The following is a 53810-nucleotide window of genomic DNA, read 5'->3' as shown; positions in this document are numbered from 1 at the left end:
AAGCGGTCCGGCAGGCCGGGCCTGCATCGCGCCGGCGCCGGGCAGGGCGGGCAGGGGTTGCCGCTCTTGTGATCCCGGTCGCGGGGGGCTTTCCCTGCGGCCGGTTTGCTGCAACGCTGGACAGGCATCGGCCGGAGCGCGCCCGGCCCGCCGGCAAGGCGGCGGTCGCGACAGGGGGCGGCCCGGCCGGAACCCGAAAGCGGAGGCGAAGATGACCAGCAGAAAGACCCCGAGCGCCGAGGGAACGAAGGGGCAGGGCGCGGCGGGCCCGGTGCTGTTGTCGGGCGGCAATCCCCAGATCGCCAAGGGTTATGGCGACGGCCCGGTCCAGGCCTATATCGCCGCCATGCCGGAATGGAAAAGCGACCTCGGCCGGCGGATGGACGACATCATCACGCGCGTCGTCCCCGGCGTGCGCAAGGCGGTCAAATGGAACTCGCCCTTCTACGGGATGGAGGACGACCTCTGGTTCCTCAGCTTTCATTGCTTCACGAAATACGTGAAGGTCACGTTCTTTCGCGGCGCCGCGCTGGAGCCGCCGCCGCCGGGCAAGTCCAAATATCCCGAGGTGCGCTATCTCGACATCCGCGAGGGCGGGTTCGACGAGGCGCAGTTCGCCCGCTGGGTCAAGCAGGCCAGCCGGTTGCCGGGCGAGAAGCTGTGACGGGGCCGCATCGCCGCGCCGGACTTCGCCGCGCGGCGGGCTTTGCCTGGGGAAAGACGCCGGGAAAGACGCCGGGAAAGACGTGGGGGCGGGGGGCGAAAGCCCCCGCGGTCGCGGCGGCGGCCTCTGTGGTCATGGCGTGGCAGGCGGGGCGGCTGCCGCGACAACCCGCGGCTGCGGGCCTAGTCCACGATGCGGTCCACCTGGCGGATGATCGACAGCACCTGGGCGCTTTCCGGGTCGTAGCGGATCAGCTTGCCGTCCACGATGCCGTAGCGGCTGCCCGAGGGCGCCTCGCTCATCCCGTAAAGTCCGGGGCGCGTCACCTGGTGCAGGCGCGCGCTGTCCAGCCGGTCCCCGACCCGCAGCATGGCGGATTGGCCGAAGGTGGCCTGGGCGTTGGCCTTGGCCGCCTGGCCCACCCCTTGCGCAAGGGTGGCCGGCGCGAGGAGGCCAATCAGGGCCGCGGCGAGAATCAGGCTCTGGCGATTGCGTAACATGGCTTCCAGCCTGGCACGAAAATCCTTTATCAAAGGTTAAACGCCGCAAGCCCCCGATCGGCTCCCTCACGAATCCGAGAAATCAGCCTTCCCGGTGTCGTCCGACGAATCTCGGGAGCATTGCTGAGAAGTCCTGGCCCTTTCCGTCCTCGTCCTCGACGAAGCGGGCGTAGAGGGCTGCGGCGAGCTGGCCCATGGGGGTGTCGGCATCGGCGGCCTCGGCGGCCTGCTGGGACAGGCGCAGGTCCTTGAGCATCAGTTCCGCGGCGAAGCCCGGCTTGTAGCCGTTGTCGGCGGGCGATTGCGGGCCGACGCCGGGCGCCGGGCAATAGGCGTTCATCGACCAGCTGTAGCCCGAGGAGGTCGAGACCACGTCGAACATCTTTTGCCGGTCCAGCCCCAGCTTGTCGGCCAGGGCAAAGGCCTCGCAGGTGGCGATCATGGTCACGCCCAGGATCATGTTGTTGCAGATCTTGGCCGCCTGGCCGGCGCCCGCCTTGCCGCAATGCACGGCCTTCTGGCCCATGACGTCGAAAAGCGGCTTCACCTTGGCGAAGGCATCGGCCGAGCCGCCGACCATGAAGGTCAGCGTGCCGGCGGTGGCGCCGCCGACCCCGCCCGAGACCGGCGCGTCCAGCGCGCCCAGGCCCGCCGCCTGTGCCTGCGCCGCCGCCGCGCGGGCGCTGTCCACGTCCACCGTCGAGCAGTCGCAGAACACCGCGCCCGCGGCCATGGCCGGGATCACCTCTGCCGCGACCGCGCGCAGGATGGCGCCGTTCGGCAGCATGGTGATCACCACCTCGGCGCCCGCGGCCGCCTCGGCCGCCGTCGCCGCCTTGGCGACGCCCTCGGGCATCGGCGCGGCCAGGTCGAAGCCTGCGACCGCGTGCCCCGCCCTGGCCAGGTTGGCCGCCATCGGGCCGCCCATGTTGCCCAGGCCGATGAATCCGATCTTCATGTCCGGTCCTCCCATTCGATTTCGTCCTCGCCCAGCGGCGCCAGCATGGCCGCGACATGCGCGGGGCCGGCATCGGCCGACCATCGCGGGTTGCGGTCCTTGTCGATGATCTGCGCCCGCACGCCTTCCAGGAAGTCGCTTTCCGCCGTGGCGCGGGCGGTAAAGCGCAGCTCGCGCGCGAGGCTCTCGCGCAGGCTGGCGTCGCCGCGCGCCGCGCGCACCAGCGCCAGCGTCGCCGCCATCGACAGGGGCGAGTTGCGGCGCAGGGGCTTGAGCGCCGCCTCGTCGCCCGCCGCCTCCAGCGCGGCCACGATCTCGGCCACGCTCGGACCGCCGAAGGCCGAAAGGTCGCGGCCCTCCAGCGGCGCCGTGGGGCGGGGGTGGGGCGCGATCACCGTCGCGTCGCCGGTCTCGGCCAGCCGGTCGATCAGCGCCGGCCATTCCGCCTCGGGGATATAGGCGTCGGCGAAGCCGGTGAAGATCGCGTCGCCGGCACCGATGCGCGCCCCGGTCAAGCCCAGGTATTCGCCGCAGCGGCCGGGCGCATGGCCCAGAAGCCAGCTGCCGCCCACGTCCGGGATCAGGCCGATGCCGGTCTCGGGCATGGCGATCTGGGTGGTGTCGCCGACGATGCGGTGGCTGGCATGGCCGCCGACGCCGACGCCGCCGCCCATGACGAAACCCTGCATCAGCGCGACCACGGGCTTGGGATATTCGGCGATCCGGGCGTTCATGCGGTATTCGTCGCGAAAGAACGCGCGCCCGACCCGGTGGTCGCCCTCGAGCCCCGCGCGATAGACCGCGGCGATGTCGCCGCCCGAGCAGAAGGCGCGCTCGCCCGCGGCGTCGATGACGACCAGCGCCACCTCGGGGTCGTGCTGCCATTCGCGCAAGGCGGCGTCGATGGCCAGCGCCATCTCGTGGCTCAGCGCGTTCAGCGCCTGCGGGCGGTTGAAGGTCAGCCGGCCGGCGCGGCGGTCCTTGCGGGCGATCATGTCGGATTGGGGCATCTCGGATTGGGGCATCTCGGATTTGGGCATCTCGGATTTGGGCATCTCGGCCATCAGTCACGCTCCGCCAGCAGGGCGCGGCCGACGATCAGCCGCATGATCTCGTTGGTGCCTTCCAGGATCTGGTGCACGCGCAGGTCGCGCACGATCTTCTCGATGCCGTAATCGGCCAGGTAGCCATAGCCGCCATGCAGCTGCAGGCATTGGTTGGCGACCTCGAAGGCGCGGTCGGTGACATGCAGCTTGGCCATGGCGCAGAACTTGGTCGCGTCGGGCGCGCCGCGGTCCAGCTTCCAGGCGGCCTGGCGCAGGAAGATGCGCGCCGATTGCAGCGCCGTCTCCATCTCGGCCAGGCGGAACTGCAGCGCCTGGAACTGGTCCAGCGTCTGGCCGAAGGCGCGGCGCTCGCCCATGTAGCGCAGGGTCGCCTCCAGCGCCGCCTGCGCGCCCCCCAGCGCGCCGGCCGAGATGTTCAGCCGCCCGCCGTCCAGGCCGGCCATGGCATAGGCAAAGCCGCGGCCCTCCTCGCCGATCAGGTTCTCTTCGGGGATGACGCAATCGTCGAACTGCACCTGGGCGGTCGGCTGCGCCTTCCAGCCCATCTTGTGCTCGAGCGCGCCGAAGCTGAGGCCGGGCGTGCCGGCCTCGACCACCATGGTCGAGATGCCGCGCGGCCCGTCCTGGCCGGTGCGGGCCATGACCAGGTAGCAATCCGAATAGCTGCCGCCCGAGATGAAGGCCTTGGTGCCGTTCAGCTTCCAGCCGCCCTCGACCCGCTCGGCGCGCGTGCGCAGGGCGGCGGCGTCGGAACCGGCGCCGGGCTCGGTCAGGCAATAGGAGAACACCGTCTCCATGCTGCACAGGCCGGGCAGCCAGCGCGCCTTGTTCGCGGGGGTGCCGAACTTGTCGATCATGCCGCCGCACATGTTGTGGATCGACAGGAACGAGCCGACCGAGGGGCAGGCCATGGCCAGCGCCTCGAAGACCAGCGTGGCGTCCAGCCGCGAAAGCCCGGTGCCGCCATGCTCCTCGCCGACATAGACCCCGCCCAGGCCCAGTTCGGCCGCCTGCGCCCACAAGGCGCGCGGGATGGTCCCCGCCTCTTCCCAGGCGCGGGCCTGCGGCGCGATATGATCGGCCCCGAAATCCCGAGCCAGATCGAAGATCGCCGCCTGTTCCTCGCTCAGACCGAAATCCATGCTCTCCCCCTCATGTCTTTCGTGATGAATTGCCTTGCCCGGTCATGGCCGGGAAATGTTGCGCCAGTTTTGCAGCCTTGCGCGAAACTGCGGAGGTCGCCGTCCCGGCTTCTTTCGTGTCGAAATATCCCGGGGGAGCGTGCCCTGCACCCCGTCGAGGGGTGCAGGGCACGCGGGGGCAGAGCCCCCGCCCGCCCCTGCCGTCAGTCCATGGCCTTGAAGTTCAGCGCCACGCCGTCCTTGATGCCCGAGAACCAGCGGGCGGTCACGGTCTTGGTCTTGGTGTAGAAGCGGAAGGCGTCCGGGCCATACTGGTTCAGGTCGCCGAAGGCCGACTTCTTCCAGCCGCCGAAGGTGTAGTAGCTCAGCGGCACCGGGATCGGGAAGTTGATGCCGACCATGCCCACGTTCACCCGGCTGGCGAAGTCGCGCGCCGTGTCGCCGTCGGCGGTATAGATCGCCGTGCCGTTGCCGTAGTCGTTGTCCATGACCAGGTTCAGCGCGTCCTCGTAGCTTTGCGCGCGCACGGTGGACAGCACCGGGCCGAAGATCTCTTCCTTGTAGATGTCCATGTCGCGGGTCACGTTGTCGAAAAGCGACGGGCCGCAGAAGAAGCCGTTCTCATAGCCCTGGATCTTCAGCCCGCGGCCGTCCACCACCAGCTTGGCGCCCTGTTCCACGCCGGAATCGATCAGCCGGTTGATGCGTTCCTGCGCGGCCTTGGTGATGACCGGGCCGAAATCCACGTCCTCGCCGGCGGTATAGGGGGCGACCTTCAGCTTCTCGATCTTGGGGATCAGCCGCTCGATCAGCGCGTCGGCGGTCTTGTCGCCCACCGGCACCGCGACCGAGATCGCCATGCAGCGTTCGCCCGCCGCGCCGAAGCCGGCGCCGACCAGCGCGTCCGCCGCCTTGTCCAGGTCGGCATCGGGCATGATCAGCATGTGGTTCTTGGCGCCGCCGAAGCATTGCGCGCGCTTGCCGTTGGTCGCGGCGCGGCCATAGATGTATTGCGCGATCGGGGTCGAGCCGACGAAGCCCACCGCCTGCACGGTCGGATGGTCGAGGATCGCGTCCACGATCTCCTTGTCGCCGTTGACGACCTGCAGCACGCCGTCGGGCAGCCCGGCCTCTTGCGCGAGCTTGGCCAGCATGATCGAGGTCGAGGGCACGCGCTCGGACGGCTTCAGGATCATCGCGTTGCCGGCCGAAAGCGCCGGGCCCATCTTCCACAGCGGAATCATCGCCGGGAAGTTGAAGGGGGTGATGGCCGCGACCACGCCCAGCGGCTGGCGCATCGAGTAAAGGTCGATGCCGGGGCCGGCATTGTCGGTGAACTCGCCCTTGAGCATCGCGGGCACGCCCATGCAGACCTCGATCACCTCGAGCCCGCGCTGCACGTCGCCGCGCGCGTCGGGCAGGGTCTTGCCATGCTCGCGCGAGACCAGCTCGGCCAGGGCATCCATGTTGTCCTGGATCAGCTGGCCGAATTTCATCATCACCCGCGCGCGGCGCTGCGGGTTGGTGGCGGCCCAGGCGACCTGTGCCTTTTCGGCGCTCTTCACGGCGGCGTCCAGCTCGGCCGGGGTGGCCAGCGGCAGCCTGGCGATCACCTCGCCGGTCGCGGGGTTCATGACATCGCTGAAGCGGCCCGAGGTGCCCTTGACCTCTTTGCCGTCGATCCAGTGGCTCAGTTCTTCCATGGGTGCCTCCCGAGGGGTTCAGGTTTCGGGGGGATCATAGACTTGCAGCATTGCCGGAAAAAGAGGAAGTCTGGCAAAAGGGTTTTGCATTTCTGCAAAGGCGGCGGGCATGGACTGGGACGACCTGCGCATTTTCCTGGCCGTGGCGCGGGCCGACAGCCTGTCGGGGGCCGGGCGGCGGCTGGGCATCGACGCCTCGACCGTGGGCCGGCGGGTGGCGCGGCTGGAAGGCGCGCTGGGGGCCAAGCTTTTCATCAAGACGCCGCAGGGCTACGGCCTGGCGCCCGAGGGCGAGCGGCTGCTGCCCCATGCCGAGGCAGTCGAGGCGGCGCTGAGCGGCGCCGAGGAGGCGCTGACCGGCCCCGGCGACCTGGCCGGGCAATTGCGCATCGGCGCGCCGGACGGCTGTGCCAACTACCTGCTGCCGCAGGTCTGCGCGCGCCTGTCCGAGGCGCATCCGCGGCTGGAGATCCAGATCGTCGCCCTGCCGCGGGTCTTCAACCTGTCCAAGCGCGAGGCGGACATGGCCATCGCCGTCTCGCAGCCGCAGGCCGGGCGGCTGGTGGTGCAGCGGCTGACCGACTACCAGCTGCACCTGGCGGCGCATGAGGACTACCTGCGCGCCCATCCGCCGATCCGCTCGCGCGAGGATCTGCGCGGCCATCGCATGATCGGCTATATCGCCGACATGATCTTCGACCGCGAACTGGATTACCTGACCGAGACGGGGGCGGAATGGGCGGCGCTGACCTCGAACTCGGTCTCGGTGCAGATGCAGGCGATCCGGGTCGGCGCGGGCCTGGGCATCGTGCATGACTTCGCGATTCCCTTTTGTCCCGGCGTGCGGCGGGTGCTGACCGAGCAGGTTTCGCTGACGCGCAGCTTCTGGCTGATCCGGCATGCCGACGACCGCCGCTCGCAGCGGATGAACCGGCTGGCGGATGCGCTGGCGCAGGGCATCCGGGCCGAGGTGGCGCGGCTCCAGGCGCTTGTCATCCCTTGATCGCTGCACTGCAACATCGGGCTTGACGCAAGCCGGGGTTGAGGTGACGCTGGGCGTCAGGACGCTTGCGCCAACCCGGAGGAGGAACAGCAATGCTCGTCAACCAGATCCTGTCGATGAAGGCCAGCGGCGAGATTTTCACCGTCGGCCCGGAAACCAGCGTGGCCGAGGCCACGAAGCTGCTTTCGGAAAAGCGCATCGGTGCGATCGTGGTATCCGAGGACGGCAAGATCCCGCTGGGCATCCTGTCGGAACGCGACGTGGTGCGCGAACTGGGCAAGCGCGGCGCCGCCGTCCTGGAGCAGCCGATCACCGAGCTGATGACCCGCAAGCTGGCGACCTGCACCACGGGCGAGGATGCGCTGGTGATTCTGGACCGCATGACCCAGGGCCGCTTCCGCCACCTGCCGGTGGTGGACGAGCGGGGCGAGATGGTCGGCATCGTCTCGATCGGCGATGCGGTTTCGGCCCGGCTCAAGGAACTCGCGGCGGAAAAAGAGGCGCTGACCGGGATGATCATGGGCAACTGACCCGGCCCGCTGGCCCGCCCCGCGACATGCGGGACGGGCGCATGGTCTTGCATTCCTTGGCGAAACCCTGTTTGACTGCCGGCATTCGGCGAGGAGACGGCACCCCATGCGCATCGGGCTTTACCCAGGCACCTTCGATCCCATCACCCTGGGCCACCTGGACATCATCCAGCGCGCGCTGGAGCTGGTGGACCGGCTGGTGATCGGCGTCGCCATCAACCGCGACAAGAGCCCGCTGTTCGCGCTGGAGGACCGCGTCGCCATGGTGCGCGAGGAATGCGACCGCATCGTCGCCAAGCGCGGCGGCGAGATCGTGGTCCACCCGTTCGAGAACCTGCTGATCGACTGCGCCCGCGACGTCGGCGCCACGGTGATCGTGCGCGGCCTGCGGGCGGTGGCGGATTTCGAATACGAATTCCAGATGGTCGGCATGAACCGCGCCATGGACGACAGCATCGAGACGGTCTTCCTGATGGCCGACGCCCGCCGGCAGGCCATCGCCTCGAAACTGGTCAAGGAGATCGCGCGGCTGGGCGGGGACGTGTCGAAATTCGTTCCCCCCGCCGTCCGGGACGCGCTGGTCGAGCGCTTCGCGCGCTAAGGCTTTTTCTTTGCCGCGGGCCTGCTAACCTTCGTCGCATTGACGGAGGAGCAGATGGTATTTACCGATTCGGACCCCAAGCCCATTCCCACCCCCATCCCCGAGCCCGAGCGGCAGCCGCTGCCCGACCCCTTGCCCGATCCGGGCCCGGACGAGATCCCGCTGCCGGCGGTGATCGGGCTGGACGCCATCCCGGCGGTGCTGGCGGCGGGATGGCGGGATTTCCGCCGCGCCCCGGCCTTTGGCCTGCTGTTCGCGGCCTTCTATGTCGCGGGCGGGCTGGTGCTGACCGCGGTGGCCACGGCGGCGGGGCAGGAATGGTGGCTGATGCCCTTCATCGTCGGCTTTCCGCTGATCGCGCCCTTTGCCGCCGTCGGCCTCTACGAGGTCAGCCGGCGCATCGAATCGGACCGGCCGCTGATCTGGCGCGAGGTGCTGGCCGTGGTCATCGCGCAAAAGGACCGGCAGGTGCCGTCGATGGCCATGGTCATCCTGCTGATGTTCATGTTCTGGGTCTTTGTCGCCCATACCACCTTCGCGCTGTTCATGGGCGTTTCGGCGCTGACCAACATCACCTCCTCGCCCGAGGTGCTGCTGCAGGGCCGCGGGCTGGTGATGCTGGGGGCGGGCACGGCGATCGGGGCGGGCTTTGCCGCGGTGCTGTTCTCGATCACCGTGGTCGGGCTGCCGCTGATCCTGGACCGCGAGGTGGACCTGGTCTCGGCCATCATCGCCAGCTTCCAGGCGGTGGGGGCGAACCTGCCGGTGATGCTGTCCTGGGCCGTGGTCATCGCCACGCTGCTGTTCGCGGGCATCGCGCCGCTGTTCCTGGGGCTTTTCGTCGTGCTGCCGGTGCTGGGCCATGCCAGCTGGCACATGTACCGGCTGCTGATGCCGGACCCCGAGCCATGAAAAAGGGCGGCCCCGCGGCCGCCCGATCATCTATCTTGCACCGATCTTGCGCCGATGCCGGGATCACTCGGCTTCGGCATTGGCCGCGCGGGCGGGCGGTGCCAGCTTGGGGGTCACGCCATTGGCCAGCGGATCTTCCTGGCGCTGGACCGAGCCCTCGAAATGGGCGCCGGATTCGATGGCGATGGTCTTGTGGATGATGTCGCCCTCGACCCGCGCGGTGGCGGTCAGGCGGACCTTGAGGCCGCGGACGCGGCCAACGACACGGCCGTTCACCACGACCTCCTCGGCGACGATCTCGCCGCGGATGGTGGCGCTTTCGCCGACGATCAGCTGATGGGCGCGGATGTCGCCCTCGACGGTGCCTTCGACCTGGACGTCGCCCTGGGTCTGGATGTTGCCGGTGACGGTCAGGTCCGCGGACAGCACCGAAGGCGCGGTGCGCGCACGCGGGGCCGCGGCTGCCGGAATGTCGTAACTCGTGTCAAGGCCGCGCGCCGGTTCGGGCTCGGGGGTCGGCTGGGTACGGGGGCCGGGTTCGGTAACACGGGTCTTAGAAAACATTTTGGGCTGCCTTGATGAAGCTCATGGGATTCACGGCACGGCCGTTCACGCGGACTTCATAGTGAAGATGCGGCCCGGTCGATCTGCCGGTATTGCCCATATCACCGATCTGGCTGCCGCGCGACACCTTTTGACCGGCCTTCACGCGAATCTTGGACAGGTGGCCATAGCGGGTCTCGGTGCCCAGCTCGTGCCGGATCTTGATCAGGTTGCCGTAGCCGCGCTGCCAGCCGGCAAAGATCACCGTGCCCTCGCCCGTGGCATAGACCGGGGTGCCGACCGGGGCGGCCATGTCGATGCCCTCATGCGCGCGGCCCCAGCGGCGGCCGAAGGGCGAGGTATAGCGGAAGGCCGATTTCACCGGCATGGCCAGCGGCATCTTCTCGACCGCGATGCGGTAGCTGTTCATCTGGTCCAGGGTGATCAGGATCTCTTGCGCCTTGGCCTCGCCCTGGCTGATCTCGGCATTTCCGCTGGAGGAATAGCTGACCGGGTTCAGCGGGCCGCCCTGCCCGGCATAGCCGCGGCGCACGGTGCGCAGGATCTCGTCCGGGTTCATGCCGACGCTGCGGAACATGTCGTCCAGCGGCTTGACCGAGACGGACACGGCGTCTTCCAGCTGCGACAGGATCTCGTCGTTGCGGGCGACGATCTGGTCGCGCTCCAGCGTGACGGCCTCGGCCAGGCGGCGGGCGTCCTCGGCCTGCTGCACCGCCTCAATGCGCTGGCCGGCGGCCTGTTTCAGCTCGCCCGCCAGGATGTCCAGCGCGGCCTGCAGTTCGGCGGTGCGGACGGGGGCGGCCTCGCCCTCGGGGCCGGCCAGCGCCTCGGCCTGCTGGCGGGCCTTCACCGCGTCCTGCAGGTCGGCCTGCACCGCGCCCAGCCCGGTTTCCAGTTCGCGCCGCTGCGCCTCGGTCTCCAGCAGCAGCGATTGCATGTGCGAGACCTGGTCCAGCGCCACGGCAAAGCGGTTCTGCGCCGCCACCGCCTCGGCGGCGCGGCGGTCGCGTTCGGCGGAAAGGTCGGTCAGCCGCGCTTCCAGGGCGCTTTGCGCCAGCCGGGCCTGGTGGCGCGACGAGCCGGCGCTGATCGCGTCGATGACCAGGATCGAGCTGGCGATGATCGACCAGCCGAAGACCAGCGCGATGCCCCCCAGGGCAAGAAGCTGCGTGGCCGGACGCAGCCGCAGGAAGCGGGTGGTCTTGTCCGACTTCAGGAAAAGGCGCTGTTCTGGCAGCCAGCGCTCAAGCACCGAATTCAGGCTGTGGGTGATCCGCAATGTCCCAGGTCCATGTTGTTTCGGCCGACCTGCCGGGCAAAGGCGGTCATGGCTGCGCACGGATAAATCCGACCTGTGGTCAAAGCGCAACAGGGGCGGGGGGCCTGCCCGAAGCTTGGGCGGATTGACGCCGATCGGGGCTGGCGGCGCGGGTGGTTATCCGCCGGGCGCAAAGGGGCCAAAACTGCAACCATGGGTTGATGGGAACGGGCCTTTCCATGAATCTATGAAAGATTGAAGGCATTTTTCCCCGCGGAATCGGATGGCGCGTCTTGACCGTCCGGTTCGGTTCGGCGCAGCAGGCGGCCGGATGACGCTGCCCGCAAAATGGGCAAACGAACGGGTTCAGACTGGCCGGTTCAGTGATTCCCCGCGGCTGTTCCGCCTGCGCGCCGGGAACCGCGCCGCGGGTCGCGGCGTTTGCGGCGGTTTCAGGCGATCTCGTAGGGCAGCGGGCCGGGGCGATCCGCCGGGATGCGGATATGGCGGTCCACCGGCGGCACCGAGCGCTGGTGGCAGTTCGGCCGCGGGCAGATCCGGCAGGAGACGCCGATCGGCTCGAACAGCTGCGGATTGCCGATGTCCAGCCCGTCGGCATAGACCACGTCGCGGGCATGGCTGATCTCGCAGCCCAGGCCGATGGCGAAGCGGCGCACCGGCGCGCCAAAGGCGCCCGCGGGCTTGGACACGTCCCGCGCCAGCAGCAGGTAGCGCTTGCCGTCCGGCGTCTCGGCCAGCTGGCGCAGGAAGCGGCCGGGCGTCTCGAAGGCCTGATGCACGTTCCACAGCGGACAGGCGCCGCCGAAGCGGGCGAATTGCATCCGCGTGGCGGAATGGCGCTTGGTGATGGTGCCCGCCTGGTCGACGCGGACGAAAAAGAACGGCACCCCCCGGTCGCCGCCGCGTTGCAGGGTCGAGAGCCGATGCGCCACCTGTTCCAGCGAGGCGTGGAACAGATGCGCCAGCCGCTCGAGGTCGTGCCGCTCGGCCCGCGCGGTGGCCAGGAAGCGCGAATAGGGCATCATCGCCGCGCCGGCGAAATAGTTCGCCAGCCCCAGCCGGGCGATGTCGCGGGCCGAGCCGCTGCGAAAGCGCGCCAGTTCCAGCGTCGCCTCCAGCAGGTCGCCGCGCGATTCCAGCGCCAGCAGGTGCAGCAGCTGGAAGGCTTGCGTGGCGGGCTCGGCCGCCGCGTTCAGGGTGATGCGCTTGCCGTCGCGCAGATAGACCGGGCCGCTGCCCAGCTCGGCCGTTACCACCTCGATGCCGCGCTCGGCCAGGGCGGCGATGGCGCGGTCCAGCGGGCGCTGCTCGGGGCGGATGCGGGCGAAATGCTCGGCGGCGTGGTCCACCGCGTCGATATAGTTGTCGCAGTAGTGGAAGAAGTCGCGCACCTCTTCCCAGGGCGAGGGGGTGGCGTTCTGCGCCCCCGCCCCCAGCGCCTCGTCCAGCGCCGCCAGCCGCTCCTGCCCCTCGCGATGGGCGCGATAGAGGTCCAGGAAGGCGCGCGCCAGCGCCGGGGCGTTGGTCGCGGCCAGCCGCAGGTCGGCGCGGGGCGGCGTGGCGTCGAACAGCGGATCGGCCAGCGCCTCGGCCATGTCCATCACCATGCGCTCGGCATCGCCGACCGCCATGGCGCCCAGATCGACCGAAAACTCGGAGGCCAGCTTCAGCAGCACCCCGGCCGAGACCGGGCGGTGGTTGTTCTCCATCTGCGACAGATAGGGCAGCGACACGCCCAGCCGGTCGGCAAAGGCGCGCTGGGTCAGGCCGGCGCGGGCCCGCGTCTCGCGCAGGGCGACGCCGGCATAGATCTTTTGTGTGGCCATGCGAGTCCTCTTTGCAAAGCAGCCATACGCTTTGCAAAGGCGTTGCCGCAAGGGGGATCAGCGGCCGGCGATGACCTGCCTTTCGCGGATCATGACCCAGAGGATGAAGCCGATCGAGGCGATGGCCGACCCGGCCATGATGACCAGAAGCGGCGCCGCCCCCGATTCGTCGTGCAAGAGCGCGCCGGCCAGCGCCGCCAGCCCGGCGCCGCCCGCCACCGCCATGGCGCCGCCCAGCCCGCTGGCGGTGCCGGCCAGTTCGGGGCGCACGCTCATCATCCCGGCATTGGCATTGGGCAGCACCATGCCGTTGCCCAGCCCCATCAGCCCGACCGAGCCGAAGAAGACCAGCGGCGTCAGCCCGCCCATCAGGTCCACCGCCAGCGCCAGCACCAGGAAGACCGAGCAGATCAGCGCCCCCGACAGGATCATCCGGTTCATGCCGATGCGGGTCGAGAACCGCGCCGAAAGGTAGTTCCCCAGCGCATAGCCGATCGAGGGGCCGGCGAACCAATAGCCGACCTCGGCCGGCGACAGGTGCAGCACCACCTGGCCGACAAAGGGCGCGCCGCCCAGATAGGCATAGAACGACCCCGCGCTGAGCGTCGCCGCCAGCGCATAGCCCCAGAAGCGCTGCGAGCGGGCAAGCACCGGATAGGTGGCGACCTGCCGGCGCAGCGGCACGCCGCCGCCGCGCGCCGTCTCGGGCAGGTCGAAGGCGCAAAGCGCCATGACCGCCAGCCCGGTCAGCCCCATGGCGACGAAGCTGGCGCGCCAGCCCAGGGTCTCGTCCAGCACGCCCCCCAGCGTGGGCGCGACCATCGGCACCAGCGACATGCCCATGGTGACATAGCCGATCATGCTGGCCGCCTGCTCGGCCGGCACGATGTCGCGCACCACGGCGCGGCTGATGACGAAGCCGGTGGTGGCGACCGCCTGGATCAGGCGGAACAGCATGAACCAGGCCGCATCCCTGGCCAGCAGCGCCCCCACGGTCGCCAGCAGGAAGATCGCGAAGGAGCCCAGCACCACCGGCCGGCGGCCATAGCGGTCGCTGATCGGGCCGCAAAGCAGTTGCAGCACTGCGCTGACCCCCAGGAAGGCCGAGACGGACAGCTGCATGAAGCCGTATTCCACGCCGAAATCCCGCGCCATGGCCGGCAGCGAGGGCAGGAAGATGTTCATCGAAAGCGCCCCGGCGGCCGAGATGGAAACCAGGGTCAGGATGCTTGGCCGGCGGGGAAGGGAAGGGGTCGCGCTGCTCATGCCCGCACCTTTGCCCGGCCGGCGGGCAAAGGCAATCGCCTGTTTACAGGGCACAGTTTCGCGTCAATGCGCCGAGCCGCCGAAATCGTGGAAGATCAGGAAGGCGCCCAGGCAGATGCAGGCAAAGCCGGCCGCCACGTTCCAGGTCAGCTTCTCGCCCAGCCACGCCCAGGAGAACAGCACGAAGACCGACAGGCTGATGACCTCCTGGATGGTCTTGAGCTGCGCGGCGTTGAAATGGCCGTAGCCGCTGCGGTTCGCGGGCACCTGCAGCACATATTCGAAGAAGGCGATGCCCCAGCTGACCAGGATGACCAGCATGAGCGGCGCGGTCTTGAACTTCAGGTGCCCGTACCAGGCGACGGTCATGAACAGGTTCGACAGGATCAGCAGGCCGATGGTGACGAACGGCACCGGCAGGTTCATTCACCGCGATCCCAGCTGCGATGCTTTTCAAGATTGCCGAAGCGGGTGAAGCGGCCCTCGAAGGATAGCTCGACCGTGCCGATCGGGCCGTGGCGCTGCTTGCCGATGATGACCTCGGCCTTGCCGTGGCAGGATTCCATGACCTGCTGCCAGGTGGCCATCTTGTCGAGGTCGTGGTCGGCGGGCTTTTCGCGCTCGCGGTAATATTCCTCGCGGAAGACGAACATCACGATGTCGGCATCCTGCTCGATGCTGCCGGATTCGCGCAGGTCGGACAGCTGCGGGCGCTTGTCCTCGCGGCTCTCGACCTGGCGCGACAGCTGCGACAGCGCGACGACGGGGATGTCCAGTTCCTTGGCGACGGCCTTCAGCCCTTGGGTGATCTCGCTCACCTCGTTGACGCGGCTGTCCTTGGCCGAGGCGGCGCGCAAAAGCTGGAGATAGTCCACGATCAGCAGGTCCAGCCCCATGGTGCGCTTGAGCTTGCGGGCGCGGGCGGCCAACTGGTTGATCGGCAGGGCGGGGGTGTCGTCGATGTAAAGCGGGCAGTTCTGCAAGTCATGCGCGGCCTTGACGAAGCGGCGGAACTCGTCCTCGGTCATGTCGCCGCGGCGGATCGCCTCGCTGGGCACTTCGGCCGCCTCGGACAGGATGCGCGCGGCCAATTGCTCGGCCGACATCTCCAGGCTGAAAAAGCCCACGACGCCGCCCGCCACCGTGCCGTGGCTGCCGTCAGGCAATTCGCCCAGGCGATGCGCGCGGGCGACGTTGAAGGCGATGTTCGTGGCCAGCGAGGTCTTGCCCATCGACGGCCGCCCGGCCAGGATGACCAGGTCCGAACGGTTCAGCCCGCCCATCTTGCCGTCCAGGTCCACGAGCCCGGTCGAGATCCCCGACAGCCCGCCGCCGCGGCTGAAGGCGGCATTGGCGGCGTTCAGCGCCCCGGTGACGGCGGCCAGGAAGCTCTGGAAGCCGCGCTCGGCCACGCCCTGCTCGCCGAGCTTGTAGAGGATCTGCTCGGCCTCCTTGATCTGCTCCTCGGCGGAATCGCTGACCGTGACGGTGGCGGCGCGCGCGGCGATGTCCTGCCCCAGCCCGATCAACTCGCGGCGCAGGGCGAATTCGCGGATCATCTGCGCATAGTCGCGCGCGGCATGGGACGAGATCGCCGCCCCCGCCAGCCGCGCCAGATAGGCCGGGCCGCCCAGTTCCTTCAGGCCCGCGTCATGCTCCATGAAGGCCTTGATCGTGACCGGGCTCGCCAGGGCGTTCCTGGCGATGCGCTCGGCGCAGATCTCGTAGATGCGGCGATGGACCGGGTCGTAGAAATGCCCGGCCTGGATGATGCGCGAGACGTGGTCGTAGACCTCGTTATTGGTCAGGAGCGCGCCCAGCAATTGCTGCTCGGCCTCGATCGAGAAGGGCACCGCCTGCGCGGCGGCGGCCTCGGCGATCTCGCCGGGCTTCCTGATTTCGACGGCGCGCAACTCGCTCATCCCATGGTCTCCGACCTTCGACTCGGCTGGGGGCCGTTATCCACCTTATGCGCCCCGCGGTCCATCGGGATATGCTGTGGATAAGCTGTGGGCGGAATGCCGCGCCTGCACGGGTGGCAAGGGCGGCATGGGTATTTGGCCAACAGAGAAGGACAGGGCGGTGCCCCGGTCTTCTTCGTTGCTCAAATACCCCCTTGCCACCGTGCAGCCGGGCCGGCCGGATCAGGGATGCGCGGCCTGCCAGGCGCGGGGATCGGTCAGGAAGCTTTCGACCTCGGAGAGCGTCGCCTCGTCGTAGAAGCCCTGCGCCTTGGCCTCGGCCAGCACGTCCCACCAGGTGCAGAGATGGTGCAGCCTGACGCCGTGGTCCGCCAGGCGCTGCGTGGTTTCCGGGAAGATGCCGTAGTAGAAGATCACCGCCGTATGGCCGCAGGTCGCGCCGGTCTCGCGGATCGCGTCGACGAAGCTCAGCTTCGAGCCGCCGTCGGTGGTCAGGTCCTCGACCAGCAGCACGCGCTGGCCCTCGGTCATGGCGCCCTCGATGCGGGCGTTGCGGCCGTAGCCCTTGGGCTTCTTGCGCACATAGGTCATCGGCAGCTCCAGCCGCTCGGCTACCCAGGCGGCGAAGGGAATGCCCGCCGTCTCGCCGCCGGCCACGTTGTCGAAGGCGGCGAAGCCCGCCTCGCGCAGCACGGTCGCCGCCAGGAAGTCCATCAGCGTCGCGCGGATGCGCGGGAAGCTGATCAGCTTGCGGCAGTCGATATAGGTCGGCCCCTTCAGCCCCGAGGCATAGGTGAAGGGCTCGGCCGCATTGAAATGCACCGCCTTGATCTCCAGCAGCATGCGGGCGGTCAGCCGGGCGATTTCCTCATGCGGGGGGAAGGGCAGGGTCATGCGGGATCCTCGAGGTGCCAGTAGAGCGGGAAGCCGGGGTCGAAGACGGTGACGGTTTCGTCGCCGGCGGGGATATGGGTCGGATATGCGGCGGGCGTCTCGCGCCTGACCAGCCGGATGCGGTCCTCGTTGGGCTCCATGCGGTAGAAAGCGGCGCCGTGGAGCGAGGTGAAGCCTTCCAGCCGGTCGAGCGCCTCCTCCTCCTCGAAGACCTGGGCCAGGATCGACATGGTGTTGGGCGCGGTGAAGCAGCCGGCGCAGCCGCAGGCCGATTCCTTGGCGCGGTCCGGGTGCGGCGCCGAATCGGTGCCCAGGAAGAAGCGCGCGTCGCCCGAGGTCGCCGCGCGGCGCAGCGCCAGCCGGTGCGTCTCGCGCTTGGCGACCGGCAGGCAGTAGTAATGCGGCCGGATGCCGCCCGCCAGGATGTGGTTGCGGTTGATGACCAGGTGATGCGTGGTGATGGTGGCGCCGATGTCGTCGTTGCCCGCGACGTAATCCACCCCGTCCGAGGTGGTGATATGTTCCATCACCACCCGCAGGCCGGGCGTGGCGCGGCGGATCGGGTCCAGGACGCGGTCGATGAACGCCGCCTCGCGGTCGAAGATGTCCACCGCCGGGTCCGTGACCTCGCCGTGGAAGCAAAGCGGGATGCCGGCCTGGGCCATGGCCTCCAGCACGCCGCGCACCTTGTCGAAATCGCGCACGCCCGAGGCCGAATTGGTGGTCGCCCCGGCCGGGTAGAGCTTGACCGCCGAGATGATTCCCTGCGCATGGGCAGCCAGCACATCGGCCGGATCGGTGGTTTCGGTCAGGTAGAGCGTCATCAAGGGACGCAACGTCATTTCCGGGGCCAGGGCGGCGCGGATGCGGTCGCGATAGGCCGCGGCCTGCGCCCCTGTCACCACCGGCGGCACCAGGTTCGGCATGATGATCGCCCGGCCGAAATGGCCGGAAAATGAAGCCACTGCCTGCAACATGGCGCCGTCGCGCAGGTGCAGGTGCCAGTCGTCGGGGCGTCGGAGCGTCACGGATTTGGTCATGATTTTCCCTCTATACCGGGTGCGGCAGCAAGGCCATAGGGCAAAGATCCCGTCCACGGGGGCTCTTGGCATTTCCCCGCCATGGGCGCAGCCTTGCCCGCCTGTTGTTCGTTCATAGGGAATTCGTGATGGGTTTCGGGAAGATGAATTATGCGGCGATGCAGGCGCCGCTGCTGTTGTGGCAGCAGATGGCGCGCATGGCCTGGGAATCGCAGATGGTCATTGCCTTGCGGACGGCGGGGATGATGGGGCTTGTGCGCCAGGACGCGGCCGAGCCGCAGCGCATGGTGGTGGAAAAGGCCGATGCCGCCTCCGAGGCGCTGCAGGCCGCGCTGCGTGCCGCCGGGCGGGGCGAGCGGGCCGACCGGGTGATGGCGGCGGCGCTGCGGCCCTATCGCAAGCGCACCCGCGCCAATGTGCGGCGCCTTTCGGGCAAGAACTGACGGGCGACCGGCGGCGCCGGTCCGCCGGAAATGAAAACGCGCCCGGCGAGGGCGCGTTTCTTTCGGTTTTCGGATCGAGCCCTTGCGGGTTCAGATGTGGGCTCAGATCAGCTTGCCCATGGCGACCGCGGTGTCGGACATGCGGTTCGAGAAGCCCCATTCGTTGTCATACCAGGTCAGGATGCGGCAAAGCTTGCCCTCCATCACCTTGGTCTGGTCCATGTGGAAGACCGAGCTGTGGCTGTCGTGGTTGAAGTCCGAGGAAACCAGCGGCTCGTCGGTATAGCCCAGGATGCCCTTCAGCGGGCCGTCGGCGGCGGCGCGGATGGCCTGGTTGATTTCCTCGACCGAGGTGTCGCGGGCGGCTTCGAAGACCAGGTCCACGACCGAGACGTTGGGCGTCGGCACGCGGATCGCCACGCCGTCCAGGCGGCCCTTGAGTTCGGGCAGCACCAGGCCCACGGCCTTGGCCGCGCCGGTCGAGGTCGGGATCATCGACAGCGCCGCGGCGCGGGCGCGATACAGATCCTTGTGCATGGTGTCGAGCGTCGGCTGGTCGCCGGTATAGCTGTGGATCGTGGTCATGAAGCCGCGGGCGATGCCGATCGAATCGTTCAGCACCTTGGCCACCGGCGACAGGCAGTTCGTCGTGCAGCTGGCGTTCGAGACGACGATGTCGTCCTTTGTCAGCGTGTCGTGGTTCACGCCGAAGACGATGGTCTTGTCGGCATTGTCGCCGGGGGCCGAGATCAGCACCCGCTTGGCGCCGGTCGACAGGTGCGGCTGCACCTTTTCCTTGGAGGCGAAGATGCCGGTGCATTCCATGATGACGTCGATGTCGCCCCAGGGCAGGTCGGCCGGGTTGCGGATCGCCGTGACCTTGATCGGACCGCGGCCGACGTCGATCGAATCGCCCGAAACCGTGACCTGGGCGGGGAAGCGGCCGTGGACCGAGTCGTAGCGCAGCAGATGCGCATTGGTTTCGACCGGGCCCAGGTCGTTGATCGCCACGACCTCGATATCATTGCGCCCCGATTCGATGATCGCGCGCAGCACGTTCCGACCGATCCGGCCAAAGCCGTTGATCGCTACCTTGACAGCCATAGGTTTCCTCCGCCGCTGATGATGTTCGCGCTGCAAATAGCCCGCATCGCCGGGGGAATGCAAATGCCTGCAAGCGGAAGGGGCGGAAACTCGGCGGAAAGGGGGGTGCCGGGGGCATGGTTGCGACGTATGGTCGCTGCCGCTGCGCCCGGCCGGCGGCGGGGATGGCCGGCGCGGGCGGCGCAAGCCGCTTGCCGCGGTGCCGAATGCTGCAGGGCGGCGAATCGCGGCGCCGAGGTCAGCGCCAGAAGCTGAGATATTCGATGAGGCTGGCGAACGCCTTGCCCAGGAACAGCGGCAGGTTCCAATGCAGCACCAGCGCATCCGCCGCGAAGAGGCCCAGGACCAGGAGCCCCAGCACGAGCGCGATCTGATTTGTCATGCCATCCGTCCCGTCCATGCCGTCCCCCGGCGCGATGCGCCGTCCCGCCCCCTGCTAGGGCAGAGGCCGGGGCCGGGCAAGCCTTTGCGGCCTGCCGCCGCACCGCGCCTTGCGCCATGCGGCCTGCCGTCTGTCCGTGCCGTCATTGCGGCGGGCCTTGGGGGGCCTTGGGCAGCCTGCGACGGGTTTTCGGATTGCGGCGGGCGGGATCCGTCAGCCGGGCGGGGCTTGCGGTTCCTCATCCGCCTCCTCCTCGGCTTCCTGGGCGATCAGGAACAGGTCGCCCGCCGCCTCCATGCGGCGGATCGTGACCACGACCTGGTCCATCGCCTCCTCGGCGTCGCGGGCCGAGACCTTGCCGAGCGCCTCGATCTCTTCGCGCATCGACTCGGCCAGGCGCGAGGAAATGCCGCCCAGCAGGAAATCCACGGTTTCGCGCGCCGGACCGCGGGCGCCGGCCAGCGCCTTGAGCAGCACGGGATTGTCCACCTCGCGCAGGATGCGGGCGATGTCGCGCCGGTCGATGCGGCGCGGGATATGCGCCCAGGTGAAGATGGTCTTGCGCACCTCGCCGGCAAAGGCGGCATCGTCGTCCTCGAGCCCGGCCAGGACGCCGTCGCGCATGCTGGAGGGCGAGAAGTTCAGGATCGCGCCGACCTTTTCGCCCGCCTTGCCCTCCAGTGCCGGCTGCGGCACGGCGTCGGCGGCATGGAGCAGCGCCCGGCCGATGCGTTGCAGCGCCTCGGGAGTGATGCCGCCGGTCAGCGACATGGCATAGGCGATCTGGCGCGCGCGTTCCTGTTCGAGCAGGCCGAACACCTCGGCCGCGCGCGGCACCGGCAGTTTCGAAAACATCACCGCCCCGATCTCGACCGCTTCGGTGCGGGCCAGTTCGACCAAGAGCGCGGGGGGCAGGGCGGCGATGCTGTCCCAGGGGTTGCCGGCGCCGTTGAGCGCCGCCATGCGCCGCAGCTGGTCGGTCGTGTCGGGCGAAAGATGCCCGTCGAGCAGGTCCAGCGTGCCGTCGATGTCGCCCGGAAAGGACAGGCCGACCGCTTCCAGCCTGTCGCAGAACTCGGCCACGATGGCATTGCGCGTCTCGCGGTCGATCATCCCCATCAGCGCCATTTCCTGCGCCAGGTCGGTCTGCAGTTCCGGCGGCAGCCGGGCGAGGTCGATGTCCCCGCCCTCGGCCAGCACCAGCCGCACGATCACCGCAGCCTTTTGCCGCGGACTGAGCCCCGCCGTCGCCCCGAGCGCCGGAACACCCATGGATTGCCCCCGATTCCAAACCTGTCGGGGGCAATCTGGCAGGAAAAAGCGAACGCCGGGTTAATGCGCGCCGTTTTCGCCGAACACGCGGGCGAAAATCGTGTCCACGTGCTTGGTGTGATAGCCCAGGTCGAACTTTTCCTCGATCTCGGCGGGGGACAGCGCGGCCGTCACCTCGGCGTCGGCCAGCAGCTCGGTCTTGAAATCGGCGCCCTGTTCCCAGACCTTCATGGCGTTGCGCTGGACCAGGCGATAGGCGTCCTCGCGGCTGACGCCGGCCTGGGTCAGGGCCAGCAGCACGCGCTGCGACATGACCAGCCCCTTGAACTTGTTCATGTTCCTGAGCATGTTCTCGGGGTAGACCACCAGCTTTTCGATCACGCCGGCCAGGCGGTTCAGGGCGAAGTCCAGGGTGATGGTCGCATCCGGAGCGATGCCGCGCTCGACCGAGGAATGGCTGATGTCGCGTTCGTGCCACAGCGCCACATTCTCCATCGCCGGCACCACGGCCATGCGCACAAGGCGGGCAAGGCCGGTCAGGTTCTCGGTCAGCACCGGGTTCCGCTTATGCGGCATGGCCGAGCTGCCCTTCTGGCCGGGGCTGAAATATTCCTCGGCCTCCAGCACCTCGGTGCGCTGCATGTGGCGGATCTCGATGGCGATGTTCTCGATCGAGCTGGCGATGACGCCCAGCGTGGCGAAGAACATCGCGTGGCGGTCGCGCGGGATGACCTGGGTGCTGATCGGTTCGGGCGAGAGGCCCATCTTGGCGCAGACATGCTCTTCGACCGCGGGGTCGATGTTGGCGAAGGTGCCGACCGCGCCGGAAATGGCGCCGGTCGCCACTTCCTCGCGGGCGCGCAGCAGGCGTTCGCGGCCCCGCGCCATCTCGGCGTAGAAGCGGGCGAAGGTCAGGCCCATGGTCGTCGGCTCGGCATGGATGCCGTGGCTGCGGCCGATGCGGACGGTGTCCTTGTGCTCGTAGGCGCGTTTCTTCAGCGCGGCCAGCACCTTGTCCATGTCGGCCAGCAGGATGTCGGCGGCGCGCACCAGCTGCACGTTCAGCGTGGTGTCCAGCACGTCCGAGCTGGTCATGCCCTGGTGGACGAAGCGCGCCTCCTCGGCGCCGATATGCTCGGCCAGGTGGGTCAGGAAGGCGATGACGTCATGCTTGGTCACGGCCTCGATCTCGTCGATGCGGGCGACGTCGAACTCCACGTTCCTGGCCTTCCAGACGGCCTCGGCATTCTCGCGCGGGATCACGCCAAGGTCGGCCTGGGCGTCGCAGGCATGCGCCTCGATCTCGTACCAGATGCGGAACTTGGTCTCGGGCGACCAGATGGCGACCATTTCGGGACGGGCATAGCGCGGGATCATGCAGGGCTCCTTGGGTTTGCCGGGGTTTTAGCGGCAAGGCCCCGGACCCGCAACCGCGGCGGCAGGGGCCGCGGCGGCCCCTGCGCGGCTGTTGCCGATTCAGGCCAGGACGACGAGCGGCTGGCCGTTCTTCGAGTGGCGATGCGCCAGCTTGCGCGCCTTGCGCCCCGAGGCCAGCATCCGCGCCCCCGCGGGGGCATGGGTGCGCTGGGTCAGTTCGGGGAAGATGGCGAGGATTTCCTCGACCGCCGTGGCGGGCAGGGCGGCAAGGGCCTGCGGGCCCAGATACAGCGACTCGGTCGCGGTGCCGTTGGCCCGGACCACCTCGTGCTGGTCGAAGAGGATATGGACATATTCCACCTCGGCCAGGTCCGTGGCCAGATCGACGCCCTCGATCTGCAAAAGCTGCTTGGCGGCGACCAGGATCTCGTCGGTGCCGAACATCCGCAGGGCGACGCGCGAGCGCAGCAGGATCCGGTGCTGCGGCGAGACGACCAGGTCCGCCGAGGGCATGTCCGGCCCCAGCGCCCCGGCCCTGATGCGGACGGGCGTCAGCCGGGCGCCATGGGTGGCAAGCCGATGCGCGGCAAAGCGGCGGCGCCCGATCCAGCGGACCGGCTGGGGGCCGTGGTCGGCCGTCAGCACCAGGTCGCCGACCGACAGGCTTTCGACCGGAACCGGGCCCTGGGGCGTGTCGATCAGCGTACCGGCGGTGAAGCAGGGAAAGACGTCGTCGTCGTCAAGGACCAGCGTGCCGGCGGGATTGTAGGCGACGTTGACGACGATGGTGTCGAGAAGATTCTGCACCGCCGCAAGAACGTCGCCGGTCAACGAACCGCCAAGGTCCGAGATGTTCACATCCGCCAGGGTGAGCGGTAGTCCAGCGACGGTGCCGGTGATCTTGACGCTGATATGGTCCTCGGTCAGGGGCTGGTCGGTGACGAAATAGGTGTCTTCGCCCTTCACGACGAAAGAGCCGCCGATCGGGTTGACCTGGACCGTCAGCGAGGCCAGCTCGATGCCGAGGAGCTTGACGGTCAGTCCCACGGCCGCCGTGGACAGCGTGCCGGTGCCGGCGAAGGTGCCGCCCGACAGCTGCGGATCGCCCTCGCCATCCACCAGCGAGACGTCGTCGCCGCGGGACAGCGTGGTGCCGTGGGGTTCGTCCACGTCGTACTGGGTGAACTGGGTGGAGCCGCTGAGTTCGTTCAGCAGAAGATTGTTCCCCAGAACCAGGACCGGGGTCTCGGCCTCCAGGTCGATGGTCGCGTCGGGTATTTTGGTGAAATAAGGCATTCTAAGATCCTGTAGCAGGCAGGGCTGCGCCCATGCCGTAGGCTGGAAACCAGCCATCCGCCGACCCCAGAGGACGGATGACCGCACGTCTTGCAACCAAAACGCCATGCGTCTGGCACAGGATCACTGTAGCCGGTTTCGCGTTCGGGTTTCCATCCATTTTGCAGACAAATTGAACTAATTACGGATTGCCCCCGGTGCAGGGCGCCGAATGTTCCGGCATCTGCGGTCGATCAGCCGGGCCAGCCCCCGGCCCGCCCTTATCGACAAGCGCTGCAGGGACGGGCTGGCGCGCGGAAATCGGGCGATAAGTCCGGCCCTTGGGTGGCTTGGCTTCGCCGTGATGCGGATCTGCCGCGCAATCCTTTCGGAAGCAACGGCGCGCCGCGCGGTCGCGGCCCTGGGCTCCAGCAAGACGTTGCCGTGCGGAGGCGATCGTGGCTCTGGCCCGCCCCCGCCTTTGGAATCTGCGGGGTTCCAGAGCCTGCCGACCCGCGGCGCCGGATTGCCGGTTTCCTGGATCGGGAAATGAAAAAGCCGCCCCGAAGGGCGGCTTTCCGGTTCGTTCCGGGCTGCGGCTCAGCAGCTGTAATACATCGCATATTCGATGGGATGGGGGGTATGCTCATAGGCATAGACCTCTTCCCATTTCAGCTTGATGTAGCCTTCCAATTGGTCGCGGGTGAAGACGTCGCCGGCCAGCAGGAAGTCCATGTCCTTCTCCAGCTCCTCCAGCGCCTCGCGCAGGCTGCCGCAGACGGTCGGGATCTCGGCCAGCTCTTCCGGCGGCAGGTCGTAGAGATCCTTGTCCGAGGCCGGGCCGGGGTCGATCTTGTTCTTGATGCCGTCAAGGCCGGCCATCAGCAGCGCCGCAAAGGCCAGGTAGGGGTTGGCCGCCGGGTCGGGGAAGCGGGCCTCGACGCGCTTGGCCTTGGGCGACTCGGTCCACGGAATGCGCACGCAGCCCGAGCGGTTGCGGGCGGAATAGGCGCGCAGCACCGGGGCCTCGAAGCCGGGGATCAGCCGCTTGTAGCTGTTGGTCGCGGGGTTGGTCAGCGCATTCAGCGCCTTGGCGTGCTTGAGCACCCCGCCGATGAACCACAGCGCCTCTTGCGACAGGTCGGCATATTTGTCGCCGGCAAACAGCGGCTTGCCGTCCTTCCAGATCGACATGTTCACGTGCATCCCGGAGCCATTGTCGCCCTTCATCGGCTTGGGCATGAAGGTCGCGGTCTTGCCATAGGCGGCGGCGACGTTGTGGATGACGTATTTGTATTTCTGGATGTTGTCGGCCTGCTCGACCAGCCCGCCGAAGATCATCCCCAGCTCGTGCTGGGCGGTGGCGACCTCGTGGTGGTGCTTGTCGACCTTGATGCCCATGCGCTTCATGGTCGACAGCATCTCGCCGCGGATGTCCTGGGCGGCGTCGATCGGGTTCACCGGGAAATAGCCGCCCTTGTGGGCCGCGCGATGGGCGAGGTTGCCGTCCTCGTAGACGGTGTCGGTGTTCCAGGCGGCATCGACCGAGTCGAGTTCGAACGAGACCTTCTGCGGCGTGACCGAATAGCGCACGTCGTCGAACAGGAAGAACTCGGCCTCGGGGCCGAAATAGGCCGCATCGCCGATTCCGCTGGATTTCAGATAGGCCTCGGCCTTCAGCGCGGTGCCGCGCGGGTCGCGGGCATAGGGCTCGCCCGTGTCGGGCTCGACCACGTTGCAATGCACGCAGAGGGTCTTTTCGGCATAGAACGGGTCGATATAGGCCGAGGAGGCGTCCGGCATCAGCTTCATGTCGGACTGGTCGATGGACTTCCAGCCGGCGATCGAGGAGCCGTCGAACATGAAGCCTTCCTCGAAGAAGTCCTCGTCCACCAGGTCGGCGACCAGCGTCACGTGCTGCAACTTGCCCTTGGGATCGGTGAAGCGGACGTCGACATATTCGACCTCTTCCGTCTTCATCAGATCCAGAACGTCCTTGACTGTCATTGGGATCCTTCCTCCATCAGTCTGCCCGGCGCCGCCGCGGGGCTGGGGTCATCGGTTTCTTGTTGCGGGTCGGGCGGGATCAGACCGCGTCGTCGCCGGTCTCGCCGGTGCGGATGCGGATGGCCTGTTCGACCGGGATGATGAAGATCTTGCCGTCGCCGATCTTCTCGGTGCGCGCGGCCGAGATGATGGCGTCGACGGCGGCCTCGACCAGGTCGTCGGGCAGCACCATCTCGATCTTCACCTTGGGCAGGAAGTCCACGACATATTCCGCGCCGCGATAAAGCTCGGTATGGCCCTTCTGCCGGCCAAAGCCCTTGACCTCGGTGACCGAGAGGCCCTGGACGCCGACTTCCTGAAGTGCCTCTTTCACATCGTCCAGTTTGAAGGGCTTGATGATGGCTTCGACTTTCTTCATCGCCTGATCCTTCTCTCGCGACTTGCCTGCGACCTGATTGGCGGGTTTGATGATGCGGGTAAATGGGGCAGGGCCAGGATCATGCGGCCGATCGCATTTGCCCGGCCGATATGCGTATATTTCGTGCAGAACGATGATAATTTAGGCAGTCACCATGTTTCATGGCACCGAAATCCTGACGACCGCTCAAATGCGCGCCATCGAATCTGCCGCGATGGCCAGCGGCCGGGTCACGGGCGCAGAGTTGATGGAGCGTGCCGGCTGCGCCGTCGCCGGGCAGATCCGGCTGCGCTGGCCCAAGGCGGGCCTGGCGGTGGTGCTGTGCGGGCCGGGCAACAACGGCGGCGACGGCTATGTGGTCGCGCGGCACCTGCACCGGGCGGGCTGGCAGCTGCGGGTGCTGGGCATGGACAATGCCGCCGGCGCGGATGCGGCCCGGATGAAGGCCGAATGGCGGGCGTCGGGCCCGATCCTGCCCCTGACCGAGGATGCCCTGCGCGAGGGCCCCGATGCGGATGTCTATGTGGACGCGATCTTCGGCACCGGCCTGACCCGCGCGCCCGAGGGCGAGATCGCCGCGATCCTGGATCATCTGGGCGGCTCGGGCGGCGATTGGGCGTTCTTCCGCGAACGGCTGGTGGCGGTGGACTGCCCCAGCGGATTGTGCCTCGACAGCGGCGCCTTTCCCGGCCGGCCGCGCGAGCCCGGCGATTTCGACCTGCGCGCCCGGCTGACCGTCGCCTTCGACAGCCCCAAGCCTGGGCATCTGCTGGAACGCGGGCCGGAATGCTGCGGCGAGCTGGTCGTCGCCGACATCGGCCTGCGGCATTGGAGAGAGCGCAACATCGACGGCCGCGGGTTCCGGCCCGCCCGGCTGACCGGCATCTGGCCCCCGTTCGATATTCCCGACGCGCGGTCTGGCACGGTGCTGGCCGACCGGCTTGCCAAGCGGTCGTCCTCGCATCCCCACAAGTTCAGCCACGGCCATGCGCTGGTCGTTGCCGGCGGGCCGGGCAGGGGTGGGGCGGGGCGCCTGTCGGCCCGCGCCGCCCTGCGCATCGGCGCGGGCCTGGTGACGCTTGCGCCGCCGGCCGAGGCCCTGCCGGCCCATGCCGGCCCGCCCGATGCGCTGATGCGCCGGGGAATCGACGATCCGGCCGGGCTGCAGGACATGCTGGCGGACCGCCGGATCAACGCGCTCTGCATCGGTCCCGGCTGCGGGGTCGAGCGCGCGGCGGCGCTGCTGCCCGCGATCCTGGGCGCGGGGCGGGCGGCGGTGCTGGATGCCGATGCGCTGACCGTCCTGTCCCGCGACCCCGGCCTGATGGCGGTGCTGCACGAGAACTGCGTGCTTACCCCCCATGCGGGCGAGTTCGGGCGCGTCTTTCCCGATCTTGCCGCGCGCCTTGACCATCCGCCTGCGCCTGCCGGCATCGGCGATGCCCAGGCGTCCGATCCGGCGCGGATGGCGCGGTTCCTGGCGGAACATGCGGCCTATCGCGAGGAATTGGCAAAAATGCGCGGCCCGCTTTATTCGCGGCTCGACGGCGCCCGCGACGCGGCCGCGCGCTGCGGCGCCGTCGTGCTGCTGAAGGGCCCCGACACGGTGATCGCCGCCCCCGACGGGCGGGCTTGCATCCATTCCGCCTTCGACGTGCCCTGGCTGGCGACGGCGGGCGCGGGCGACGTGCTGGCGGGGATCATCGCCGGCCTTCTGGCCCGCGGCCTGCCGGGGCTGGAGGCGGCGGCAACCGGCGCCCGGCTTCATGCCGAGGCGGCGCGTCGCTTCGGTCCCGGTCTGATCGCCGACGATCTGCCCGAGGCGCTGCCCGCCGTGCTGCGTGGGATGGGAGTCTGAAATTACCCCTCGCATGTGGGCGGTGGCTTTGCTAGACAGCGCGCCATTGCGGGTGTGGCGAAATTGGCAGACGCACCAGATTTAGGTTCTGGCGCCGCAAGGCGTGGGGGTTCAAGTCCCTCCACCCGCACCATTTTGAAAGCAGACGATAATCCGCCTGCGATCGCAATGGTGCCGGCCCTTGGCTCAAGGCGTTTCGGCACATTTTCGGCGCGGTCATGTTCGGTTCCCGGCGGCGTTGCGCCGCCTTTGGCTTGCGCTTTCGGTCGGCCTGGGACCGGAACTTCCAGACCAGGGCGGGCGTCTTGTGCCCGGTGAGGGGCTGAATACACCCTAGCTTCGGCATATCGCCCGCCGTGGATCACCAGCCGGCCGGCGTCATCCAGGGCGCCGATCTTCTCGCGCATGTCCTCTACAGCCCGCTTCCCAAGCGGGCCCATGTGGCGGCTGATCCGGGGGCGTTCCTTGCGATGGGCGCGCAGCCGGGCCGGATTCTTCCTTGGCCAGTTTGATCCCCGTCAAAGCGCGTCGTGGCCGGATGTGCCCTACAGGGCATGGTAACTGGTCTGGGGGTGGAAATGACCCGTCTTTTCATGCTTCTGTTGTCCATCAGCCTGACGACGCTCGCCGGGATCGGCGTGATCATCGTCCTGGCGATGGGATTTTACGATCTGCGCGCCATCCTTCTGGCTGCCGCCGGGGGTGCGATCATCGCCTTGCCCATCACCTGGTATGTCGCCGGGAAGCTGAAGGACAGCATGGGCTAGCAAGCGCCGGGCGCCAGCCCGCAGGGCAGGCAATCAGCCGCGGGGCTGGTCTGCCCGTCAAGCCGCCAGCGCATCCGCGCAGGCGGCAGCCGTGCTTTTTTCCGGCATATCCAAGGCCCAAAAGCCGAAAGGAACGGTCCTGCCCATTTGCGGCGGGGCTTTCCTGCTTTGTTGATTCCCGCGCGGGGGCTGCCCCGGCGGGCCGGCCGCAAGCGCGGGTCGGCCGAAGCCGCCGGCCCCGGATGACCCGGCGGCAAGGAAAGACAGGGCCCCGCGAATCCATCGCAACCTGGGGGTGTTCGCCGCCGCCGCGCAGGGCGCTCATTAAAATCAAGCAAAAACAACATATTGACGTGCCGCTGTTAAGAAATTGTTAACCTGTCTTAAAGGGCAACTGGCCTAAACCGAACAGATCGTTTTAATTGTAAGTCATTGCGTGATCTCTATTGTTGGTTGGTGAGTGATGTTGGTGAATGGCAAGGCCACGCATGCCGCTGGCATGCATTATACCCCTGGCGACAACGGTTGCCTGAGCTTTCTTCAGGTTCCGGGAATCGGGGTCGGCAGCCGAAGCTTCTCGGGCTCGGTGGCGGACTGGTGCGAGCAGGGGTTCTCGATCTGCGAAAGCTACCTGATCGAGGCGCAGACCCTTTCCATCGAAGGCGATCCCTCGGGGTTCGTCGCCATGGCCGAGGCGCAGTTCGACGACGAGCTGGCCGACGAGGTGCTGCTGCACGCCAATGCCCTGCTGAGGGGCATGGCCTTCCGCCGGCTGGGCGGGCGGCTGCAACTGGTCGAAACCGGCGACGAGCCCCTGGGCCTAAACTGGACCGCCATCGCGAACCTGTGGTGCGCGATGGAGACGACCAAGGGCGACATGCGCCTGCCGCGCCTTGAGCCGCAGTTCGAAAAGCGGATGCGCGCGGCGATGCGCCTGTCCTGAACGGGACGGCGGCGCCGGGACGCTTGGATCGGCGGCCGGTTTTGTCTAAGACGGCGTTCCAGTCAGCAGAGGATGCCGCCCGTGGACGCGACCGACCGCATTGCCCGCACCATCGCCGCCGAGATCAGCGCCAGCCCCGCCCAGGTGGCGGCGGCGACCGGCCTCTTGGACGGGGGGGCGACGGTTCCCTTCGTCGCGCGCTATCGCAAGGAGGTCACGGGCGGGCTGGACGACACGCAGCTGCGCACGCTGGCCGAACGGCTGGCCTATCTGCGCGAACTCGAGGCGCGACGGGCGGCGATCCTGGATACGATCCGCGGCCAGGGCAAGCTGACCGAGGATCTGGCCCGCGCCATCGCCGGGGCCGAGACCAAGGCCACGCTGGAAGACATCTATCTGCCCTTCAAGCCCAAGCGCCGCACCAAGGCGATGATCGCGCGCGAAAACGGGCTGGAGCCGCTGCTGCGCGCCATCCAGGAGAACCGCAGCCCCGAGCCCGAGGCGCTGGCGGCGGGCTATCTGACCGAGGCGGTGCCGGATGTGAAATCGGCGCTGGACGGGGCGCGCGACATCCTGGTCGAGGAACTGTCCGAGAATGCGGCGCTGCTGGGCCGGCTGCGCGAATTCATGCAGGCCGAGGCGATCATTTCCGCCAAGGTGGTGCCGGGCAAGGAGCAGGTCGGCGCCAAGTTCAGCGATTATTTCGACCAGTCCGAGAAATGGGCCGCGATCCCGGCGCATCGGGCGCTGGCGATCCTGCGCGGCGCCAAGGAAGAGGTGCTGACCATCGAGATCGCGCCCGAGCCGGAAACCGGCGCGGCGCGGGCCGAGGGCATTGTCGCCTCGGCGCTGGGTCGGCTGGGCGACCAGCCGGGCGACAGGTGGCTGCGCAAGGTGGCGGGCTGGTGCTGGCGGGTGCGGCTGTCGAACACGATGTATATCGACCTGCTGACCGAATTGCGCACCCGCGCCCATGCCGAGGCGATCCGGGTCTTTGCCCGCAACCTGCGCGACCTGCTGCTGGCCTCGCCCGCCGGGCCGCGCGCGACCATCGGCCTGGACCCCGGCATCCGCACCGGGGTCAAGCTGGCCGCGGTGGACGGCACCGGCAAGCTGGTCGAGACGGCGACGCTCTATCCCTTCCCGCCGAAATCCGACCTGCGCGGGGCGGAAGCCGCGCTGGCCGCCGCCATCACCCGCCACAAGATCGAGCTGATCGCCATCGGCAATGGCACCGCCAGCCGCGAGACCGAGCGTTTCGTGGCCGAGGTGCTGAAACGCCTGCCCGAGGGGGTGAAGCAGCCGGTGAAGGTGATCGTGTCCGAGGCCGGCGCCTCGGTCTATTCGGCCTCGGAACTGGCGGCCAAGGAGTTCCCCGGCCTCGACGTGTCGCTGCGCGGTGCGGTGTCCATCGCCCGGCGCTTGCAGGATCCGTTGGCCGAGCTGGTCAAGGTGCCGCCCGAATCCATCGGCGTCGGCCAGTATCAGCATGACGTGGACCAGCGGCAGCTGGCGAAAACGCTGGAGGCGGTGGTCGAGGATGCGGTGAACGCGGTGGGGGTGGACCTGAACACCGCCTCGGCGCCGCTCTTGGCGCATGTCGCCGGGCTGGGGCCGTCGCTGGCGCAGAACATCGTCGCGCATCGCGATGCCTCGGGCGCCTTCCGCTCGCGCGCGGCCTTGAAGAAGGTGACGGGGCTTGGCCCGCGCGCCTTCGAGCAATGCGCGGGCTTCCTGCGCATCCGCGAGGGCGACGAGCCGCTGGACGCCTCGGCCGTCCATCCCGAGGCTTACGGCGTCGCCCGCCGGATCGTCGCCGCCTGCGGCCGCGACATCCGCCAGATCATGGGCAATGGCGCGGCGCTGAAGGACATCCGGGCGGAAGCCTTTGTCGATGAGCATTTCGGCCTGCCCACCATCCGCGACATCCTGTCGGAACTGGAAAAGCCCGGCCGCGACCCGCGCCCGAGCTTCGTCACGGCAAGCTTTGCCGAAGGGGTCGAGGATATCAAGGATCTGCGCCCCGGCATGGCCCTGGAGGGCACGGTGACGAATGTGGCGGCCTTCGGCGCCTTCGTCGACATCGGCGTGCATCAGGACGGGCTGGTGCATATCAGCCAGCTGGCCGACCGTTTCGTGAAGGATCCGAACGAGGTGGTGAAGGTCGGCGACGTGGTCAAGGTGCGCGTGACCGAGGTGGACGTGGCCCGCAAGCGCATCGGCCTGACCATGCGCAAGGACGGCGGCGCCAGCGCCAGGGATGCGCAGAAGGAGCGCGGCCCCAAGGCCCAGCCGGCGCGCGGTCCGAAATCCGCCGCCCCCGCCGGCAAGGAACAGCCGGGCGCCCTGGGCGCGGCGCTGCTGAACGCGCTGCGCAAGAACTGAGCGGGCCGGCCGTCCTCAGTCCGAGACCGAGGATCGCCGGGGGACCAGTTCCGGCAGGTCCGCATCGACCGTGCGGCCGGTCCCCTCGATCCGGTCCAGCAGCAGGTGGACCGCCTGCTCGGCGATCGCCGGAAGATGCAGGTCCAGGGCGGTCAGCGGCGGATCGGACAGCTTCGCCCGCAGCCCGTCATAGCGGGTGGCGATGCGCAATTGCCGGGGCATCGCCAGCCCCAGCTCATGCGCCGCGCGCACCGCGCCGCTGGCAAAGGCGTCGATGGCGGCGAATATCCCGTCGATCGAGGGGTCCGCGCGCAGCAGGCGCAGGGTTTCGCGATAGGCGATCTCCTCGCCCTCTTCCTCGTCCAGGGCGACCAGGGTGGCTTGCTGGCCGCGCCGGGCGACGAAGGCGCGATAGGCCTCAGCGGCCTCGATCTGGCTGGTGCGCGGGGTCGCGCCGACCAGCGCGGCGACATGGCGGCAACCCTGCTGCGCCAGATGGTCCAGCAGCAGCAGCGCGGTTTCCCGCGAGCGGATGTTGACGGCGGGTATGTCGGGCCGGCCCGGCACGGTGCCGATGGAGACGACGGGGATCTTGCGCTGCTCGAACAGGGCGACCAGCGGGTCGTCGCGCATGGGCTCGACCAGGATCACCCCGTCGAAGGCGACCGAGCCCTGGCTGCGGATCGCCGGATGCGGCGGGATCAGGCACAGCGCCAGCTGGCGGGTCAATGCCGACATCGCGGCCGAGGCTGCGATCTCCATCAGGAAGCCCAGCCGCGACGGCCCGGCGGCAATGGCGAAGGGCATCGAGGAGGCCAGCGCGATGGTGCCGCTGCGGCCGCTGCGCAGCGCCCGCGCCATGCTGCTGGGGTGATAGCCGATCTCCTCGGCGATGGCGTGGATGCGCTTGCGGGTCTCGGGGTCGACGTGGCGGCGGCCGCTGAAGGCATGGGAAACGGTCGTGACCGACACCCCCGCGGCCCTGGCCAGATCCGATATGGTGGGCTTGCGCAATGCGTCCTCATTCGCCGCTTTTCGCGGCAAGGCTAGCAGCATCGCCGCACCGGAGGCAACAAAACGATTTGCACGAATCGCGCCGCGTGGTATTTCGGGGGTAAGCAAAACGATTTGCATAAATGTAAACGCCGCTTCAACAACAGGGAAACGCCACGATGGCCAATGCAAAGACGCTTACGCCGCCCGATCCGGTGGACCGGGTTCTGCCGCCGAGGGATCTGATCCTTTACGGCTTCCAGCACGTGCTGGTGATGGCCGCATCGCCGATAACGGCGGTGTTTCTGGTGGCGCAGACGCTGGGCTTCGACCCGGCGCTGACCGTGTCGATCATCAGCGCCACCTTCCTGGTCTGCGGGCTGGGCTCGATCCTGCAAAGCTTCGGGCCGGCCGGTTTCGGGGCGCGGCTGCCCTTCATCATGGTTCCGGGCGGCGCCCCCATCGCGATCTTCCTGGCCATCGCCAGCCAGACCGACGTGCAGACGGCGGTGGGCGCGGTGCTGATGACCGGAGTGTTCTATTTCCTGGCGCTGCCGGTCTTTCGCCGGTTGCTGCGCTTTTTCCCGCCCATCGTGGTGGGCACCATGCTGCTGCTGGTGGCGGTCAACCTGGTCAAGATCTATGGCGGCACCATCACCGGCAAGCCCGGCAGCGAGGGCTTTGCCGATCCGGTCAATGTCGGGCTGGCGCTGGCGACCATCGCGCTGACGGTGATCTTCTCGCGCGTGTTCACCGGCACGCTCCAGCGCATCTCGGTGATGCTGGGGCTGATCGCGGGAACGCTGCTGGCGGCGGCGCTGGGCCGGCTCGACCTGTCGGGCGTGATGCAGGGACCGCTGGTCGCGGTGCCGCAGCTGTTTCCGTTCGGGATGCCGAAGTTCGACCTGATCGCCTCGCTGCCGCTGATCATCTTCTCGATCATCTCGATGGCCGAGGCGACCGGCCAGACCATCGCCACCGCCGAGATCGTGGACCGCAAGGGCGACGCCCATGCCATCGTGCCGCGCACCATCCGCGGCGATGCGGTGGCCTCGATCCTGGGCGGGCTGTTCGGCACCTCGCTGATCATCACCTCGGGCGAGAACATCGGCATCGTCCGCGCGACCGGGGTGCGCTCGCGCCATGTCACCGCCATGGCGGGGGTGATCCTGGTGCTGATCGCGCTGCTGGCGCCGGTGTCGCGGCTGGCCAGCGTCCTGCCCGGCCCGGTCGTCGGCGGCACGGCCGTCATCGTCTTTTCCATCATCGGCGTGATCGGCATCCATGTGCTGAGCCGCGTCGACCTGCGCGAACATGGCGCGATGTTCACGCTGGCCTCGGGGCTGGCCATGGGGCTGATGCCGATCCTGGTGCCCGGCGTCTACAGCCAGTTCCCGCAATGGTCGCAGATGATCCTGGGCAATGGGCTGGCGATGGGCACGATCACCGCGGCCGTGGTCAACGCCTTCTTCCAGTTCAGCGCCCCCAAACCTGTCGATGCCACGGAGCATGCCTGATGACCGACCTGCGCCAGACCTTTGCCCGAACCGACGAGACGATCGTCGCGCCGGGGCGCCTGCTTCTTGACGGAGGGCCGCAGCGCGACATGGCCGTGCTGCTGCGTGCCGGCCGCTTTGCCGATGTCGGCCAAGCCGCCGCGCTTTGCGCCCGCCATCCCCAGGCGCGGCTGGTCGAACTGCCCGATCACCTGATGATGCCGGGCTTCATCGACACCCACACCCACCTGACGCAATCGCTGGGCAAGTCGCTGGTCTTCGGCGAACCCTCCGAGATCTTTCGCCGCATCTGGGTGCCGCTGGAGGGCAGCCTGGACGAACACATGGTCTACCTGTCCTCGAAGCTGGCGGCGCTGGAATGCCTGCGGGGCGGCTTTACCACGGCGATCGACGCCGGCACGCGCTCGGCCGGCCATATCGGCAAGCTTGCCCTTGCCTCGCGCGAGGTGGGGTTGCGGCTGGTGGTGGCGCAGATCTGCAACGACCTGGGCGGCGCGGCGGTGGTGCCGGATCGCGGCCAGATCCTGCGCAACGCCCAGGCGCACCTGGCCGCCTGCCAGGGCGATCCGCTGATCCATGCCTCGCTGGCCATCTCGATCCCCGAGGTGGCCAGCGACGAGATGCTGCGCGAGGTCTCGGCCATGGCGGCCGAGGCGGGCGTGACCTTCCAGACCCATGTGAACGAGCATCTGGTGGCGGTCGAACGCTCGCTGGTCGCGCATGGCCGCCGGCCGCTGGAGCATCTGGCCCATGTCGGCGCGCTGGGGCCGCAGACCCTGATCGCGCATTCGACGCTGGTCACGCCGTCGGAGCTGAACCTGCTGCGCGATACCGGCACCGCCGTCGCCTACAACCCCGTCGCCTCGGTCTGGAAGGGGAACGCGGTCGCGCCGGCGTTGCAGATGCAGGCGCTTGGCATCCGCTTCGGGCTGGGCACGGACGGCACGCGGGCCGACGGGTTCCGGCTGATGGACGCGGCCGAAAGCATGCAGCGCGTGGCCTATGGGCTGGCCTCGGGCGACAGTTCCTGCGGCGGCGGCTGGCTGTGGCTGGATGCGGCGACGCGGATGGCCGCCGATGCCGGCGGTCTGGCCGGCGTGACCGGCCGCATCGCCAAGGGGCTGGCGGCCGACTTCCTGCTGGTCGACCTGGACCGGCCCGAATTCACCCCCTCGCACGACCTGAGCTGGGAGCTGGTGCGCTATGGCAACCGCGACCAGATCGACGCGGTCTTTACCAATGGCCGGCTGAGGATGGTGCAGGGCTGGCCGGTGGACTGGGACGCGCGCGCCCTGATGGAAGAGATCAGGGATCTGGCCGCGCCGGCCATCGCCGCCGCGCCGATCCAGCGCATCCATCCGACGGCGGACAGCCTGATCGACATGAGGCTGGCGTGACCCTTTCCATCTTTCTGGGCCTGTCGCTGCTGGTCGCCGCATCCGCATTCGTCCAGGGTGCGGTGGGCATCGGCTTTGCCCTGATCATGGCGCCGGTCTTCGGCTTCGTCGATGCCAGCCACCTGCCCGTCACCCTGCTTATCCTGATGCTGCCGCTGAACTTCCTGGTCGCATGGCGCGAGCGGCAGATGATCGACCGGCAGGGCACCGGGTGGATCACCTTCGGCCGCTTCTTCGGGACGTTCCTGGGCATGGCGGTGCTGGTCGCGCTGTCGGTGCGCCAGCTTGAGATCGCCGTCGGCCTGCTGACGGTGCTGGCCGCCGTCGCGGCCCTGCTGGCGCCGCCCTTCGCCCCCAGCCGCTCGGCCTCGCTGGGGGTGGGGCTGTTCACCGGCGTGACCGAGACGGCGACGGGCATCGGCGGCCCGCCGCTGGCGCTGCTATACCAGCACGCCCCCGGCCCGGTGCTGCGCTCGACCGTGGCGACCTGCTTTCTGGTCGGAGAGGCGATCTCGCTGGTCATCCTGCTGGTCGCCGGGCGGATCGGCGGGCAGCAGATCCTGGCGGCGCTGGCGCTGATCCCGGCGGTGCTGGTCGGCAGCCTGCTGTCGCGGCATGTCCATGCCCATGTCAACGGGCCGGCGCTGCGGCTGGCGGTGCTGGTCTTCTCCATCGTCAGCGGCGCGGCGCTGGTCCTGAAGGGTTAGGGCGCGGGGGCTCAGCCGGACTTGCGCCGCGAGCCCGCGCCCGCCGCCTTCCTGCGGGCGGGCGGCTTTTTCCGGGCCAAGCCCGCGCTTTCGCGCAGCGCCGCCATCAGGTCCACGACATTCTCGCGCTTGGGCGCCGGGCGGGGCTTGATCTTGCGGCCCTCCAGCTTGGCGCGGACCAGGTCCGCCAGCGCCGCCTCGTAACGGTCGTCGAAGGCGGCGATGTCGAACGCGCCCATCTTGGTGGCGATGATATGCTTGGCCAGCTCCAGCATCTCGCCCTTGATCTTCACGGCCGAGATGTCGCGGAACGCCTCGCTGGCCGAGCGCACCTCGTAGTCGAAATTCAGCGTCGAGGCGATCATGCCCGGCCCATGCGCGCGGACCAGCACCGTGCGCACGCGGCGAAACAGCACCGCCCGCGCCAGCGCCGCCGCCTGCTTGCGGCGCATGCCTTCGCGGATCAGGGCAAAGGCTTCCTCGGCCGTCCGGTCCGCCGGCGTCAGGTAATAGGGGCGGTCGAAATAGACGTCGTCGATGTCCTTGCAGGCGATGAAACCCGCGACGGCCAGGGTCTTGTCGCTTTCCGGCATGGCCGCGGCGATCTCGTCGGGGTCCAGGACGACGTAGTCGCCCTCGCCGACCTCGTAGCCCTTGACCTGGTCGTCCTTTTCCACCGGCTTGCCGGTGTCGCTGTCGATGAACTGCCGGCGCACCCGGTTCCCGGTCGCCCGGTTCAGCGTGTGAAAGGCGATGCGTTCCGAGGTCGAGGCCGCGGCGTGAAGCGCGACCGGGCAGCTGACCTCGGCGATCTTCAGCATCCCCTTCCAGATCGCCCGCGGTGCCATGGCCTGCCTTCCCGGTGAAATACGACGTCGGCCCAACGTCCCCAGCCTGGCGGCGGTTCCGGCGGCGCGGGCGGCCTATCCCTGGTCCTTGCGGGGGATGATGCTGATCGCGCCGCTGATCTCCAGCACGGCGGCGTCGATCTGTTGCAGGTTGGCCAGGCCATGCTGGACGCGTGCCGCCTCCAGGATGTCGGTGATGCCCATGCGCGAGCGTTCCAGCGCGGCGCGGTCGACCTCGCCCCGGCTCATCAGCACCGTGGGGGTGCCGTCCAGCCAGGTCGCCAGCCGGGTCGAGCGCATCTTGGCAAAGGACAGGATCACGTCGACGGTGACCAGGGTGATCATCAGCACCACCGCGTTCACGATCGAGAAATCGTCGCCCAGCAGCGCCTGCTGCGTGGTCTCGGCGATGATGAGCAGCAGCACGAGGTCGAAGGGCGTGGTCTGCGCCAGCGTCCGGCGTCCCGACAGCCGGGTCATGACCAGCAGCGCCAGATAGATCGCGACGCCTCGGATGACGGAATCCATGGCTTGGCCTTCAGGGCAGGATCAGGATATGGGCGGCGCGGCGTTGCGCGCCGATGGCGATGTCAAGCCGCGTCCAGCCGAAATGCAGCGCCCGCACCTCCAGGACCACCTTGTGCGGCCCCTGCGCCGGCACGGCAAAGCCTTGGCCGCGGCCCGAAAGCGTGGCTTGCGCCGGTTCGGGCTGGATGCGCTCGACCGAGAAGCGGTCGAAGAAATCCTGCCCGATGCGAAAGGAATGCATTGCGGCCGGGCGTTCGAAGGTGATCGAGACCTCGTCGGTGCCCTCCCAGCGGCTGATGCGGGGAAATTCGACCCGCGCGCCGTCCAGGCGCAATTCGCCCTTGTGCAGCGCGCCGCCGCTTCCCGTCAGGCCCAGCAGCGCCAGCAGGCAGACCGCGCCGAAGAGCAGCCAGGCGATGCGCTGGATGCGCCAGAACCGGCGCTGGAAGCGGCGGTCCTCGTCCAGTTGCAGGCCGTCGTCGCGCAGGGAGGGGACGCGCAGGGTGGGGCTGTTGGATCGGGGGTTCGGCATGGCGGTCCTGGCAAGGCGATATGCTGGCGCCCGCAGCCGGGGCCGGCTGCGGGGCCGTGGCTGCCGGCGCTTACTGGGTCACGGGGGCGGGGCCGTCCTCGTCGAACTCGGGCAGGGCTTCGAGCTGCTGGCGGGTCCAGGGCAGATAGATGCGGATGTCGGTATCCTTGCGATAGACCACCAGGTCGCCGACCGGGATGGCGACGCGATGCTCGCCCATGCCCAGGAAGCCGCCCACGTCGATGATGGCATGGCTGATCTCGGCCGATCCCATCGGCTGGGCTTCCCCCTCGGGCGCGGTCTGCACCGGGGGCGTGGTGGCATCGGTGGGGGTGATGGTGCCGGCATCCGAGCCGATCCCCTCGATCCGGTCGCTGTCGCCGCGGTCGGTGCCGCTGGCCACGTTCGAGGAATCGGTGTCGAGGCCCGGTGCGGTGGCCTCGGGGCTGGCCGTGCCGCTTTCGACCGAGGTGTTCGCATCCTCGGTGGCGGGGGCGGTGTCGGTGGTGGTCGTCTCGGTGTCGCCGGTGGCGGCCATGCCGGTCGTGTCGCCGGTGTCGGTGCCCGTCTCGGCCGCGGCGGGCGGCGGGGCGGCGGGCGTGGTTTCGGTGGCGGCATCCGGCACCTCGGTATCGGCACCCGGCGCAGGCATGGTCGTGGCGGCATCGCTGCCTTGCATCGCCGCGCCGGCGTCGCCGCCTTGCAGCGAGGTGGAGCCGTTGGCGAAGACCAGCCCATGCACCTCGCCGATCTCGTCGCCGCTGGCGTCGTAGACGGTGGCGCCCTGCAGGTTCTCGGTGGTCAACACCACCTCGCCTTCGACATAGCCGTCGGGCGGGGTGATGGTGGGCAGGGGCTCGTCGGCGGCGGGCGCGGTTTCCTGACCCATCGGGACGGGCTGGCTTTCGGTCTCCTGGGCCTGGGCGGCGGTCACGCTCAGCGCGGCGGCAAGGGCGGTGGTGACGAACAACTGTTTCATCTCATTCCTCCTCTGGATGCGGGGTTTGCGCAGGGCGGTTGAACCGTGGCCGGCGGCAAATGTTCCCGCCGCAGCCTTCACGGCACCGTTATGGAACAGACCGGCCTTCCGGCAGTTGGGGGTGCCTCAACCGGACAAAGCAGAGGAGGGCCCAATGGACCACAGCACCCATATCCGACTGAACGAAAGCGAGCTGACCGAGGCCGCGCTGACCGGCGCCACCATCTATGGCCCCGGCGACGAAAGGATCGGCCATGTCTCGCATGTCCATGGCGTCGGTAGCGAGGCGGTGGTGGTGATCGACGTCGGCGGCTTCCTGGGCATCGGCTCGAAGCCCGTCGCCGTTCCCGCCCGCGAGCTGGACTTCATGCGCGACGGCAGCAACAGCGTCCACGCCGTCTCGCGCTGGACCAAGGACGAGCTGAAGCAGATGCCCGAGCATCGGGACTGACCCCCGCGGCCGGCCGCGATCCGCTCCGGCCAGCCCTGACCAGCCCCTGACAAGGAGGACTTCGCCATGGGCGAGAAATTCGATCCCAAAGCCGAAAACGAAAAGTTCAACGTCCAGCAAAGGGCGCAGCAGCTGAAGATGGGCAATGCCGATCCGGTGCTGAACCCCAAGCAGATGCAGCGTTCGAACGAACCCAATGCCGGCGGGGAGAACCGCGAGGCGGGCGACCGCAAGGCCCGGCAGAACGACCGCGCCACCAATGGCGGCGAATGACGCCGCGCCCTGGCCGGAACCGGGCGCCTAACCAGGAGGCCTAAGCAGGAGGATCGAGACCATGCCAGCCAAATCCAAGGCGCAGCAGAAGGCGGCCGGCGCGGCGCTGGCCGCCAAGCGCGGCGAGACGAGCAAGGACGAATTGCGCGGCCCCTCGAAGCAGATGCACGATTCGATGAGCGAAAGCGAGCTTGAGGAACTGGCCGCCACCAAGCGCAAGGGCAAGCCCGAACACAAGCCCGAACACAAGGGCTGACCCCGAACACAAGGGTTGAACCGGGGCCGACAGGCGCCGGAAAGGGGGCAGGGACCGCGGTCTCCGCCCCTTTTCGTTCAGTAGTTTCCCGGCGGGTCGCTGGCCGGGAAGGATTCGTCGCTTTGCTCGTCCACGATGTCCCAGTTGCGCGGCGGGTTTTCCATCTGCCGCCGGCCGGCGGGGCGGATCTCGTCCTGGCGCCGGCGGCTGCGGTGGCGGGGCCCGGTAGCGGGCCGGGCCAGCGCATCGCAGGCGCCCTTGAGCGCGAAACCGGCGGCCAGGCCGCAGAGGAACGCAAGATGGCGGTTGTTCATGGTCGACTCCCTTCTCAGATCATCGGTTTGCCGCCGGTGACGGCGATGGTCGCACCCGAGACATAGCTCGACATCGGCTCGGCCAGCATGACATAGGCCGAGGCCAGCTCGACCGGCTGGGCGGGACGCTTCATCGGGTAGTTGGCGCCGAACTCGGCCACCTCCTCGGGCGGCATGCTGGCCGGGATCAGCGGCGTCCAGACCGGGCCGGGCGCCACGGCATTCACCCGGATGCCGCGTTCGGCCAGCATCTGCGCCAGCCCGGTGGTGAAGTTCTGGATCGCGCCCTTGGTCGTGGCATAGGCCAGTAGCTTGGGATTGGGCTTGTCGGCGTTGATCGAGGCGGTGTTGATGATCGCCGAGCCCCTGGGCATATGCGGCACCGCCGCCTTGGTCAGGTAGAAGATCGCGTCGATGTTGACCGCGAAGGTGCGGCGCCATTCCTCGTCCGCGATCTCCTCGATGCCGTCGAACAGCGCCTGGTGCGCGGCGTTGTTGACCAGGATGTCGATGCGGCCGAAGCGCTCGACCACGTCGGCGACGATCTTGCGGCAATGGTCCGGGTCGGCGATGTCGCCGGGGATGGACAGGCAGTCGCGCCCGGCCTCGCGCACCAGATCGGCGGTGCTGGCGGCGTCCCCGCTCTCGTTCAGCCAGGACAGCGCCAGGTCGGCGCCCTCGCGGGCATAGGCGATGGCGACGGCGCGGCCGATGCCGCTGTCGCCGCCGGTGATCAGCGCCACCTTGCCCTCCAGCCGGCCGGCGCCCTTCCAGCTTTCCTCGCCATGGTCGGGGCGCGGATCCATGTTTCGAAAGCTGCCGGGCAGGGATTGCTGCTGTTTCGGAAAGGGCGGCTTGGGATAATCGCTCATCTGTCGGGCCTTTCATCGGGATGGGGGACGCCGGGCTGCTTGTTGCCGTCGCCCTGACGGTTCGGATCCTCGGTGACGGCGCCGGCCGGGTCCATGCGCTGCTGGCGCTGGTCCAGCACATGCGGCGCGGGATGGCGCAGCCGCTCGACGGCCGAGACCGGCGCCTGCGGCGGCTCGGCCGCGCCGGGGACGGGGGGATAACGATCCGGCGCCGGCGATGTTCCCGGCGCGCGCCGGCCGATGGCCCATGCGGCCAGCAATCCCAGCGACAGCCCGACGCCCAGGGCGGCAAGCCCGGCCAGGACGGCCCAGGGCGGCAGCACCAGCCCCCATCCCGGACGCAGCCGGGCGGGCAGCAGGCCATAGTCGATCAGCCCGGCCATGGCGGCGGTGGCCAGCCCCGCCAGCCAGGCCAGCCATGGCCCGCCCCGTGCCGCCCGGCGGACCAGCAGCACCGCCACCCCCGCCCAAAAGAAGCACGAGGCGACATGGATGGCGGTGCCCAGGCCGGTATGGGCCAGGTCCAGGGCGGTGGTCCGGGCGGCCTCGGCCCCGTGCAGCGCATGGGTGGTGGCGTTCAGCGGCATCCAGGGCGGCAGGCCGCGCCCGGCCGAAAGCGCCGCCAGGACCGGGATCGACAGCAGTGCCGCGCCTGCGCCGGCCAGGGGCCATGCCAGGGTGAATCGGGCCATGGGGATGGGACGGGCCATGGGTTTCCTCCTTCTTTGACGGGCAACCAGCGGCCGGGGCGTTTGTTCCTTGGAACATTTTCCGCCGGTTCTGGTTCAGGGCGTCCCGATTGGATTTTTTCAACGCAGGAGACCTGAGAGATGGCCCACAAGGTTCTTGACGACCTGTTCCACGACACGCTGAAGGACATCTATTATGCCGAGCGCCAGATCCTGAAGGCGCTGCCCAAGATGGCGCGGGGCGCGCAGTCCGACCGGCTGCGCAAGGCCTTCGAGAAGCATCGCGAGGAGACCGAGATCCATGTCGAGCGCCTCCAGCAGGTGTTCGAGATCCTGGGGAAGGCGGCGCGCGGCAAGACCTGCCCGGCCATCGACGGCATCATCGAGGAGGGCGAGGAGGTGATGGCCACCTTCAAGGGCGCCCCGGCGCTGGATGCCGGGCTTGTGGCGGCTGCGCAGGCGGTCGAGCATTACGAGATCGCCCGCTACGGCACCCTGCGGCAATGGGCCAAGCAGCTGGGCCTGAAGGAGGCCGCGGCGCTTCTGGGCCAGACGCTGGAAGAGGAATCGGCGACCGACGAGCTGCTGACCGAGATCGCCGAAAGCGAGGCCAACCGCGAGGCGGCCGAACCGGCCTGAGCGCGGGTTCCCGGCTTGCCCCCGTGAGCCGGGGGACTGTCGGGGCTTTTCGGGGCCTGAAGGCGTGCCTCGGTGCCCCGTCGTGGCCCGCAAGCCTTTCCCCGTTTTCGGAAGGGATAGGCCGGGGCCGATTCGCGGTGCGGGCCACGACGACGACCACCATGCCTCCCCGCGCCGCGACGAGGACGGCCGGTGCATTCTCGCGCCGTCATGACGACCATGCGCGCGCCGCGCTAGGAGGCTGGTTCGGTCGCCCCGAGGGTCATGCCGAGGCCGCCTACCACAGCTGGGACCATCACCGGGACGACGACCGGCGCTACGGTTCGCGCCGCGACGATGACGGCCGGTGCATTCTCGCGCTGTCATGACGACGACCGGTGCAGCTATTCGCGCGGCCGCGATGACGACCATGCGCGCGACTGCGCGCCAGGGCGGCTGGTTCGGCCACCCCGAGGGCCATGCCGAGGCCACCCGCCGGGGCTGGGACCACCGCCGGGACGACGATGATCGCCGTTATTCCTCGCACCACGACGAGGACGACGACCGCCGCCATGCCGCGCGCGGGCGGCGCTGAGGCGCGACGGAAAAGGAGGCCGCGCCGGCCCCCCTTTTCGTCCTCCCGGAGAGGATCATGGCCGCACAACACCGAAAAACGCAGGGTAACCGCTGCATCCGCGCCAGGCGACTGGCCGCGGCCGGACCGGCGACAAGGTCGCCTTCCCCGATCCCGCTCCGGCCCCGTTCGGCATCGGTGAGGTGGCCGCGTGCAGCGGCGGAGGGGCCGCTTCGCCGAGCTGAAGGCCGCGTCCCGGCTGCCCCACGATCCGGAGTCGAGGCCGCTGCTGCAGCGGCTGGGCCTCGCCGCGCTCCCGGCCCAGATCCGGCAAAAGCCGCCTATCCTAGCGCCTCCCTTACCAGCGCGTCCGCAAGCGCCGCGTTCCTGGCCCTGCAGCCGGTCGCGCTTTTGCTGGTGCTGCCGGGCCTGCGCCTCCGACCCTTCAGGTCGGGCGCGACATCTTCTGCCGCTGCCAGATCCGTTCGACCAGCGTGACCAGCAGCGCGCCCAGCTCGCGCTCGCGGCCGAGATGCGGCAGAAGCGCCAGCGCCTGTTCCAGCGCATCCTCGACCAGCGCATCCGCCAGCGCCGCGTCCTGCACCAGATAGCGCGCCAGCGCCCGCAGCCGCGGCAGCATATCCGTCACCGTCATCTCGGGCGTGCAGCACAGCCCGGCCCTGTAGATTGCGCTGTGCAGCAGGATGGCCGAGGCGAGCGCCTCGGGGCCCTCGTGGCTTGGCACGCAATGGCCATGCGGGTAGAGGCCCAGGCCGGGCCCAGGCGCCTGGGCGAAGATGACGAAGGGGATGCCGGCGGCCTGCAGGCTCTGCGCCAGCGGCGCCGGGTCGCGCAGGTTCAGCACCGCCGCGTCGACCTGCATCGGTCCGGGCCGGACCAGCGCGGCCACAAGGCTGCCGCTGAAGCGGATCTCCGCCGGCCCGTCACCCTCTCCGTCCCCAGCCCCGTCTCCAGCCCCGTCTCCGGCCCAAGGCGCGGCCAGCCGGTGGCGCGCCAGCATCGGCGGCAGGACCGGCGCGTGAACCGACGCATGGGTTGGCGGGTGGGCCGAAGCATGGGCCGAAGCATGGGTTGGCGCGCAGGATTGCGTATGGGTCCGGGGCGCAGCGTCCACCAGCACCTCGACCGAGGCGCCGGCCTGGCGCAGGTAATCCGCCACCGATCCCGCCCCGGCCGCGCCATCCTCCCACAGCGCCAGCCGCAGCCCGTGCAGGTCGGCGCTGCGGTAGAAATGCCGCACCCCCGCGGGCGAGATGCAGGAAAGGGTTTTCCGGTTCGGCATGACCCGGATCCTCAGGCCCCGGCAGGCGACGAAAGGCGCCTAAACGCCAGCCGCCAGAACCGGAAGACGGCGCTTTCCCCTTCCCGCGATGCCGGGGGCATGTCGGTCTTGCGAGGGAAACGCCCGGTCCCGGTGGGCGGGAGGCTGGCGGGGGTCTTGCGGTTGGGCATCGCGGGGCTTCTCGTGCTGCTTGGGGGTAGGTCGGCCTTGCGAGGGAAACGCGCGGTCCCGGTGGGCGGGAGGCTGGCGAGGGTGTTGCGGTCGGGCATCGCGGGGCTTCCCATGCTGCTTGGGGGCTCGGGCGGCCGGGCGGTGCCGCCCGAGGCGCTCATTGCGACGGCTGGCCGGGATCGGCCGGTGCCGTTCCGGCGGGGGCGCTGTCCGGGGATGCGGCGTCGGCGGGGGCAGTCCCGGCCGGGGCGGTATCGCTCGGCGCGGTCTCGTCGGGCGCGACGTCAGGAGACCCCGCGTCGGCAGGCGCGGCCTCGGGCGTGCTGCTGGTGGGCGCGGTCTCGTCGGCAGCAGGCGCCGCGTCGGCGGGTGTGGTGGCGGGTGCGGTCTCGACCCCGGTGGCGGGGGCGCCCGAGGCGGGGGGGTCGGCGATCTCGTCCACCGGACCCGGCACCTGGCCGGGGATCTCGGGATCGCTGGTCTCGTCGTTGAACCACCAGAGAAACCCCGCCAGCGCGATCAGCACGGCCGCGAGGATGCCGATGATCGGGACGAGGTGGCGGCGTCTTTGCCTTTCCAGGTCGGTGCGGGGTGCGGACATTGCAAAGCTCCTGTGCTGGTGTCGGACAGGCCCTAGACGGGCCCCATTGGCGCGGCCGCCCCGTCGGGCGGCCTTCCGCGGGGTCCCCCTCGGGCGTGCTTGGGGACGGCCATGGAAAGGAAACACCCGCCGCCCCCGGCTTGTTCCCCTAGGCCGCGGCCCAGGCGTCCAGAACCTCGCCCAGCGGTGCGGTCTCGACCTGCTGCGAGAACCGCGTGCGGTAGAGCGTCATCGCCGCGTCATGGCCCTGGTCGGTCGAGGAACAGACCGCATCGCCCACCAGCACCACCCGGTAGCCCAGGTCGACCGCGCCCATCACCGTGCCCAGCACGCAGACGTCGGTCTCGCCGCCGGTGATCACCAGCGTGGTGATCCCGGCGCGGCGCAGCCAGCGGTGCAGCCGCCCGTCGTGCCAGGGCGAATAGACCGGCTTGTCGACCACCCGGGCCGGCGGCACATGCCGCGCCAGCTCGGGCAGCAACTCGAGCCATGTGCGGTCCAGCCGCTCGCGCAGCATCTCGGGCCATTGCGCGTAATAGCGCGCCCAGGCGCCGGGCGCCGCCCCGAGCCGCTCGGGCGGGATGAAGCGGGTGAAGACGGTGTGCTGCGGCCGCGCCTCGACCAGCGTCGCAACCGCCGGCCGAACCTGCTCGATCCACGGCACCGCCCAGGCAGAGCCGGGCCCGAACAGCCGCTGCATGTCGACGCAAAGATGGACCGTCGCCGCCGGAAGGCGGCCGAAGCGAAGGGTTTCTGCCATGGCGCCGGGGTTCTTGATGATCGGGACGTTTCATGCAGAACCGGGCAGCGCCGGAATCGTTCCGCGAATCGTTCCGTGCCAGGGCCTGGGGCGGGCGAATTTTTCCGGGAACATTCCCGCGCCCGGCCGGTTGGGTGGCGCATGATTTCGTGCGCCGGGCCGCGATCGCGGCCGGCACGAGCCGGCGCCGGTCATTTTCCCCCGGCGCCGCGTGCCAGGATGGGAAACCGCCGGACAATGTCCCGCGTTGCGCTATTTTGCGTCGGACGGGGACGGGCATACCGGATGGGGCGGCAGCAGCGCGACGGAGGGGCGATGGACGGATCGGTGCATTTTCTGGATGGCGGCGGCGAGATGGGCAAGGCGATCCGCGACCATGACTGGTCCGGCAACGCGCTTGGCCCGCCCGACGGCTGGCCCTCGGCGCTCAAGATCGCGCTGGGGATGGCGCTGAACTCGAAATTCCCGAAATGCATCGTCTGGGGTCCGGGGCTGATCACCCTGCACAACGACGCCTTTCGCCCGATCCTGGGCAACAAGGGCAATGTGCTGGGCCGGTCCTTCGCCGAGGTCTGGAGCGAGGCCTGGGAGGAGATCGGCCCCATTGCCGAGCGCGCCTATGCCGGCGAGGCGACCTTCATCGAGGATTTTCCGCTGGTCATCGACCGCTACGGCTATCCCGAGCAATGCCATTTCACCTTTTGCTACAGCCCGATCCGCGACGAGAACGGGGTGGTGCGCGGCATGATCGACACGGTGATCGAGACCACCGGCAAGGTCGAGGCCACCCGCCAGCTGCGGCTGGTGAACGGCGAGCTGGGCCACCGGATCAAGAACACGCTGACCGTGGTCTCGGCCATCGTCAACCAGACGCTGCTGAGCCATGACGGCCCCGAGGCGCGCGAGATCCTGCGCCAGCGCATCGGCGCCCTGGCCCAGGCGCAGACGCTGCTGACCGATTCCAGCGCGCTGGATGCCGAAATCGGCCAGGTGGTCCGGCAGGCGCTGACGCCGTTTCGCACCGGGCAGCGGCGCTTCCGCATCGCCGGCCCGCCGGTGCGGCTGTCGGCCAGGCAGGCGCTGACCCTGGCGCTGGCCATCAACGAACTGGCGACCAACGCGCTGAAATACGGCGCGCTGTCGGTCCCGCAGGGCGCGGTGGACCTGGGCTGGACCGGCGGGCGGCCGGGCAGCGACGACCCTTTCCGGCTGCTCTGGGCGGAATCGGGCGGCCCGCCCGTCGCCTCCCATGCCGGCAAGGGCTTCGGCTCGCTCATCATCGAGGAGGCGCTGGCCCAGGACTTCATGGGCGAAAGCGTGATCCGCCACGAGCCCGAGGGCCTGCGCTGCGAATTGCACAGCCGCATGAGCCACCTGGGCGCGGGCGAGGGCGAGGGTGCGCCGGGCTGATCCCGGCGCCGCTGGCCTATTCGATCACCGCGCAGGCCAGCCGGTCGCCGGCGCCGCCGGTGGGCTGGGTCTGGTAGTCGTCGGGACCGGCATGGATCATCAGCGCCCGACCCCTGATCGCATTGTCGCCCTCGGCCAGCGTCACCAGCGGGTTGAAGACCTGCGCCCGCGCGGTGCCCTCGGCATCGACCCAGATGTTGGGCATGTCGCCGGCATGGGGGCCGCCCTCGGCCAGCACGCCATGCGGGGCCTGCGAGGGGTTGAAGTGGCCGCCCGCCGATTCATGGCCGGTGGCGTGGTCGCAGCTGCCGGTTTCGTGGACGTGGAAGGCGACCCATTGGCTGGCCGGCAGCCCGGTCGCCTCGACCTCGATCAGCACGCCGGTCGGCGTCGCCGTCAGCGCCGCGGTTCCGGCCTCTTGCCCCTCGGTGTCAAGGAAAACCGCCTTGGCATCCTGGGCATGGGCCGAAAGCGGCATCAGGGCGAGGCCGAGGGCCAGAAGATATTTGGGCATTGCTGTTTCTCCCAGTGCTGCATGTCGGCGGGGGAACCCCCGGCCCGCGGGCTTTGTTCCCGCGAGCCGGGGAAATCCGCCGCCAGGCCGGATCACAGGCCGCGGCGGAACTCTTCGACCAGCCAGGCGACGATGCTGCGAAAGGCTTCCTGCGGTGTGGCCCCGGCGGCCATGGCCGAGGCGAACAGCGCCCGCTGCCGCTCGGCCGCGCTGCCGCGGGCGATCATGTCGCGCAGCCCGGCCACCGCGGGCTGGCTGTCCAGCGCATCGGCATCCTCGGCGATGGCGGCAAGCCAGCCCTCGGCGATCTCGTCGAAGGGAAGGATGCGGCGGGTGCCGAAGTCGATCAGCCCCTCGGTCAGCCCATAGCGGGTCGCGCGCCAGCGGTTCTCGCCCAGCAGGAAGTTGTCGTATTGCCGCCAGCGCAGGTTCTGCCGCGACAGCCGCCACAACATGCGCAGCGTCGCCTGCACCAGCGCGACCAGGGTGATCGTGTCATCCAGCCGGGGGCAGGCGTCGCAGATCCGGGTTTCGAGCGTGGGAAAGCGCGCCGAGGGGCGCAGATCCCACCAGATCTTGCTGGCATCGCCGATGATCCCGGTCTCGGTCAGCGCCGCGACCGAGCGGTCGTATTCGGCCCAGCTGCCCAGCCGCGGCGGCAGGCCGGTGCGGGGATAGCCGGCAAAGACCGTGGTGCGATACGAGGCGAGCAGCGTATCCTCGCCCAGCCAGAACGGGCTCGAGGCCGAAAGCGCCAGCAGATGCGGCAGGAACCACGAGAACTGGTTCATCAGGTCGATGCGCATGTCCTGGTCGGGGATGCCGACATGGACATGCATGCCGCAGATCAGCATGCGCCGGGACACCCCGCCCATCTCTTGCGAAAGCTGGTTGTAGCGGTCCTTGTCGGTATGGTCCTGGCTGCGCCAGTCCGCGACCGGATGGCAGGCGACGGAAATCGGCGCCAGGCCGAATTCGGCGGCATGGCGGGCGATGCTGCCGCGCAGCCGGGCCAGATGATCGCGCGCCTCGCGCACATCGGCGGCGACGGGGGTGCCGATCTCGATCTGGCAGCGCAGGAACTCGGGGCCGACCTGGTCGGCCAGCTCGGCCTTGCAGGCGGCCATCAGCGCATCGGGCGCCTCGCGCACGTCGCCGGTCTCGGCATCGACCAGCAGGTATTCCTCTTCGACGCCCAGCGAGAATTCGGGCTCGTCGGCCATGTGCTGTCCCTTTCGTCAGATGCCGCCTTCAGGCCGAACCCCAAGCGGGCGGCGGTTGTTCCCGCCACCGATGCCGGCGGATGGGTCTTGCAGGGCAGGGGGCTTTCAGCCCTCGGCCTGGTCCTCTGGCTTGCCGCTGTGCTTGCGATGCCGGCTTTCCTGGTTTTCGCCCCTGGGCGTGGGATCGCCGTCCTCCTTGGCCTCGGCCCGCGGCTTGGGGGACTCGGCGATCTCCTGGTGCGGGTGCTTGGCCGCGTCCAGATAGGGGCGGGGGTCGAAATCCTTGCCGGCGTTGCTGGTATCCACGCGCTTTTCGATGATCTGCCGCTGTTGCTGGCGGGTCTTCTTGCCGATCATGTCCGGTCTCCTTTTCCTCCGGCTGGCTATTTGTTCTCGCGGCCGCGCTGGCGGGGGTCTATGCCGCCCTGCGGGGTGGTGTCGTTCAGCACGTCGCCTTCGAAGGTGTTCTCGCCGCCGATCTCGGGGTCCTTGCGACCGGCGCCCTTGGAGCGGCCGATGCCCGGATCGTGCCGCAGGTCCGCGTCCGAGGGCTGGCTGGGCTTGGGTTGCTTGTCGGTCATGTCGGTGTTCCTTGCTGAAGGATTTCCGGGAAAGAAGGCGGACAACCGCCAAGCCCGGACAATGTTCCAGGCCGGGCGTTCCAGGCCGGGCGGGCCGCCGCCGCAAGCGCCGCCGGATTGGGCAGGACGGCCATTTTCCGCCCAGGGGTTTGCGCTTGCGCGTTGACTCTGCAAGCACGCCCGAGGGCACCGCTCAGGACATGAGGAGTTGAGCATGCCACATGAAACCGTTTTCGCCTCTGCCCTGGTGTTCGGCGTCATCGCCAGCGCCAGCATCGCGGCCGCGTCGGTGCTGACCATGCAGTCCATGGGGCTGTGGGTCGGACCGCCCCGATTCTAGCGGGGCGCCTGCCTGCGGCGATGCCCAGGCGTTGCGGCAGGCTGGGGTTGCTGGCCCGGAGGGGCCGCGTTCCTCCGAAACCGCCATGGGTCTGGTTATGTGCCCCCCGTCGAGGACGGCGCCGGTCGATCCGCGAGACAGGAGGATGACAAGGCAGATCGTTGGAGCGACAAAGAGCGCAACCGCCGCGACGGGACCATTCCGATCGCGAGGATTGGCGCGGCGCCCATGGCCGCGACGACGACCACGACCCGGCTATGGCGATTATGGGCGCGGGGCCTATGGGGGGATTTCCGGCGGGATGACGACCATGTCCGTGGCGGCCCCGGTGATTATCGCCGCGGCTACCGGACGATGACGGCTGGCGCGACGGCCGGGATTGGGACTGGATGGACCGCGCCGGGGACGACGCGGCGTCCTGCTTTGGCCCGGAGGAGGCCGAACGCCACCGCCGCCAGGACGCGTAGCGCGACCATGACGAGTGCCGCCGCGGCTGTCGCTGTGCGGACGACCGCATCGGCGAGGGCAGGTGCGGCCGCTATCGTGACGGCTGGCCTTGCGCCGGGCCCGGCGGCGGGCCGGGCCGATGCCCCCTAGAAGGAGTTGCTGAGGCCCAGGTAGAGCCGCCGCCCCTCCACCATGCTTTCGTCCGGCACCACGTTGGCGACGTTGTAAAGGCCGATGGCGCCGGTCACGCCTTCGCGCAGGCGGTAGTCCAGTCCCAGATCGACGACCAGATGCGCCCGCAGCCCGGCGGTGCGGCCAAGCGCCTGCGAGGTGCTGCGATAGCGGGCGCGGGCCCAGAGGTTCAGCGCCTCGTCCGGCTGCCAGTCCAGCGCCAGGTTCAGCATGTGCCGGGGCAGGTTGTGAAACGGCTGCCCGGCGTTGCGGCCGCTGGCGATGCGGGAATCCGACCAGGTGTAATTCGCCGACACCGTCGCATCCCCCAGCGGGATGTCCAGCGTCAGCTCGACGCCGCGCAGCCGGGCTTCGTCCTGGTTGCGGTATTGCGTGACCGCCACGTAATGCGCGCCGTTCAGCACGCAGGCCGGGGCCTGACCCGCGGGCGTGCGGCACAGGTCCACCCGGCCGATGCGGTCGCGAAACCGCGTGTAGAAGGCGGTCGCCCCGAACTGGAGGCCGGTTTGCCCCTCCCACACCAGGCCCAGTTCGTAATTGCTGCTCCGCTCGGGCTTCAGGGCGCTGTTGCCGCGGTCGCGCGAGCGGCCGTCGCCGCCCGACGGCTCCCACACCCCGTCGTCGGCCTGTTTCAGCGCCGGCACCCGGTAGCCGCTGCCGAACCCGCCCTTGATGGTCAGGCCGAGCAGGGGGCGCCAGACCGCATAGGCCCTGGGCGTCAGCTGCGCGCCGTATCTCTGGTTGCGGTCGTGGCGCAGGCCCAGCGTCAGGGTCAGGTCGGGCGACAGCGCCAGCCTGCCCTCGGCGTAAAGCGCCTGGTGCCAGCGGCCGGGATCGGTGACGGCGGAATCGGGCAGGCGGCCGGGGTCGTGCCGGGTGCGCTCGTGGCGATGCTCGAACCCGAAGGTCAGGTGATGCCGCCCCCAGGGCTGGGTCGAGCGGGTGCCGAAGGTCAGCGCCTCGTGCCCGCTGCGATTGCCGGCATCGAAATCCGTGGTCTCGCGGAACAGGAAGGAAACCGTCTCGGCCTCGTCGCCGCGGCGCAGGCGGTGGGTCAGGCTGGTGCCCCGGTCGCGGATCACGGTCGGGGCCGGGGCTGCGGGCCCGCCCTCGTCCAGCCGCAGGCTGCTGCCCCACAGGTCCAGTTCCAGCGACTGGTCCGGCGCCGGGGTCCAGCCCAGCCTGCCGCCCAGGTTGGCCCGCCGCCCGGAGGACGAAGGCGCGACGGCCCCGTCCTGGCGATGGCGCGAGCCGTAGAGCATCAGCCCCAGCCGGTCGCGGACCAGCGGCCCGCCCAGCATGAAGCGCGCCTCGTTCGCCCCGCCGGGGCCAAGGTCATGCGTCAGGCCAAGGTCCAGCCTGCCCGTCCAGGCGTCGGGCACCGGCCGGGTGATGACGTTGACGACGCCGCCCGAGGCCGCCGATCCGTAAAGCGCCGACATCGGGCCGCGGATCACCTCGATCCGGTCGATGGCGGGGACGGGGGGCAGGAAACCGGCCTTGGCGCCCACGCCGCGCCCGTTATAGGCGGCCTCCTCGGAGGCGCTGAGCGGCTTGCCGTCGATCATGAACAGCACATAGGGCTGCCCCATGCCGCGCAGGGTGATCGGGGTGCCGCCGTCGCGGCCCGGCGCACCGACGAACAGGCCTGGCACGTCGCGCAGCGCCTCGGCCAGGGTCGGGCCGGGGCGGCGGGCCAGATCCCCGGCCCCGACCACGGTCATCGTCGCGGGCGCATCGGCCAGCTGCTGGGGATAGCCGGTCGCCGTGACCACGACGGTCTTCAGCGTGACCGTGGGCGCGGCCTCATCCGCCGGCGCCGGCAATTCGACGACCAGGCTGCCCTGTGCGGTAAAGCGATGCCGGCCCCGCCCCGCGGGCAGCACGCTGCGCAGGGCCGCGTCCAGCGTCATGCGCCCGGAAAGCGGCGGGGCCACCAGGGCCGCGCCATCCCCCTCGACCAGGACGGAGAGGCCCGCGACCTGCCCGATGCGGTTGAGCGTCCGCGCCAGCGGCTGCGCGGGAATGTCGAAGTCGTATTCCGCCGCCGCGGCTTGCCCGGCCGCCGCGACGGCCGGCGCGGGCGCGGCGGCGCAGCCCAGCGACAGCAGGACGGCCAGCCCGAGCAGCGAGACCCCGTATCGAGACAAGAGCGGCGACATCGTTCCTTCCGTGCGAGGGGCCGGCCGAATGCCGCCCGACACATGCTCGACGCATGAGCCGGCGGCACGCTGAACCCGCGGTTTCGTTTTTCAGGCGCTGGCGGAAGGGCTGGCGGAAACGGGCAAGGGCGGCGCGCCCCGGCCCGGAATGCAGGGCTACATCAGCAGGCTGCCGCCGGGCAGGGGCAGGATGCGGAAACCCACGGCCTCGGCAAGCGCCTCGAGTTCGCCCCTGGGGTCGGCCAGGCTGATGCTGCCGGTGATCGGCCGCCGGGCCAGCGTCTCGCTGGCGAAAAGGATCGCGCCCGCGCCGTGGCGTTGCAGGACACCGGCGACCTCGCGCAGGCTGGCGTCGTAGAAGGTGAAGCGGCCCTCGCGCCAGGACAGCGCGTCGGGCACGTCGACCCGCTGCACCAGCGGGCGGGCGCCGGGCTGCGCGGGGATGCGGGCCTGCTG

The 53810-nt window shown here is 69.2% G+C and carries 57 protein-coding genes and 1 tRNA gene (1 of these 58 cut by a window edge); 21 read left to right on the top strand and 37 right to left on the bottom strand.

The window, feature by feature from the left end; all coding sequences use genetic code 11:
• Window positions 1-211: 211 nt before the first annotated feature.
• Window positions 212-664 (top strand): DUF1801 domain-containing protein, encoded by a 453-nt coding sequence (locus tag E3U25_RS09940; protein ID WP_072462476.1) that lies wholly within the window; start codon window positions 212-214, stop codon window positions 662-664.
• Between the two features lie 182 nt (window positions 665-846).
• On the opposite strand, the gene E3U25_RS09935 is transcribed toward E3U25_RS09940, so the two are convergent.
• From E3U25_RS09935 to E3U25_RS09915, 5 genes are all read right to left on the bottom strand, one after another.
• On the bottom strand, window positions 847-1164 hold the full coding sequence (locus tag E3U25_RS09935; RefSeq protein WP_036761050.1) for a hypothetical protein: 318 nt from the start codon (window positions 1162-1164) through the stop codon (window positions 847-849).
• Window positions 1165-1246: 82 nt separating this feature from the next.
• A complete protein-coding gene (gene mmsB, locus E3U25_RS09930; protein ID WP_116220509.1) occupies window positions 1247-2122 on the bottom strand; it encodes a 3-hydroxyisobutyrate dehydrogenase in 876 nt (291 codons plus the stop codon).
• Window positions 2119-3177, bottom strand: coding sequence for an enoyl-CoA hydratase/isomerase family protein (locus E3U25_RS09925; protein ID WP_244295103.1), 1059 nt, complete (start codon window positions 3175-3177; stop codon window positions 2119-2121). Before E3U25_RS09925 ends, mmsB begins: the two co-directional genes overlap by 4 nt.
• Before the next feature lie 8 nt (window positions 3178-3185).
• A complete protein-coding gene (locus E3U25_RS09920) occupies window positions 3186-4331 on the bottom strand; it encodes an acyl-CoA dehydrogenase family protein (RefSeq protein ID WP_036761056.1) in 1146 nt (381 codons plus the stop codon).
• A 203-nt stretch (window positions 4332-4534) separates the two neighbouring features.
• Entirely contained in the window at window positions 4535-6034 is a 1500-nt protein-coding gene (locus E3U25_RS09915; RefSeq protein ID WP_036761059.1) for a CoA-acylating methylmalonate-semialdehyde dehydrogenase, read from the bottom strand.
• Between the two features lie 109 nt (window positions 6035-6143).
• On the opposite strand from E3U25_RS09915, the gene E3U25_RS09910 reads away from it, so the two are divergent.
• The 4 genes from E3U25_RS09910 (at window position 6144) to E3U25_RS09895 (ending at window position 9080) form a co-directional block, all read left to right on the top strand.
• The gene (locus tag E3U25_RS09910; RefSeq protein ID WP_036761062.1) at window positions 6144-7037 is read left to right on the top strand and encodes a LysR family transcriptional regulator; all 894 of its coding nucleotides are present in this window, start codon (window positions 6144-6146) and stop codon (window positions 7035-7037) included.
• Between the two features lie 92 nt (window positions 7038-7129).
• Window positions 7130-7567, top strand: a complete 438-nt coding sequence (locus tag E3U25_RS09905) for a CBS domain-containing protein (protein WP_036761065.1) — start codon at window positions 7130-7132, stop codon at window positions 7565-7567.
• A 106-nt stretch (window positions 7568-7673) separates the two neighbouring features.
• On the top strand, window positions 7674-8168 hold the full coding sequence (gene coaD / locus E3U25_RS09900; RefSeq protein WP_036761068.1) for a pantetheine-phosphate adenylyltransferase: 495 nt from the start codon (window positions 7674-7676) through the stop codon (window positions 8166-8168).
• Between the two features lie 54 nt (window positions 8169-8222).
• Window positions 8223-9080, top strand: coding sequence for a DUF2189 domain-containing protein (locus E3U25_RS09895; RefSeq protein ID WP_116221644.1), 858 nt, complete (start codon window positions 8223-8225; stop codon window positions 9078-9080).
• A 63-nt stretch (window positions 9081-9143) separates the two neighbouring features.
• Here E3U25_RS09895 and E3U25_RS09890 read toward each other — a convergent pair whose 3' ends face one another.
• The 8 genes from E3U25_RS09890 to pyrC all read right to left on the bottom strand — a co-directional run bounded on the left by E3U25_RS09890 (window position 9144) and on the right by pyrC (window position 17871).
• Window positions 9144-9644, bottom strand: a complete 501-nt coding sequence (locus E3U25_RS09890) for a bactofilin family protein (protein ID WP_072462481.1) — start codon at window positions 9642-9644, stop codon at window positions 9144-9146.
• Window positions 9634-10923 carry a M23 family metallopeptidase gene (locus E3U25_RS09885; RefSeq protein WP_072462482.1) on the bottom strand — a complete coding sequence of 430 codons (1290 nt, stop codon included), beginning with the start codon at window positions 10921-10923 and terminating at the stop codon, window positions 9634-9636. The genes E3U25_RS09890 and E3U25_RS09885 overlap by 11 nt, the downstream gene beginning before the upstream one ends.
• Window positions 10924-11354: 431 nt before the next feature.
• Window positions 11355-12749: a helix-turn-helix domain-containing protein gene (locus tag E3U25_RS09880; protein ID WP_036760093.1), complete on the bottom strand. Its 1395-nt coding sequence runs from the start codon at window positions 12747-12749 to the stop codon at window positions 11355-11357.
• A gap of 57 nt (window positions 12750-12806) precedes the next feature.
• The gene (locus tag E3U25_RS09875) at window positions 12807-14015 is read right to left on the bottom strand and encodes a multidrug effflux MFS transporter (protein WP_114537613.1); all 1209 of its coding nucleotides are present in this window, start codon (window positions 14013-14015) and stop codon (window positions 12807-12809) included.
• 63 nt (window positions 14016-14078) lie between these two features.
• Window positions 14079-14441, bottom strand: a complete 363-nt coding sequence (locus E3U25_RS09870) for a DMT family protein (RefSeq protein ID WP_036760088.1) — start codon at window positions 14439-14441, stop codon at window positions 14079-14081.
• A complete protein-coding gene (locus E3U25_RS09865; RefSeq protein WP_116220510.1) occupies window positions 14438-15937 on the bottom strand; it encodes a replicative DNA helicase in 1500 nt (499 codons plus the stop codon). The genes E3U25_RS09870 and E3U25_RS09865 overlap by 4 nt, the downstream gene beginning before the upstream one ends.
• A 222-nt stretch (window positions 15938-16159) precedes the next feature.
• Window positions 16160-16831 (bottom strand): orotate phosphoribosyltransferase, encoded by a 672-nt coding sequence (locus E3U25_RS09860; protein ID WP_036760086.1) that lies wholly within the window; start codon window positions 16829-16831, stop codon window positions 16160-16162.
• Window positions 16828-17871, bottom strand: coding sequence for a dihydroorotase (gene pyrC, locus E3U25_RS09855; protein WP_116220511.1), 1044 nt, complete (start codon window positions 17869-17871; stop codon window positions 16828-16830). The genes E3U25_RS09860 and pyrC overlap by 4 nt, the downstream gene beginning before the upstream one ends.
• A gap of 128 nt (window positions 17872-17999) precedes the next feature.
• Here pyrC and E3U25_RS09850 point away from each other — a divergent pair, with 128 nt between their 5' ends.
• Complete coding sequence (locus tag E3U25_RS09850) at window positions 18000-18314, top strand: antibiotic ABC transporter (RefSeq protein WP_083539132.1); 315 nt, start codon at window positions 18000-18002, stop codon at window positions 18312-18314.
• A gap of 102 nt (window positions 18315-18416) precedes the next feature.
• Here E3U25_RS09850 and gap read toward each other — a convergent pair whose 3' ends face one another.
• From gap to E3U25_RS09815, 7 genes are all read right to left on the bottom strand, one after another.
• Window positions 18417-19418, bottom strand: a complete 1002-nt coding sequence (gap, locus tag E3U25_RS09845; protein WP_036760081.1) for a type I glyceraldehyde-3-phosphate dehydrogenase — start codon at window positions 19416-19418, stop codon at window positions 18417-18419.
• A gap of 238 nt (window positions 19419-19656) precedes the next feature.
• Window positions 19657-19800, bottom strand: a complete 144-nt coding sequence (locus E3U25_RS09840) for a hypothetical protein (protein ID WP_036760079.1) — start codon at window positions 19798-19800, stop codon at window positions 19657-19659.
• A 213-nt stretch (window positions 19801-20013) separates the two neighbouring features.
• Complete coding sequence (locus E3U25_RS09835; RefSeq protein ID WP_116220512.1) at window positions 20014-21072, bottom strand: flagellar motor switch protein FliG; 1059 nt, start codon at window positions 21070-21072, stop codon at window positions 20014-20016.
• A 60-nt stretch (window positions 21073-21132) separates the two neighbouring features.
• The gene (gene purB / locus E3U25_RS09830) at window positions 21133-22449 is read right to left on the bottom strand and encodes an adenylosuccinate lyase (protein ID WP_116220513.1); all 1317 of its coding nucleotides are present in this window, start codon (window positions 22447-22449) and stop codon (window positions 21133-21135) included.
• Between the two features lie 99 nt (window positions 22450-22548).
• A complete protein-coding gene (locus E3U25_RS09825) occupies window positions 22549-23745 on the bottom strand; it encodes a Hint domain-containing protein (protein ID WP_116220514.1) in 1197 nt (398 codons plus the stop codon).
• 579 nt (window positions 23746-24324) lie between these two features.
• Entirely contained in the window at window positions 24325-25731 is a 1407-nt protein-coding gene (gene glnA, locus E3U25_RS09820) for a type I glutamate--ammonia ligase (RefSeq protein ID WP_116220515.1), read from the bottom strand.
• Between the two features lie 79 nt (window positions 25732-25810).
• Window positions 25811-26149, bottom strand: a complete 339-nt coding sequence (locus tag E3U25_RS09815) for a P-II family nitrogen regulator (RefSeq protein ID WP_036760069.1) — start codon at window positions 26147-26149, stop codon at window positions 25811-25813.
• 154 nt (window positions 26150-26303) lie between these two features.
• On the opposite strand from E3U25_RS09815, the gene E3U25_RS09810 reads away from it, so the two are divergent.
• From E3U25_RS09810 to E3U25_RS09790, 5 genes are all read left to right on the top strand, one after another.
• Window positions 26304-28007 carry an NAD(P)H-hydrate epimerase gene (locus E3U25_RS09810; protein WP_116220516.1) on the top strand — a complete coding sequence of 568 codons (1704 nt, stop codon included), beginning with the start codon at window positions 26304-26306 and terminating at the stop codon, window positions 28005-28007.
• A gap of 48 nt (window positions 28008-28055) precedes the next feature.
• A tRNA-Leu gene (locus E3U25_RS09805) sits at window positions 28056-28140 on the top strand.
• Between the two features lie 445 nt (window positions 28141-28585).
• Window positions 28586-28774, top strand: a complete 189-nt coding sequence (locus tag E3U25_RS09800; RefSeq protein WP_036760848.1) for a hypothetical protein — start codon at window positions 28586-28588, stop codon at window positions 28772-28774.
• Between the two features lie 499 nt (window positions 28775-29273).
• A complete protein-coding gene (locus E3U25_RS09795) occupies window positions 29274-29717 on the top strand; it encodes a hypothetical protein (RefSeq protein WP_244294832.1) in 444 nt (147 codons plus the stop codon).
• A 72-nt stretch (window positions 29718-29789) separates the two neighbouring features.
• Window positions 29790-32102, top strand: a complete 2313-nt coding sequence (locus E3U25_RS09790) for a Tex family protein (RefSeq protein ID WP_116220517.1) — start codon at window positions 29790-29792, stop codon at window positions 32100-32102.
• 15 nt (window positions 32103-32117) lie between these two features.
• Here the strand turns inward: E3U25_RS09790 and E3U25_RS09785 are convergent, their stop codons facing one another.
• Window positions 32118-33116, bottom strand: a complete 999-nt coding sequence (locus E3U25_RS09785) for a LacI family DNA-binding transcriptional regulator (protein ID WP_244294837.1) — start codon at window positions 33114-33116, stop codon at window positions 32118-32120.
• A 158-nt stretch (window positions 33117-33274) separates the two neighbouring features.
• Here E3U25_RS09785 and E3U25_RS09780 point away from each other — a divergent pair, with 158 nt between their 5' ends.
• Genes E3U25_RS09780 through E3U25_RS09770 form a run of 3 tightly spaced genes read left to right on the top strand, consistent with a single transcriptional unit; the run spans window position 33275 to window position 36716 of the window.
• A complete protein-coding gene (locus tag E3U25_RS09780; RefSeq protein WP_116220519.1) occupies window positions 33275-34612 on the top strand; it encodes a uracil-xanthine permease family protein in 1338 nt (445 codons plus the stop codon).
• Window positions 34612-36009 carry an amidohydrolase family protein gene (locus tag E3U25_RS09775; protein WP_036760855.1) on the top strand — a complete coding sequence of 466 codons (1398 nt, stop codon included), beginning with the start codon at window positions 34612-34614 and terminating at the stop codon, window positions 36007-36009. Before E3U25_RS09780 ends, E3U25_RS09775 begins: the two co-directional genes overlap by 1 nt.
• Window positions 36006-36716, top strand: a complete 711-nt coding sequence (locus E3U25_RS09770; protein WP_114537603.1) for a sulfite exporter TauE/SafE family protein — start codon at window positions 36006-36008, stop codon at window positions 36714-36716. The genes E3U25_RS09775 and E3U25_RS09770 overlap by 4 nt, the downstream gene beginning before the upstream one ends.
• Window positions 36717-36727: 11 nt before the next feature.
• On the opposite strand, the gene ku is transcribed toward E3U25_RS09770, so the two are convergent.
• The 4 genes from ku to E3U25_RS09750 form a co-directional block, all read right to left on the bottom strand.
• Window positions 36728-37564, bottom strand: a complete 837-nt coding sequence (ku, locus tag E3U25_RS09765) for a non-homologous end joining protein Ku (RefSeq protein ID WP_116220520.1) — start codon at window positions 37562-37564, stop codon at window positions 36728-36730.
• A gap of 75 nt (window positions 37565-37639) precedes the next feature.
• The gene (locus E3U25_RS09760; RefSeq protein ID WP_114537601.1) at window positions 37640-38092 is read right to left on the bottom strand and encodes a DUF421 domain-containing protein; all 453 of its coding nucleotides are present in this window, start codon (window positions 38090-38092) and stop codon (window positions 37640-37642) included.
• Between the two features lie 10 nt (window positions 38093-38102).
• Complete coding sequence (locus tag E3U25_RS09755) at window positions 38103-38624, bottom strand: hypothetical protein (RefSeq protein ID WP_116220521.1); 522 nt, start codon at window positions 38622-38624, stop codon at window positions 38103-38105.
• 70 nt (window positions 38625-38694) lie between these two features.
• Window positions 38695-39603 carry a photosystem reaction center protein H gene (locus E3U25_RS09750; protein ID WP_116220522.1) on the bottom strand — a complete coding sequence of 303 codons (909 nt, stop codon included), beginning with the start codon at window positions 39601-39603 and terminating at the stop codon, window positions 38695-38697.
• Window positions 39604-39757: 154 nt separating this feature from the next.
• On the opposite strand from E3U25_RS09750, the gene E3U25_RS09745 reads away from it, so the two are divergent.
• The 3 genes from E3U25_RS09745 (at window position 39758) to E3U25_RS09735 (ending at window position 40583) form a co-directional block, all read left to right on the top strand.
• The gene (locus E3U25_RS09745) at window positions 39758-40054 is read left to right on the top strand and encodes a PRC-barrel domain-containing protein (RefSeq protein ID WP_072462495.1); all 297 of its coding nucleotides are present in this window, start codon (window positions 39758-39760) and stop codon (window positions 40052-40054) included.
• A gap of 66 nt (window positions 40055-40120) precedes the next feature.
• Window positions 40121-40327 carry a hypothetical protein gene (locus E3U25_RS09740; RefSeq protein ID WP_036761175.1) on the top strand — a complete coding sequence of 69 codons (207 nt, stop codon included), beginning with the start codon at window positions 40121-40123 and terminating at the stop codon, window positions 40325-40327.
• Window positions 40328-40388: 61 nt separating this feature from the next.
• The gene (locus E3U25_RS09735; RefSeq protein WP_116220523.1) at window positions 40389-40583 is read left to right on the top strand and encodes a DUF3008 family protein; all 195 of its coding nucleotides are present in this window, start codon (window positions 40389-40391) and stop codon (window positions 40581-40583) included.
• Window positions 40584-40660: 77 nt separating this feature from the next.
• Here the strand turns inward: E3U25_RS09735 and E3U25_RS09730 are convergent, their stop codons facing one another.
• From E3U25_RS09730 to E3U25_RS09720, 3 genes are read right to left on the bottom strand one after another with little or no spacing between them, the layout of a single operon-like run.
• Window positions 40661-40897, bottom strand: coding sequence for a hypothetical protein (locus tag E3U25_RS09730; RefSeq protein WP_116220524.1), 237 nt, complete (start codon window positions 40895-40897; stop codon window positions 40661-40663).
• Window positions 40898-40911: 14 nt separating this feature from the next.
• Entirely contained in the window at window positions 40912-41769 is an 858-nt protein-coding gene (locus E3U25_RS09725; RefSeq protein WP_116220525.1) for a glucose 1-dehydrogenase, read from the bottom strand.
• Complete coding sequence (locus E3U25_RS09720) at window positions 41766-42479, bottom strand: hypothetical protein (RefSeq protein WP_244294840.1); 714 nt, start codon at window positions 42477-42479, stop codon at window positions 41766-41768. The genes E3U25_RS09725 and E3U25_RS09720 overlap by 4 nt, the downstream gene beginning before the upstream one ends.
• Before the next feature lie 120 nt (window positions 42480-42599).
• Here E3U25_RS09720 and E3U25_RS09715 point away from each other — a divergent pair, with 120 nt between their 5' ends.
• Both E3U25_RS09715 and E3U25_RS09710 read left to right on the top strand, forming a co-directional pair.
• A complete protein-coding gene (locus tag E3U25_RS09715) occupies window positions 42600-43097 on the top strand; it encodes a YciE/YciF ferroxidase family protein (protein ID WP_072462498.1) in 498 nt (165 codons plus the stop codon).
• Between the two features lie 409 nt (window positions 43098-43506).
• Window positions 43507-43671, top strand: coding sequence for a hypothetical protein (locus E3U25_RS09710; RefSeq protein ID WP_157034111.1), 165 nt, complete (start codon window positions 43507-43509; stop codon window positions 43669-43671).
• A gap of 424 nt (window positions 43672-44095) precedes the next feature.
• On the opposite strand, the gene E3U25_RS09705 is transcribed toward E3U25_RS09710, so the two are convergent.
• The 3 genes from E3U25_RS09705 to E3U25_RS09695 form a co-directional block, all read right to left on the bottom strand.
• The gene (locus tag E3U25_RS09705; protein ID WP_166435373.1) at window positions 44096-44953 is read right to left on the bottom strand and encodes a hypothetical protein; all 858 of its coding nucleotides are present in this window, start codon (window positions 44951-44953) and stop codon (window positions 44096-44098) included.
• Window positions 44954-45281: 328 nt separating this feature from the next.
• Complete coding sequence (locus tag E3U25_RS09700; RefSeq protein WP_116220527.1) at window positions 45282-45725, bottom strand: hypothetical protein; 444 nt, start codon at window positions 45723-45725, stop codon at window positions 45282-45284.
• A gap of 148 nt (window positions 45726-45873) precedes the next feature.
• Window positions 45874-46485, bottom strand: coding sequence for a cysteine hydrolase family protein (locus E3U25_RS09695; RefSeq protein WP_116220528.1), 612 nt, complete (start codon window positions 46483-46485; stop codon window positions 45874-45876).
• Between the two features lie 315 nt (window positions 46486-46800).
• On the opposite strand from E3U25_RS09695, the gene E3U25_RS09690 reads away from it, so the two are divergent.
• A complete protein-coding gene (locus tag E3U25_RS09690; protein WP_116221646.1) occupies window positions 46801-47895 on the top strand; it encodes a sensor histidine kinase in 1095 nt (364 codons plus the stop codon).
• Window positions 47896-47911: 16 nt separating this feature from the next.
• On the opposite strand, the gene E3U25_RS09685 is transcribed toward E3U25_RS09690, so the two are convergent.
• The 4 genes from E3U25_RS09685 to E3U25_RS09670 all read right to left on the bottom strand — a co-directional run bounded on the left by E3U25_RS09685 (window position 47912) and on the right by E3U25_RS09670 (window position 50213).
• Entirely contained in the window at window positions 47912-48409 is a 498-nt protein-coding gene (locus E3U25_RS09685; protein WP_116220529.1) for a superoxide dismutase family protein, read from the bottom strand.
• Between the two features lie 92 nt (window positions 48410-48501).
• The gene (locus E3U25_RS09680) at window positions 48502-49632 is read right to left on the bottom strand and encodes a carboxylate-amine ligase (RefSeq protein ID WP_114537591.1); all 1131 of its coding nucleotides are present in this window, start codon (window positions 49630-49632) and stop codon (window positions 48502-48504) included.
• Window positions 49633-49737: 105 nt separating this feature from the next.
• Window positions 49738-49989: a hypothetical protein gene (locus E3U25_RS09675; RefSeq protein ID WP_116220530.1), complete on the bottom strand. Its 252-nt coding sequence runs from the start codon at window positions 49987-49989 to the stop codon at window positions 49738-49740.
• A gap of 26 nt (window positions 49990-50015) precedes the next feature.
• Complete coding sequence (locus tag E3U25_RS09670; protein ID WP_036754845.1) at window positions 50016-50213, bottom strand: hypothetical protein; 198 nt, start codon at window positions 50211-50213, stop codon at window positions 50016-50018.
• Window positions 50214-50427: 214 nt separating this feature from the next.
• Here E3U25_RS09670 and E3U25_RS09665 point away from each other — a divergent pair, with 214 nt between their 5' ends.
• On the top strand, window positions 50428-50553 hold the full coding sequence (locus tag E3U25_RS09665) for a hypothetical protein (RefSeq protein WP_255469536.1): 126 nt from the start codon (window positions 50428-50430) through the stop codon (window positions 50551-50553).
• Window positions 50554-51146: 593 nt separating this feature from the next.
• On the opposite strand, the gene E3U25_RS09660 is transcribed toward E3U25_RS09665, so the two are convergent.
• Together E3U25_RS09660 and E3U25_RS09655 are read right to left on the bottom strand one after the other, a co-directional pair.
• Entirely contained in the window at window positions 51147-53354 is a 2208-nt protein-coding gene (locus E3U25_RS09660; protein ID WP_116220531.1) for a TonB-dependent receptor domain-containing protein, read from the bottom strand.
• Between the two features lie 156 nt (window positions 53355-53510).
• On the bottom strand, window positions 53511-53810 hold the end of the coding sequence (locus E3U25_RS09655; RefSeq protein WP_281029250.1) for a FecR family protein. Its footprint extends 621 nt past the window's final position; 300 of the gene's 921 nt are visible here — the last part of the coding sequence; its start codon lies beyond the right edge, outside the window — the gene reads right to left on this strand; its stop codon occupies window positions 53511-53513.

Source organism: Paracoccus versutus (genome assembly GCF_029909795.1).
In the GTDB taxonomy this organism is placed as follows: domain Bacteria; phylum Pseudomonadota; class Alphaproteobacteria; order Rhodobacterales; family Rhodobacteraceae; genus Paracoccus; species Paracoccus versutus.
This window is presented reverse-complemented; position numbering and strand designations above follow the sequence as displayed.

Bases quoted from the DNA above. Each gene is read 5' to 3' on its own strand.
- E3U25_RS09755 (WP_116220521.1), bottom strand. From the start codon at position 38,624: ATGCCGAACCCCCGATCCAACAGCCCCACCCTGCGCGTCCCCTCCCTG.
- pyrC (WP_116220511.1), bottom strand. From the start codon at position 17,871: ATGACCAAATCCGTGACGCTCCGACGCCCCGACGACTGGCACCTGCAC.
- E3U25_RS09690 (WP_116221646.1), top strand. From the start codon at position 46,801: ATGGACGGATCGGTGCATTTTCTGGATGGCGGCGGCGAGATGGGCAAG.
- ku (WP_116220520.1), bottom strand. From the start codon at position 37,564: ATGGCACCGCGGGCGATCTGGAAGGGGATGCTGAAGATCGCCGAGGTC.
- E3U25_RS09860 (WP_036760086.1), bottom strand. From the start codon at position 16,831: ATGACCCTGCCCTTCCCCCCGCATGAGGAAATCGCCCGGCTGACCGCC.
- E3U25_RS09720 (WP_244294840.1), bottom strand. From the start codon at position 42,479: ATGGCCCGTCCCATCCCCATGGCCCGATTCACCCTGGCATGGCCCCTG.
- E3U25_RS09920 (WP_036761056.1), bottom strand. From the start codon at position 4,331: ATGGATTTCGGTCTGAGCGAGGAACAGGCGGCGATCTTCGATCTGGCT.
- E3U25_RS09790 (WP_116220517.1), top strand. From the start codon at position 29,790: ATGCCGCCCGTGGACGCGACCGACCGCATTGCCCGCACCATCGCCGCC.
- E3U25_RS09675 (WP_116220530.1), bottom strand. From the start codon at position 49,989: ATGATCGGCAAGAAGACCCGCCAGCAACAGCGGCAGATCATCGAAAAG.
- E3U25_RS09715 (WP_072462498.1), top strand. From the start codon at position 42,600: ATGGCCCACAAGGTTCTTGACGACCTGTTCCACGACACGCTGAAGGAC.
- E3U25_RS09925 (WP_244295103.1), bottom strand. From the start codon at position 3,177: ATGCCCAAATCCGAGATGCCCAAATCCGAGATGCCCCAATCCGAGATG.
- E3U25_RS09815 (WP_036760069.1), bottom strand. From the start codon at position 26,149: ATGAAGAAAGTCGAAGCCATCATCAAGCCCTTCAAACTGGACGATGTG.
- E3U25_RS09730 (WP_116220524.1), bottom strand. From the start codon at position 40,897: ATGAACAACCGCCATCTTGCGTTCCTCTGCGGCCTGGCCGCCGGTTTC.
- E3U25_RS09935 (WP_036761050.1), bottom strand. From the start codon at position 1,164: ATGTTACGCAATCGCCAGAGCCTGATTCTCGCCGCGGCCCTGATTGGC.
- E3U25_RS09795 (WP_244294832.1), top strand. From the start codon at position 29,274: ATGCATTATACCCCTGGCGACAACGGTTGCCTGAGCTTTCTTCAGGTT.
- purB (WP_116220513.1), bottom strand. From the start codon at position 22,449: ATGATCCCGCGCTATGCCCGTCCCGAAATGGTCGCCATCTGGTCGCCC.
- E3U25_RS09890 (WP_072462481.1), bottom strand. From the start codon at position 9,644: ATGTTTTCTAAGACCCGTGTTACCGAACCCGGCCCCCGTACCCAGCCG.
- E3U25_RS09880 (WP_036760093.1), bottom strand. From the start codon at position 12,749: ATGGCCACACAAAAGATCTATGCCGGCGTCGCCCTGCGCGAGACGCGG.
- E3U25_RS09660 (WP_116220531.1), bottom strand. From the start codon at position 53,354: ATGTCGCCGCTCTTGTCTCGATACGGGGTCTCGCTGCTCGGGCTGGCC.
- E3U25_RS09865 (WP_116220510.1), bottom strand. From the start codon at position 15,937: ATGAGCGAGTTGCGCGCCGTCGAAATCAGGAAGCCCGGCGAGATCGCC.
- E3U25_RS09915 (WP_036761059.1), bottom strand. From the start codon at position 6,034: ATGGAAGAACTGAGCCACTGGATCGACGGCAAAGAGGTCAAGGGCACC.
- E3U25_RS09825 (WP_116220514.1), bottom strand. From the start codon at position 23,745: ATGCCTTATTTCACCAAAATACCCGACGCGACCATCGACCTGGAGGCC.
- E3U25_RS09905 (WP_036761065.1), top strand. From the start codon at position 7,130: ATGCTCGTCAACCAGATCCTGTCGATGAAGGCCAGCGGCGAGATTTTC.
- E3U25_RS09810 (WP_116220516.1), top strand. From the start codon at position 26,304: ATGTTTCATGGCACCGAAATCCTGACGACCGCTCAAATGCGCGCCATC.
- E3U25_RS09940 (WP_072462476.1), top strand. From the start codon at position 212: ATGACCAGCAGAAAGACCCCGAGCGCCGAGGGAACGAAGGGGCAGGGC.
- E3U25_RS09760 (WP_114537601.1), bottom strand. From the start codon at position 38,092: ATGGATTCCGTCATCCGAGGCGTCGCGATCTATCTGGCGCTGCTGGTC.
- E3U25_RS09910 (WP_036761062.1), top strand. From the start codon at position 6,144: ATGGACTGGGACGACCTGCGCATTTTCCTGGCCGTGGCGCGGGCCGAC.
- E3U25_RS09740 (WP_036761175.1), top strand. From the start codon at position 40,121: ATGGGCGAGAAATTCGATCCCAAAGCCGAAAACGAAAAGTTCAACGTC.
- E3U25_RS09840 (WP_036760079.1), bottom strand. From the start codon at position 19,800: ATGACAAATCAGATCGCGCTCGTGCTGGGGCTCCTGGTCCTGGGCCTC.
- E3U25_RS09775 (WP_036760855.1), top strand. From the start codon at position 34,612: ATGACCGACCTGCGCCAGACCTTTGCCCGAACCGACGAGACGATCGTC.
- E3U25_RS09735 (WP_116220523.1), top strand. From the start codon at position 40,389: ATGCCAGCCAAATCCAAGGCGCAGCAGAAGGCGGCCGGCGCGGCGCTG.
- E3U25_RS09835 (WP_116220512.1), bottom strand. From the start codon at position 21,072: ATGGGTGTTCCGGCGCTCGGGGCGACGGCGGGGCTCAGTCCGCGGCAA.
- E3U25_RS09875 (WP_114537613.1), bottom strand. From the start codon at position 14,015: ATGAGCAGCGCGACCCCTTCCCTTCCCCGCCGGCCAAGCATCCTGACC.
- E3U25_RS09750 (WP_116220522.1), bottom strand. From the start codon at position 39,603: ATGAAACAGTTGTTCGTCACCACCGCCCTTGCCGCCGCGCTGAGCGTG.
- E3U25_RS09745 (WP_072462495.1), top strand. From the start codon at position 39,758: ATGGACCACAGCACCCATATCCGACTGAACGAAAGCGAGCTGACCGAG.
- E3U25_RS09780 (WP_116220519.1), top strand. From the start codon at position 33,275: ATGGCCAATGCAAAGACGCTTACGCCGCCCGATCCGGTGGACCGGGTT.
- E3U25_RS09670 (WP_036754845.1), bottom strand. From the start codon at position 50,213: ATGACCGACAAGCAACCCAAGCCCAGCCAGCCCTCGGACGCGGACCTG.
- E3U25_RS09710 (WP_157034111.1), top strand. From the start codon at position 43,507: ATGCGCGCGACTGCGCGCCAGGGCGGCTGGTTCGGCCACCCCGAGGGC.
- E3U25_RS09800 (WP_036760848.1), top strand. From the start codon at position 28,586: ATGACCCGTCTTTTCATGCTTCTGTTGTCCATCAGCCTGACGACGCTC.
- E3U25_RS09705 (WP_166435373.1), bottom strand. From the start codon at position 44,953: ATGCCGAACCGGAAAACCCTTTCCTGCATCTCGCCCGCGGGGGTGCGG.
- E3U25_RS09870 (WP_036760088.1), bottom strand. From the start codon at position 14,441: ATGAACCTGCCGGTGCCGTTCGTCACCATCGGCCTGCTGATCCTGTCG.
- E3U25_RS09700 (WP_116220527.1), bottom strand. From the start codon at position 45,725: ATGTCCGCACCCCGCACCGACCTGGAAAGGCAAAGACGCCGCCACCTC.
- glnA (WP_116220515.1), bottom strand. From the start codon at position 25,731: ATGACAGTCAAGGACGTTCTGGATCTGATGAAGACGGAAGAGGTCGAA.
- E3U25_RS09725 (WP_116220525.1), bottom strand. From the start codon at position 41,769: ATGAGCGATTATCCCAAGCCGCCCTTTCCGAAACAGCAGCAATCCCTG.
- gap (WP_036760081.1), bottom strand. From the start codon at position 19,418: ATGGCTGTCAAGGTAGCGATCAACGGCTTTGGCCGGATCGGTCGGAAC.
- E3U25_RS09665 (WP_255469536.1), top strand. From the start codon at position 50,428: ATGCCACATGAAACCGTTTTCGCCTCTGCCCTGGTGTTCGGCGTCATC.
- E3U25_RS09680 (WP_114537591.1), bottom strand. From the start codon at position 49,632: ATGGCCGACGAGCCCGAATTCTCGCTGGGCGTCGAAGAGGAATACCTG.
- E3U25_RS09850 (WP_083539132.1), top strand. From the start codon at position 18,000: ATGGGTTTCGGGAAGATGAATTATGCGGCGATGCAGGCGCCGCTGCTG.
- coaD (WP_036761068.1), top strand. From the start codon at position 7,674: ATGCGCATCGGGCTTTACCCAGGCACCTTCGATCCCATCACCCTGGGC.
- E3U25_RS09695 (WP_116220528.1), bottom strand. From the start codon at position 46,485: ATGGCAGAAACCCTTCGCTTCGGCCGCCTTCCGGCGGCGACGGTCCAT.
- E3U25_RS09895 (WP_116221644.1), top strand. From the start codon at position 8,223: ATGGTATTTACCGATTCGGACCCCAAGCCCATTCCCACCCCCATCCCC.
- E3U25_RS09685 (WP_116220529.1), bottom strand. From the start codon at position 48,409: ATGCCCAAATATCTTCTGGCCCTCGGCCTCGCCCTGATGCCGCTTTCG.
- mmsB (WP_116220509.1), bottom strand. From the start codon at position 2,122: ATGAAGATCGGATTCATCGGCCTGGGCAACATGGGCGGCCCGATGGCG.